The organism is Methylomonas sp. Kb3 (assembly GCF_002834115.1).
Classification (GTDB): domain Bacteria; phylum Pseudomonadota; class Gammaproteobacteria; order Methylococcales; family Methylomonadaceae; genus Methylomonas; species Methylomonas defluvii.
This window is the reverse complement of record NZ_PIZT01000069.1, coordinates 459,885-517,555: the sequence shown is the minus strand read 5'-3', so window position 1 is coordinate 517,555 and position 57,671 is coordinate 459,885. Positions and strand designations below refer to the sequence as shown.

The 57,671-nt window shown below is 51.7% G+C and carries 53 protein-coding genes (2 of these 53 cut by a window edge); 16 read left to right on the top strand and 37 right to left on the bottom strand.

Annotated features, from left to right (window positions below; genetic code table 11):
• From CWO84_RS23475 to CWO84_RS23445, 7 genes are all read right to left on the bottom strand, one after another.
• On the bottom strand, window positions 1–635 hold the 5' portion of the coding sequence (locus CWO84_RS23475) for a hypothetical protein (protein ID WP_101055573.1). Its footprint begins 598 nt before the window's first position; the window shows 635 of its 1,233 coding nt (coding positions 1–635); it begins with the start codon at window positions 633–635; its stop codon lies off the left edge, out of view.
• A 118-nt stretch (window positions 636–753) separates the two neighbouring features.
• Window positions 754–1,422, bottom strand: coding sequence for a hypothetical protein (locus CWO84_RS23470; RefSeq protein WP_101055572.1), 669 nt, complete (start codon window positions 1,420–1,422; stop codon window positions 754–756).
• A 350-nt stretch (window positions 1,423–1,772) separates the two neighbouring features.
• Window positions 1,773–2,750 carry a cysteine synthase A gene (gene cysK, locus CWO84_RS23465; RefSeq protein ID WP_101055571.1) on the bottom strand — a complete coding sequence of 326 codons (978 nt, stop codon included), beginning with the start codon at window positions 2,748–2,750 and terminating at the stop codon, window positions 1,773–1,775.
• Window positions 2,751–3,760: 1,010 nt separating this feature from the next.
• Window positions 3,761–4,084, bottom strand: a complete 324-nt coding sequence (locus tag CWO84_RS23460) for a hypothetical protein (RefSeq protein WP_033158040.1) — start codon at window positions 4,082–4,084, stop codon at window positions 3,761–3,763.
• A 155-nt stretch (window positions 4,085–4,239) separates the two neighbouring features.
• Window positions 4,240–4,947, bottom strand: a complete 708-nt coding sequence (locus tag CWO84_RS23455) for a rhomboid family intramembrane serine protease (protein WP_033158041.1) — start codon at window positions 4,945–4,947, stop codon at window positions 4,240–4,242.
• 42 nt (window positions 4,948–4,989) lie between these two features.
• Window positions 4,990–8,883 carry an ATP-dependent RNA helicase HrpA gene (gene hrpA, locus CWO84_RS23450; protein ID WP_033158042.1) on the bottom strand — a complete coding sequence of 1,298 codons (3,894 nt, stop codon included), beginning with the start codon at window positions 8,881–8,883 and terminating at the stop codon, window positions 4,990–4,992.
• A gap of 246 nt (window positions 8,884–9,129) precedes the next feature.
• Entirely contained in the window at window positions 9,130–9,474 is a 345-nt protein-coding gene (locus CWO84_RS23445) for a nucleotidyltransferase domain-containing protein (RefSeq protein WP_101055570.1), read from the bottom strand.
• A 738-nt stretch (window positions 9,475–10,212) separates the two neighbouring features.
• Here CWO84_RS23445 and CWO84_RS25275 point away from each other — a divergent pair.
• On the top strand, window positions 10,213–10,551 hold the full coding sequence (locus CWO84_RS25275) for a transposase (RefSeq protein ID WP_346426977.1): 339 nt from the start codon (window positions 10,213–10,215) through the stop codon (window positions 10,549–10,551).
• A 71-nt stretch (window positions 10,552–10,622) separates the two neighbouring features.
• On the opposite strand, the gene CWO84_RS23435 is transcribed toward CWO84_RS25275, so the two are convergent.
• Together CWO84_RS23435 and CWO84_RS24235 are read right to left on the bottom strand one after the other, a co-directional pair.
• Complete coding sequence (locus tag CWO84_RS23435; protein ID WP_101055568.1) at window positions 10,623–10,988, bottom strand: hypothetical protein; 366 nt, start codon at window positions 10,986–10,988, stop codon at window positions 10,623–10,625.
• Complete coding sequence (locus CWO84_RS24235) at window positions 10,978–11,163, bottom strand: hypothetical protein (RefSeq protein ID WP_133120726.1); 186 nt, start codon at window positions 11,161–11,163, stop codon at window positions 10,978–10,980. The genes CWO84_RS23435 and CWO84_RS24235 overlap by 11 nt, the downstream gene beginning before the upstream one ends.
• Window positions 11,164–11,335: 172 nt before the next feature.
• On the opposite strand from CWO84_RS24235, the gene CWO84_RS23430 reads away from it, so the two are divergent.
• The gene (locus tag CWO84_RS23430) at window positions 11,336–11,812 is read left to right on the top strand and encodes a hypothetical protein (RefSeq protein WP_101055566.1); all 477 of its coding nucleotides are present in this window, start codon (window positions 11,336–11,338) and stop codon (window positions 11,810–11,812) included.
• 54 nt (window positions 11,813–11,866) lie between these two features.
• Here the strand turns inward: CWO84_RS23430 and CWO84_RS23425 are convergent, their stop codons facing one another.
• From CWO84_RS23425 to CWO84_RS23380, 10 genes are all read right to left on the bottom strand, one after another.
• Window positions 11,867–12,154, bottom strand: a complete 288-nt coding sequence (locus CWO84_RS23425; protein ID WP_133120725.1) for a hypothetical protein — start codon at window positions 12,152–12,154, stop codon at window positions 11,867–11,869.
• Between the two features lie 111 nt (window positions 12,155–12,265).
• A complete protein-coding gene (locus CWO84_RS23420) occupies window positions 12,266–14,773 on the bottom strand; it encodes a PEP/pyruvate-binding domain-containing protein (protein ID WP_101055562.1) in 2,508 nt (835 codons plus the stop codon).
• Window positions 14,757–15,626 (bottom strand): phosphatase PAP2 family protein, encoded by an 870-nt coding sequence (locus tag CWO84_RS23415; protein WP_101055559.1) that lies wholly within the window; start codon window positions 15,624–15,626, stop codon window positions 14,757–14,759. Before CWO84_RS23415 ends, CWO84_RS23420 begins: the two co-directional genes overlap by 17 nt.
• Window positions 15,619–16,815 (bottom strand): 1-acyl-sn-glycerol-3-phosphate acyltransferase, encoded by a 1,197-nt coding sequence (locus CWO84_RS23410; protein ID WP_101055556.1) that lies wholly within the window; start codon window positions 16,813–16,815, stop codon window positions 15,619–15,621. The genes CWO84_RS23415 and CWO84_RS23410 overlap by 8 nt, the downstream gene beginning before the upstream one ends.
• Before the next feature lie 125 nt (window positions 16,816–16,940).
• Window positions 16,941–17,723: a formylglycine-generating enzyme family protein gene (locus CWO84_RS23405; protein WP_205800458.1), complete on the bottom strand. Its 783-nt coding sequence runs from the start codon at window positions 17,721–17,723 to the stop codon at window positions 16,941–16,943.
• A 134-nt stretch (window positions 17,724–17,857) separates the two neighbouring features.
• Window positions 17,858–20,884 (bottom strand): formylglycine-generating enzyme family protein, encoded by a 3,027-nt coding sequence (locus tag CWO84_RS24760; protein ID WP_205800456.1) that lies wholly within the window; start codon window positions 20,882–20,884, stop codon window positions 17,858–17,860.
• Complete coding sequence (locus CWO84_RS23395; RefSeq protein ID WP_101055553.1) at window positions 20,884–21,870, bottom strand: AAA family ATPase; 987 nt, start codon at window positions 21,868–21,870, stop codon at window positions 20,884–20,886. Before CWO84_RS23395 ends, CWO84_RS24760 begins: the two co-directional genes overlap by 1 nt.
• On the bottom strand, window positions 21,867–23,360 hold the full coding sequence (locus tag CWO84_RS23390) for a hypothetical protein (RefSeq protein ID WP_101055552.1): 1,494 nt from the start codon (window positions 23,358–23,360) through the stop codon (window positions 21,867–21,869). Before CWO84_RS23390 ends, CWO84_RS23395 begins: the two co-directional genes overlap by 4 nt.
• The gene (locus CWO84_RS23385; protein WP_101055551.1) at window positions 23,360–23,707 is read right to left on the bottom strand and encodes a trypco2 family protein; all 348 of its coding nucleotides are present in this window, start codon (window positions 23,705–23,707) and stop codon (window positions 23,360–23,362) included. The genes CWO84_RS23390 and CWO84_RS23385 overlap by 1 nt, the downstream gene beginning before the upstream one ends.
• Before the next feature lie 183 nt (window positions 23,708–23,890).
• Complete coding sequence (locus CWO84_RS23380; protein WP_101055550.1) at window positions 23,891–24,649, bottom strand: class I SAM-dependent methyltransferase; 759 nt, start codon at window positions 24,647–24,649, stop codon at window positions 23,891–23,893.
• Between the two features lie 566 nt (window positions 24,650–25,215).
• Here CWO84_RS23380 and CWO84_RS23375 point away from each other — a divergent pair.
• The 6 genes from CWO84_RS23375 (at window position 25,216) to CWO84_RS23350 (ending at window position 30,280) form a co-directional block, all read left to right on the top strand.
• Window positions 25,216–26,034: a hypothetical protein gene (locus CWO84_RS23375; RefSeq protein WP_101055548.1), complete on the top strand. Its 819-nt coding sequence runs from the start codon at window positions 25,216–25,218 to the stop codon at window positions 26,032–26,034.
• A gap of 325 nt (window positions 26,035–26,359) precedes the next feature.
• Window positions 26,360–26,881, top strand: coding sequence for a DUF1097 domain-containing protein (locus tag CWO84_RS23370; protein WP_101055547.1), 522 nt, complete (start codon window positions 26,360–26,362; stop codon window positions 26,879–26,881).
• 431 nt (window positions 26,882–27,312) lie between these two features.
• Window positions 27,313–28,860, top strand: a complete 1,548-nt coding sequence (locus CWO84_RS23365; RefSeq protein WP_101055546.1) for an alpha-isopropylmalate synthase regulatory domain-containing protein — start codon at window positions 27,313–27,315, stop codon at window positions 28,858–28,860.
• Window positions 28,861–29,076: 216 nt separating this feature from the next.
• On the top strand, window positions 29,077–29,235 hold the full coding sequence (locus CWO84_RS23360; protein WP_201798994.1) for a hypothetical protein: 159 nt from the start codon (window positions 29,077–29,079) through the stop codon (window positions 29,233–29,235).
• Between the two features lie 84 nt (window positions 29,236–29,319).
• Window positions 29,320–29,616, top strand: a complete 297-nt coding sequence (locus tag CWO84_RS23355) for a VapC toxin family PIN domain ribonuclease (protein ID WP_201798995.1) — start codon at window positions 29,320–29,322, stop codon at window positions 29,614–29,616.
• Between the two features lie 133 nt (window positions 29,617–29,749).
• Window positions 29,750–30,280: a transposase gene (locus CWO84_RS23350; RefSeq protein WP_033158053.1), complete on the top strand. Its 531-nt coding sequence runs from the start codon at window positions 29,750–29,752 to the stop codon at window positions 30,278–30,280.
• A gap of 160 nt (window positions 30,281–30,440) precedes the next feature.
• Here the strand turns inward: CWO84_RS23350 and CWO84_RS23345 are convergent, their stop codons facing one another.
• A complete protein-coding gene (locus CWO84_RS23345; RefSeq protein WP_101055545.1) occupies window positions 30,441–31,946 on the bottom strand; it encodes an LA2681 family HEPN domain-containing protein in 1,506 nt (501 codons plus the stop codon).
• Between the two features lie 711 nt (window positions 31,947–32,657).
• Here CWO84_RS23345 and leuB point away from each other — a divergent pair.
• On the top strand, window positions 32,658–33,764 hold the full coding sequence (leuB, locus tag CWO84_RS23340; protein WP_033158055.1) for a 3-isopropylmalate dehydrogenase: 1,107 nt from the start codon (window positions 32,658–32,660) through the stop codon (window positions 33,762–33,764).
• Between the two features lie 141 nt (window positions 33,765–33,905).
• On the opposite strand, the gene CWO84_RS23335 is transcribed toward leuB, so the two are convergent.
• Entirely contained in the window at window positions 33,906–35,981 is a 2,076-nt protein-coding gene (locus CWO84_RS23335; RefSeq protein WP_051670258.1) for a carbon starvation CstA family protein, read from the bottom strand.
• A gap of 240 nt (window positions 35,982–36,221) precedes the next feature.
• On the opposite strand from CWO84_RS23335, the gene CWO84_RS23330 reads away from it, so the two are divergent.
• Window positions 36,222–36,713: a cytochrome P460 family protein gene (locus CWO84_RS23330; protein ID WP_051670240.1), complete on the top strand. Its 492-nt coding sequence runs from the start codon at window positions 36,222–36,224 to the stop codon at window positions 36,711–36,713.
• A gap of 27 nt (window positions 36,714–36,740) precedes the next feature.
• On the opposite strand, the gene CWO84_RS23325 is transcribed toward CWO84_RS23330, so the two are convergent.
• The 5 genes from CWO84_RS23325 to CWO84_RS23305 form a co-directional block, all read right to left on the bottom strand.
• The gene (locus tag CWO84_RS23325) at window positions 36,741–37,688 is read right to left on the bottom strand and encodes a histone deacetylase family protein (RefSeq protein ID WP_033158056.1); all 948 of its coding nucleotides are present in this window, start codon (window positions 37,686–37,688) and stop codon (window positions 36,741–36,743) included.
• Between the two features lie 275 nt (window positions 37,689–37,963).
• Window positions 37,964–39,538 (bottom strand): peptide chain release factor 3, encoded by a 1,575-nt coding sequence (locus CWO84_RS23320; protein WP_101055750.1) that lies wholly within the window; start codon window positions 39,536–39,538, stop codon window positions 37,964–37,966.
• A 351-nt stretch (window positions 39,539–39,889) separates the two neighbouring features.
• Window positions 39,890–40,699, bottom strand: coding sequence for an ABC transporter permease (locus tag CWO84_RS23315; protein ID WP_101055544.1), 810 nt, complete (start codon window positions 40,697–40,699; stop codon window positions 39,890–39,892).
• The gene (locus CWO84_RS23310) at window positions 40,696–41,433 is read right to left on the bottom strand and encodes an ABC transporter ATP-binding protein (RefSeq protein WP_101055543.1); all 738 of its coding nucleotides are present in this window, start codon (window positions 41,431–41,433) and stop codon (window positions 40,696–40,698) included. The genes CWO84_RS23315 and CWO84_RS23310 overlap by 4 nt, the downstream gene beginning before the upstream one ends.
• Entirely contained in the window at window positions 41,430–42,392 is a 963-nt protein-coding gene (locus CWO84_RS23305; RefSeq protein ID WP_101055542.1) for a PQQ-dependent catabolism-associated beta-propeller protein, read from the bottom strand. The genes CWO84_RS23310 and CWO84_RS23305 overlap by 4 nt, the downstream gene beginning before the upstream one ends.
• Before the next feature lie 309 nt (window positions 42,393–42,701).
• Between CWO84_RS23305 and CWO84_RS24575 the strand changes: the two genes are divergently transcribed.
• Window positions 42,702–42,878: a hypothetical protein gene (locus CWO84_RS24575; protein WP_165786419.1), complete on the top strand. Its 177-nt coding sequence runs from the start codon at window positions 42,702–42,704 to the stop codon at window positions 42,876–42,878.
• Window positions 42,879–42,900: 22 nt separating this feature from the next.
• Entirely contained in the window at window positions 42,901–43,029 is a 129-nt protein-coding gene (locus CWO84_RS25200; protein ID WP_276308167.1) for a hypothetical protein, read from the top strand.
• A 246-nt stretch (window positions 43,030–43,275) separates the two neighbouring features.
• Here the strand turns inward: CWO84_RS25200 and CWO84_RS23295 are convergent, their stop codons facing one another.
• On the bottom strand, window positions 43,276–44,937 hold the full coding sequence (locus tag CWO84_RS23295; RefSeq protein ID WP_033158061.1) for a DUF87 domain-containing protein: 1,662 nt from the start codon (window positions 44,935–44,937) through the stop codon (window positions 43,276–43,278).
• Window positions 44,938–45,200: 263 nt separating this feature from the next.
• Here CWO84_RS23295 and ald point away from each other — a divergent pair, with 263 nt between their 5' ends.
• Window positions 45,201–46,316: an alanine dehydrogenase gene (ald, locus tag CWO84_RS23290; RefSeq protein WP_033158062.1), complete on the top strand. Its 1,116-nt coding sequence runs from the start codon at window positions 45,201–45,203 to the stop codon at window positions 46,314–46,316.
• 299 nt (window positions 46,317–46,615) lie between these two features.
• Here ald and hemN read toward each other — a convergent pair whose 3' ends face one another.
• The 10 genes from hemN to ccmA are packed head-to-tail and all read right to left on the bottom strand — an operon-like array spanning window position 46,616 to window position 54,778.
• The gene (gene hemN, locus CWO84_RS23285; protein WP_101055541.1) at window positions 46,616–47,995 is read right to left on the bottom strand and encodes an oxygen-independent coproporphyrinogen III oxidase; all 1,380 of its coding nucleotides are present in this window, start codon (window positions 47,993–47,995) and stop codon (window positions 46,616–46,618) included.
• On the bottom strand, window positions 47,995–49,203 hold the full coding sequence (gene ccmI, locus CWO84_RS23280) for a c-type cytochrome biogenesis protein CcmI (protein ID WP_101055540.1): 1,209 nt from the start codon (window positions 49,201–49,203) through the stop codon (window positions 47,995–47,997). The genes hemN and ccmI overlap by 1 nt, the downstream gene beginning before the upstream one ends.
• Window positions 49,200–49,658: a cytochrome c-type biogenesis protein gene (locus tag CWO84_RS23275; RefSeq protein WP_101055538.1), complete on the bottom strand. Its 459-nt coding sequence runs from the start codon at window positions 49,656–49,658 to the stop codon at window positions 49,200–49,202. The genes ccmI and CWO84_RS23275 overlap by 4 nt, the downstream gene beginning before the upstream one ends.
• The gene (locus CWO84_RS23270; RefSeq protein WP_101055533.1) at window positions 49,655–50,185 is read right to left on the bottom strand and encodes a DsbE family thiol:disulfide interchange protein; all 531 of its coding nucleotides are present in this window, start codon (window positions 50,183–50,185) and stop codon (window positions 49,655–49,657) included. Before CWO84_RS23270 ends, CWO84_RS23275 begins: the two co-directional genes overlap by 4 nt.
• Before the next feature lie 5 nt (window positions 50,186–50,190).
• Window positions 50,191–52,128 carry a heme lyase CcmF/NrfE family subunit gene (locus CWO84_RS23265; RefSeq protein WP_101055532.1) on the bottom strand — a complete coding sequence of 646 codons (1,938 nt, stop codon included), beginning with the start codon at window positions 52,126–52,128 and terminating at the stop codon, window positions 50,191–50,193.
• On the bottom strand, window positions 52,125–52,559 hold the full coding sequence (ccmE, locus tag CWO84_RS23260; RefSeq protein WP_101055531.1) for a cytochrome c maturation protein CcmE: 435 nt from the start codon (window positions 52,557–52,559) through the stop codon (window positions 52,125–52,127). The genes CWO84_RS23265 and ccmE overlap by 4 nt, the downstream gene beginning before the upstream one ends.
• Window positions 52,556–52,723, bottom strand: a complete 168-nt coding sequence (ccmD, locus tag CWO84_RS23255) for a heme exporter protein CcmD (protein ID WP_033158069.1) — start codon at window positions 52,721–52,723, stop codon at window positions 52,556–52,558. Before ccmD ends, ccmE begins: the two co-directional genes overlap by 4 nt.
• Window positions 52,720–53,481 carry a heme ABC transporter permease gene (locus CWO84_RS23250; RefSeq protein ID WP_101055527.1) on the bottom strand — a complete coding sequence of 254 codons (762 nt, stop codon included), beginning with the start codon at window positions 53,479–53,481 and terminating at the stop codon, window positions 52,720–52,722. The genes ccmD and CWO84_RS23250 overlap by 4 nt, the downstream gene beginning before the upstream one ends.
• Window positions 53,481–54,155 carry a heme exporter protein CcmB gene (ccmB, locus tag CWO84_RS23245; protein WP_101055526.1) on the bottom strand — a complete coding sequence of 225 codons (675 nt, stop codon included), beginning with the start codon at window positions 54,153–54,155 and terminating at the stop codon, window positions 53,481–53,483. Before ccmB ends, CWO84_RS23250 begins: the two co-directional genes overlap by 1 nt.
• A complete protein-coding gene (gene ccmA, locus CWO84_RS23240) occupies window positions 54,146–54,778 on the bottom strand; it encodes a cytochrome c biogenesis heme-transporting ATPase CcmA (RefSeq protein ID WP_101055525.1) in 633 nt (210 codons plus the stop codon). Before ccmA ends, ccmB begins: the two co-directional genes overlap by 10 nt.
• A gap of 146 nt (window positions 54,779–54,924) precedes the next feature.
• Between ccmA and purE the strand changes: the two genes are divergently transcribed.
• The 3 genes from purE to ftsH form a co-directional block, all read left to right on the top strand.
• Window positions 54,925–55,422, top strand: coding sequence for a 5-(carboxyamino)imidazole ribonucleotide mutase (gene purE / locus CWO84_RS23235; RefSeq protein ID WP_033158073.1), 498 nt, complete (start codon window positions 54,925–54,927; stop codon window positions 55,420–55,422).
• Window positions 55,419–56,513: a 5-(carboxyamino)imidazole ribonucleotide synthase gene (locus CWO84_RS23230; protein WP_101055521.1), complete on the top strand. Its 1,095-nt coding sequence runs from the start codon at window positions 55,419–55,421 to the stop codon at window positions 56,511–56,513. Before purE ends, CWO84_RS23230 begins: the two co-directional genes overlap by 4 nt.
• Before the next feature lie 72 nt (window positions 56,514–56,585).
• Window positions 56,586–57,671, top strand: partial view of an ATP-dependent zinc metalloprotease FtsH gene (ftsH, locus tag CWO84_RS23225; RefSeq protein ID WP_101055749.1) — the 5' portion only. 756 nt of this gene lie beyond the right edge of the window; only the first 1,086 of its 1,842 coding nucleotides appear in the window; the start codon lies at window positions 56,586–56,588; the stop codon falls past the right edge of the window.

The window sequence follows — 57,671 nt, the reverse complement described above, 5'->3', positions numbered from 1 at the left end:
ATCCAAATAGAGCGAGTCTCTGAACCTTGATACATACAAGGTGGAATCCTTGTTTCGTTTATCCGGTTAATTTCATCATCGGTAGCACCAGGTGCATCAAACAATAATTCAGCTACGGCTATCCAGCATATACCTAGTAATTCAAGAAGCTCATAATCTGGATAATTTGAGTCAATCCATTTTCGTTGTAGCTTCACATAAGAGTTTTCTAAAACTTCTTTTGGCATTCCGGAATCTATTGTTTTTTGAAAAATTTCCTTACTTGATATGTTCACCTCATAATCTTGCTCAAAAATTTTTACTTCACCCGCTAAATATGAGCCAATAACTTCAATGCGAAGCATACTTTTTAGTTCTAAATCACCTTGCTTAACAATGTAATTCCTTGCTGAGACCAACCACCTTAGTGACTTGTTGGATCGCATTCGATCTTGCCAAGGCTCATACCATTCATCAAAACCTTCTATTCCTCGTTTATTACTTTGAAGCACAAACGTGACATTACGTAATTCTTGAATGCACGAATTTATCAGCATGCGAAATGCATTTGGATCAAAATACTGTTTGTTTGCATTGTGCCAATGGGCTTGAGCATCAAACAATCTTTTGATTGCGGGTTTTATTGCTTCATTCATAGAACTAAATAAATCTCCGTTATTGATGCACCAAAAAAGCTAACCCTGCAAAAAAAAACAGATGTAAAAAGCACGTTGCGGTTTTTACGGTCCGAGTAAATTTACCTTGGTATGCACATCATTCTGCGTATTTAAACAGAAAATATTCGATTTGATCCAACTCGCAACCAATAAGAGTAGATTGTGCTTTTGCGAATTTTAAGAAATCGATATAAGCCTTTACTTTAGATTCTGCTTGGATTGTTACAAATTTCAAGCAGCCAACATTTGATAGATTAATTTTAACTAAACCTACAGATACGCGATTATCAAGTATTAGCGGGTAAGTATCTGTGTTTTCCGACTTACCGAGGAAATACAAATGTTTTGTGAGAAAGCTTGGGCCACACCAGTTAATATTCTTCTTGATTTTCGAGTAACTTTTTGAAATATCATTATAAGTTTCACTTCTTACGTCGCGTAACGTGCTTGAAAAAGTATCACTTGCAAACATTTCTCTAACTTTAAACGGACCTCTTGTGTCCCTTCTACTATTTTCTGGAGCTTCATGCCCCCAAATCATTGCAGCTAAAAACTTTGTTTCCAAATCAACGTCGGTTTTATAAAACTCTATTATTTCTTGGCGGCCAAATTTGATGCCTAATTTTTCTTTTACAAGATTTAACCTGCCATTTACTTGTTCGTTATCTTTGAATTCATCATCCCAGTATGAGTAGTCACAACTTACAAGAAATTCATTAACATTTAGATTTTTTATCTCTCCGTAGAATTTTTTATCAATATCCATTTCTTACACTCTCCTGGCTAATAATCGGGAATCTTTCCGTTTATCATCGATGATAAATAACAACGACCGGAATTGATCAAATTGCAACCATTGAATCAAGCTAAACGACAGGCTGCAACGGGTCGATAGCGGTAAGTCAACAATCTCAATCCTCCCGCTTTGCCCTGAACACCAGACTTCCCTGTTGGTTATTCAGCCGCAACTTGCGCAAGACAGAAATATTTTCAGCTACCGGCCAAGATGATGTTTGGACCTGATAATGTATATAGCGGAAATACAAAGGGGACAGCAGCCAGTTTGCCAAGCTTTTACAAAAACCTTAGCCACTGCCCCTTAACTTCAGCGGCGACTCAAACCGCCACGCCTTGCGCATCGAACAAGCCTTCGAATAAAGCAGAGCTCAAATAGCGCTCGCCGGAGTCCGGCAGTACCACCACTATGGTCTTGCCGACATTTTCCGGCCGTTTTGCCACCCGCACTGCCGCCGCGACCGCCGCGCCGCAGGAAATTCCGGATAACAAGCCTTCTTCCCGCGCCAAACGCCGCGCATATTCAATCGCTTCATCATTACTGACTTGTTCGACGGCATCGATCATGGATAAATCCAATACATCGGGCACAAATCCGGCCCCTATGCCCTGAATTTTATGCGGACCCGGTTGCAAATCTTGACCGCTACGGTGTTGACTCAATATCGGGCTGGCTTCCGGCTCCACGGCAATAGAAACGATGGGTTTGCTTTGCGTGAGCTTGATATAGCGCGATACGCCGGTAATGGTGCCGCCGGTGCCGACGCCGGCCACTAAAATATCGACCGCACCGTCGCTATCGTGCCAAATTTCCGGCCCGGTGGTTTGTTCGTGAATTTGCGGGTTGGCGGGGTTCTTGAACTGCTGCAACAGTACGTAGCGTTCCGGATCGGAAGCGACAATCTCTTCGGCCTTGGCGATGGCGCCTTTCATGCCTTTGGCGCCCTCGGTCAGCACTAGCTTGGCACCGTAAGCCACCAGCAATTTGCGGCGCTCGATACTCATGGTATCCGGCATCGTTAAAGTCAACGGAATGCCGCGGGCGGCGGCGACAAAGGCCAGTGCGATGCCGGTATTGCCGCTGGTTGGCTCGATTAACTCTTTGCCGGGTCCCAGCAGGCCGCGCTGTTGCGCATCGTTGATCATTGCCGCGCCGATGCGGCATTTCACCGAATATCCTGGGTTACGCCCTTCCACTTTAGCCAATAGTGTGACTTGAGCGCCGTCGGTAATGCGGTTAAGCCTGACCAGCGGTGTTTTGCCGATAGACTGCGAATTGTCGGGATACCAATATGCCATAACATTTTCCTTCAAAATGGATAGTCCAAAAAAAGCCAGTGCGCATTGACCTGCACTGGCTGTTTGTGGGGTTGAATTAAGCTCATACCGCTAAATCAGAAAAACGTGCTGCACACGCCCTGAATAGCCGTAGTACCACAGCTCCAAGATTGCGCCTGTTTGAAGATTTTTGCAACCTGCAGCCAGGCGCATCGTGCATCCCTGGGATAGCCGGCCATCAATCAAAGACAGTAAATTCAAGCCGCAAGAAAGCTCCGCCAGCCAAAGCCTAGCGTTACCGGAAAGTAATTGAAGGTTGGAAGAATGATCCTAAATGCGCACACCGGTGAAGGCATGCGCGAAATCGGCAGAATTTACTTTTTGGATGTTCTGATAATTGAAGTCAGATGACGACCGCATTGTGCACAAACGAAGTTTCCGGTGGGTACGCCGGAGACATATTCTTTGGCTAAGGACGGGTGGTCGCAGTGCTCGTCATTTCTGCTTTTAGTTGATGTATCTAATTTCTTTGCGTCCATAATCTTCCCCTTGCTTTACGCATACTTACAGGATTATTTAACAAATTTTTTACGTTAAAAGTTAAGCAAAAAACATACACACAGAACACAAGCTTATGTACTTAAAAGACTTTTAATAGCCGCAGACCAAACCCAGCAAAAGTCGAACCGTCAGGTGTAAATTTTCTCGACTTAGCCATTGACGCTAACCATCCGCTTTACCGATACAACAGCCGCTTAATACGCCAATTTGCAGAATTTGAGCAGCTAATAGAGTGAAATCGAAAAAATCAACTGAACCAGTTTGTTTGCTTGCAAAAAAGCTGCTGTAAAAAATTCCGACAGCTGATAAACGCCGGGGATCTGGCCGGCTACCAGGGAATTTACCGGGCCAAATACCATTATTCAAGCCGCCGGACCGCGCAACCATTTCGGAAAATAATCAATGTTCGGCAAACCGACAGGCACAAAAAAGGGGCTCGTAAGCCCCTTTTTACGATTGCGTGGAGCAGTTTATTTAACCGCTTCAGCAATTTTGTTGAACGCTTCAACCCGTTGCTTGCCGGTATTGGCTAAATCGATGCCATTCTCGACGATCATTTGAATCAAGCCCGGTGTGCTGTAAACGATTTTGCCCATGTAAGCCACTACCGGCACGGCAACAATCGCACCGAACAAGGTACCGATACCTACCATATGTAGCATTTTGGTAATCAACACCACTATATCCAGCGGCAACAAAATCAAAGTACCGAAGTACAACAATACGATGAATGTGAACAGCGCGAACACCACAAACTGCAGCAGTCTTACCAATGCGACATTAAGGTTTTTCATGTTAATTTGTCTCGAATGAATGAAGAATCTTTTGCAAACACAGGCAACGAACTTGTTTTTCGTTGCCATTTCAGCCGGTTAGCCAACTGGCGGCATTATAAAATAAAAGCCCTACTGTTTCTTGCTTTTTTGCCGACTAACCGTGGCTTGGACGCCTATTCATCTGACTGGAATTGATATGCCGCGGGTTTCTTTTCGATAAAAAACGGATGCAGCAAAGCGCCGGCAACGAAACCACCCAGATGCGCCCACCAGGCCGAATCTACTGCGACATTATCTAAAACCGCTGCGGTGAATACATCGCCGATTTGGATAATCACCCAGAATCCAAGAAAGGCTATCGCCGGCACATGGAAAAACAGCGGATAAAACAGGATGGGAACCAGTATCACTACGGTAGCTTGCGGGAAGCGAAAAAAATACGCCCCCAACACGCCGGCGATGGCGCCGGATGCACCCACCACCGGCACCGCCATCTTGGGATAAAAATACCACTGCGCATAGGTTGCCAACAGTCCGCACAACACATAAAACGCCGCAAAGCGTTTATGTCCCATCAAGTCTTCGATGTTGTCGGCGAATATCCATAAAAACACCATGTTCATCAACAGGTGCAGGAAACCGCCGTGCAGGAACATATTGGTAAAAAACGACAGATAATGATCCGGCGGCAAACCAAAACTATAAGCCCAATCCGGATTGGAATAGCGAATCGGCACCATCCCGTACATGTAAACAAAGTGCTGCCCCATTTCGTCCGGCATAAACAGCATCGCTACGTACACTGCTATGCAAATAGCCATGATGCCCCAGGTCACATAAGGCTTGATGTTACAAGGTATCGAATCTCGAATGGGTATCATCTTGGGCTTCCTTCTGTAGTGGGCACAAAAATCAGAGGCTGATTAAAACTTTTCGTTCCAAGTCTTTTCCAGACGCTGCACCGAAACCGGATAAGCCGTTTTCAGTTGCTGCGCAAACAAGGACACACGCAATTCCTCCAAACTCCAGCGGAAGGCTTCGCGTTCCGGCATCGGCACCAAAGTCTTCATTTGCTTTTCGACATGCTGCCAAAAGCGTTGCGATAGCCTGTGCAGACCTTGGATGTCCGCCGAATCGGGCTTTTGCTTATCCAGACGACACTCAATGGCTTTTAAATAACGCGGCATCGCTTGTATCTGCGCCAACGGCGTATATCGTAAGAAACCACTAAACAGCAGCAAACTCAGTTGTTTTTCCAAGTCTTCCCGCAAATTTGGGCTGATGCCAGGCTGCTTCAATCGCTGTCTTACCGTTTGATAGTTTGCCATGATTTCCGTGACATGCTTGCCCACCTGATTCCCAACCGTGACCAGCGTAGCCTTTTTGGCCGCCAACGCTGCTTCGAACTGCTGTTGACTGCGGATCGCACTATCAGCAACAAACACACTGTTAAAGATCAAGAATAGTAGATCCTCCTTAAAATCGCCGCCCGGCCGTTCTGTCAACAACGGATGCTTGGGCAGTTGGTTATAGGCCAATTGCAAAGTAGCCTGGACCCCACTGTTTTTTAACAAATACTGCGCGTCCTTGCGGCATTGCAATTGAAACAATTTGGTTAAACCGTCGAAATGCGCCAGATCGGCCTTGTGCTGGGTATCTAGGATCTTCACCCCCACCGTTTCGCCTTCATCGACAATAGCCGGAAAGCCGATAAAAGTCTGGCCTTTTTGCATGAACTGCCAGGTCTCCGGCAAGTCGTCGAAGGCCCAGGCAATGCAGCCGGTATGGTTCATCTCCTCTTGCGCCAGCTTGTCGAAACTGTCGCCAGCCTTGGTGGCATAGTCGGCTTGCAGCTTGGCCAGGTTACGGCCATAACCCAAGGCCCGGCCATGATCGTCAACGATGCGGAAATTCATCTTCAAATGATCCGGCAAGACATCCGGCTGCCATTCATTCAAGGGTATCGACTCGCCGGTCAACTTGCGCAAGCGCCCGCTCAACCACTCGAACAACGAGCCTTTAAAATCCGGCTCGATCTCCAGGCAAGCCTTGGCGGTATTCGGTACAGGTACGAAATGTTTACGCAGATGCTTAGGTAGCGATTTGATCAACGCCGTGACTTTTTCTTCCAGCATCCCAGGCACCAACCAATCGAAGGGTGCTTGGCGGATTTGATTGAGCTGATGCACCGGCACGATGGCTGTAACCCCATCTTCGTCATGGCCGGGTTCAAAGCGGTAATGCAATTCGATAGTTAAATCACCAACCTTCTTGCTATCCGGAAAGTCCCAATCGTTGATCTTGCCGTCGTCGTGGCGGGTCAAATCCTCCTTGGTCAGAAACAAAATCTTCGGATTATCGCGCTCAACTTTCTTGCGCCATTGATCGAGGGTAATGCCGCTGACCACCTCGGCCGGCAGCTTTTTATCGTAAAACTGATACAGCCATTCCTCGTCTTCCACCAAATCGACGCGACGGCCCTTGTGCTGGATGTAACCCACCTCTTCCAGCAAGGCCTCGTTGGCCTTAAAGAACGGCGCATTGCTGTGATAATCATGATTCACCAGCGCGTGGCGAATAAACATCTCCCGCGCGGCTTTAGGATCGACATTTTCGTAGGGCACTTTGCGCTTGGCCTGCAAGGTCAAACCGTACAATAGAGTGCGCTCGTAAACCCCGCTGCGGCCGGCGTTTTTTTCCCAATGCGGGTCGTAGTAATTCCGTTTAACCAAGTGCTGCGCGGCAGCTTCTATCCATTCCGGCTCGATCTTGGCCACAGTGCGGGCATAGACCTTACTGGTCTCCACTTGCTCGGCGGCCATGATCCACTTCGGCCGCGCTTTGTGCTGGCCGGAACCAGGGAAAATGAAAAACTTCAGGCCACGCGCACCCAAGTATTCGTATTGTTCGTGGCGGAAACCGATGTTGGACAGCAAACCCGGCAGCAGCGCCATGTGGATTTGCTCGTAATTAGCCGGATTGCCGCTAGTTTTCAAACCCAAATCGCCGCGCGCCACCTGCATAATTTGAGTATGAATATCGTGCCATTCGCGCATACGAATGTAGGACAAAAAATTGTCCTGGCAGTATTTGCGGAGCTTGCTGTTGGTCAAATGCTTTTTCTGTTCTTCAAAGGCATTCCACAGATTCAGCAAACTCAAAAAGTCCGAATCTTCGGCCTTGAACTGGGCATGTTTGGCTTCTGCCTGCGGTAGCTTATCGGCCGGCTTGTCGCGTGGGTCTTGAATGCTCAAAGCCGATACGATGATCGCGACCTCGTGCAGCGAACCCAATTGCGCGGCCGCCAGCAGCATGCGCGCCAGTTTGGGGTCGGTCGGAATCTTCGCCAACTGCCGGCCGGTTTCCGTGAGATTGCCCTGCTTATCCAGCGCATCGACTTCGAACAACGAAGTCTTGCCGTCGCGCACCATTTTTTCATCAGGCGGCTCGACGAACGGAAACTCCTCGATGTCGCCCAACTTCAAGGCCGCCATCTGCAAAATCACCGACGACAGATTGGTGCGCAAGATTTCCGGTTCGGTAAATTCCGGCCGCGCCAGATAATCCTCTTTCGAATACAGCCGGATGCAAATACCCTCAGCCACCCGCCCGCAGCGCCCTGCCCTTTGGTTGGCGCTGGCTTGGGAGATACGCTCGATAGGCAAGCGTTGGATTTTACTTTTGTGACTGTAACGACTGATACGGGCATGACCCGAATCGATCACGCAGCGGATACCCGGCACGGTCAAGGACGTTTCCGCCACGTTGGTGGCCAGTACGATGCGCGGCTTGTTGCCGCTGGGTTTGAACACCCGCTCCTGCTCGGAAACGCTGAGTTTGGAATACAGCGGCAACACCTCGTAGCGGGTATTATTGTGCGACTTGCGCAAGGACTCGGTGGTCTCGCGAATTTCGTGCTCGCCACTTAAAAAGATCAGAATATCGCCGCGCATATCCCGATACAACTCGTCCACCGCATCCAGAATGGCTTGCTGCAAATCGGCGGAAGTTTCGTCGTCTTCCTCGATCAGTTCGATGGGCCGGTAACGCACATCCACCGGATAGGTACGACCGGAAACGTTGACAATAGGCGCATCGTTAAAATGCTTGGCAAACCGCTCCGGGTCGATGGTCGCAGAGGTAATCACCACTTTTAAATCGGGACGTTTTGGCAACAACCAGCGAAGATAACCCAGTAAAAAATCGATATTCAGGCTGCGCTCGTGCGCCTCGTCGATGATGATGGTGTCGTATTGATTTAAGTAAGGATCGTTCTGCGACTCGGCCAGCAGGATGCCGTCGGTCATCAGTTTAACCAGAGAATTGGGATGCGTTTGGTCATGGAAGCGCACCTTGTAACCCACCGCCTGACCGATGGGCTGGCCCAGTTCCTCGGCAATGCGGTCGGCGACGGTGCGCGCAGCAATTCGGCGCGGCTGGGTGTGGCCGATCAAACCGGTTAAGCCACGGCCGATTTCCAGACATATCTTCGGCAACTGCGTGGTCTTGCCGGAACCGGTCTCGCCGCAGACGATGGTGACCTGGTGGCTTTTAATCAGCTCGGCAATCTCGTCCTTCTTGCCGCTGACCGGCAAATCCGGGTAATTAATCACCGGCACCGAAGCCCGGCGCTGATTGCACCGCCCGACCGAACGCTCGATCTTATCCGCCACTTGCTGCACTTGTCCGGTCACATCCTTTCCTTTACTCGCCTCGCTGCGTAAGCGGTCGAGCTGGCGCTTCAAGCCGTGGCGGTCAGTGCCCATGCAGTTTTGGAGATTTTTGGCGAGTTGTTTCAGGGTGTCAGCAACAGACATGAGGACGGAGAATCTGATAAAAGCCCTGCATTATAAGGGCAGACGGGGCGGGTTTACATTTGACTTGGGAGAATTAACTTGGCTCCGGGCTGTAAAGTTTTGCCACATATTCCACTGGTTACCAAGCTCCAGCTTGGTAACCGAGGCTCGAAAGCTCCAGCTTTCTTATTAGCCAGGAAGCAATAGCTTCCAATATTTAGGTTCCATACGAGAGCTTGGAAACCAGAATCAACAATTCGCAGGCATTCATAACGGCACACCGTCGCGTTTAACATTTTCCAATAAGCGCGGATGCGCGGAGCTTTCCGGGCAATCCCATTTGGATTGCCAGATAGGCAGGGGCTGGATCAACACCCCGGTTTCCAGCAATACATCGTAGGCAATGTCCGCCAAAGCTAGCTTGGTTTCCAGGAATGGACCGGGCGCACCGGATAACAACACCGCCACGTCGGTGTCGCTTTGCGGCTGATAATCACCACGCGCCCGACTGCCGAACAGCAACGCTCCGACTAAACGGAACTGGCCAGCCGTACGATCAGAGAAAAGCCGCGCAGCCGCTAGGGTGTTAGGGTCGATTGGACGTGGAGGCATAGGTAACGGTAGATCTATAAAACCAAGCCGTATCTTACTATTAGCCGACTCATTGCGAATCGGAATTTTCGCTTAATCTCAGCTACTCCCCTAACATATACTCGCGGCCACGAATCCGAAAAATCAACTAGCTGGATCACGGGCCTAGCGCAGCTCCGCTACGCGCCTATTCTTTGGCCAACATCCGGTATTCAAAGTTTGATTGGATTTTTATCGGAGTGAACGTGGTCTTGATCGGAAGTCGCACTGTGAGGGCTTAGAAAAATCCAATCTTCGCCTTAACCTACCGAGATTAAACCCAATAAATCGCGTATTTCCTTCTACCAGCCACCGATTCCGATAAGATTACGCCATAAGCGAATCACGGCTTTTGGAAGTAGCAAATTGTCGCAATCGACCCGTTGCGGACAGCCCCCGATTTCTGGTGAGCGACTAATTTAGCCTTTACATTAGCCCATGGATCCCGACAGTTTGTTCACAATTTCAAGGTGGCTGTAGGGCGGATAAGCGTAGCGTCATCCGCCAAATGGGTTAAACTCTTTTCATGCCAAACTATCGACGCAATCGCATTCCTGGTGGCACCTATTTTTTCACCGTCAACCTGCTCGAACGGAAATCGATGCTGTTGATCGACCATGTTGTAGCGTTACGGGAAGCGGTACGAGTGGTACGGGAAAAGCAGCCATTTTACTTGTGCCCTATGGGTATATCGATGCTTGGGTGGTTTTGCCTGATCACATGCATGCAATCTGGACATTACCGGCCGGTGATGATCAATATTCCAACCGATGGCGGGCGATAAAAAAAGCCTTTTCGAAAGCGATACCAAAAACCGAATATCGCTCTGCAATCAGAATAAAACGCCACGAGCGTGGCATATGGCAACGTCGTTTTTGGGAGCATACCATTATCGATGATGCCGACTATGCGGCACATATGGATTATATTCATCATAATCCGGTCAAGCATGGTTGGGCGACAGCGGTTAAAGATTGGCCGTATTCAAGTTTTCACCGATTGGTCAAGATGGATATTTATCCATTAAATTGGGCGCGGTTAGATTTGGCATCATTCTAAGTGGGCGAACCGGATAATTGACGCATTATCGGCGGATGACGCTTTGCTTATCCGCCCTACGGCCCTAAATACTAAAAGCCAGCGCAAATTATTGGGTTTAGTTTTTCGATCACTTCAAATCGCTTTCCATCAGGATCAATACCGAACAAATTCCAGTTGAATCGATATAGTTTGCCACGAAAACATAGCGGTTCTTTTGTTATGGCAATGCTATCGATTAACTGCGCGATATTTACCGTACTCGACACAGGAATAATCGTCTCGCCATCTAGCTCGCCTCCTTTGCTTTTCTCGACGGTCAAATGATAGCAGCCTTCACAAGCAAGCATCTCGTATCGCGCACTGACAATTGACTCTTCAAGCTGAAGTTTAGATGCCACGAGTAACCCACTAATGGCCATGGCGGTTAAACCCAATATAATAATATTAACCTTCATTACTTGATAAGCCTTTGTATTTCATCATGTTCAATAATCCCTTTTTAGTTGTTTTTAAAAGTAATCCGCCATTGTGATAGATAGAACGTTTCCCACTGGTTACCAAGCTCCAGCTTGGTAACTGAGGCTCGAAAGCTCTAGCTTTCTTTATTTGCCGGGAAGCAATAGCTTCCAAGATTGAGTTTCCAAGCCAGAGCTTGGAAACCAGAATCCAACAGAGAATCAACCAAAACCAGCCCAGATTCTAGCAAACAAAATCACGCGCGCCCCCAAGAATGGCCTACGCTTTTCTTCTGCGGACCACACCCCATCCTCCGCAGTATCACAAACGCCAAAAGGAGATAAACATGAGTCAACATCTGATTTCTTTAAGCCTATCCGATAATGATCTGACCGACATAGACGCTGCGTTAAAGATATTGGAAGAACGCTTCGCCGGCTTCCTGGTCTTAACACCGGAAGAGCGCCGCACCATCCTGAAGATGGGTGATAAAACCGAAGCCTTCTGCCGCCAGACGCTGACGGTGGCCACCCAAAACACCCAAGCCATCCCGCCCGGCCTCGATATGGTCGAAGCGCAAGCCGATCTGGTGACGCTCGATAAACTCCGCCCTCGCCTGCACCGCCTGCGCGATTTATTGAGCAGAGGCGAAGATACCGACATGGCCCTGGGCAGTGATATTTATAGTTTTAGCCTGGATGCTTATGCCTCCTTGAAAATCGCCGGCAAAGGCGCAGGCTTGGAAACGCTGCGGCAGGCGATGTCTGTTCGGTTTAATCGCGGCGCCAAGGCCAAAACCCAGGCCACCCAACCTACCGGCTAAGCAAGATAAGCATAATGACTGCCCGGCAAGGCTTTCCGGCTTACCGCCTAAGCTTTATCCCTTGGCGGAATAGCTGAAAGCATAGCGCGCAAGCCTTTCCGCTAAAGCCGCAAGCTTATTAGAGCCACTCGCGACTTTCAAAGCCTTGCCCGCAAGGTAAATTGCTTCGCGGGCAAGGCGATTTGCAATAAACGCAAGCCGAAATGGCTTAAGCGCAAGGCCTTGAGGCCAAATCGCCACCTTATTTGGTTCGTGCGCTAGCTTCAATGGTTTGCGCGCAAGAAAAAAAGCCTTGCCCGCAAGGTAATCAATCTTGCGCGAATCCGGAAAAGCCTTGCTCACCACTCTAATTGGCTTGCGCGCAAAGCTCTGAATCTTGTGGGTATGGCAAAAACCGGGGGTATCCCGAATTTTTGCAAAGTGGACCGACCGACCTGCTTACGAAGACTTGCTTCAATCCAGTCTTACTCGGCCCGCAGTACCATCGACTGTCACTTTGTCGCCGTTCGTCAACGCATCCAGCACACCTCGGACGCTCATTACTGCGGGTAACCCCACCTCTCGCGCAGTCACTGCACCATGCGACAAGGGTCCGCCGCTTTCAGTGATCACAGCCGCCGCCTTATAAAATAAAGGCGTCCAGGCGGGATTGGTGGTACGAGCAACCAGTACCGCGTTGGCCGGAAAATCGGCGAAATCGTCCTGCGACAACACCTTAAATACCGCGCCGCTGGCAACGCCGGGACTACCGGGCAAACCAACAAAATCCCCGTCTTCAGCGGAACAGGCTTGTGACTTACCCAATTCCCATTCCGGTGAATGCTGCCTATGGTTTTGATAAGCCTGTTTTTCCCGGACTATGCTATCCGCCAAACAATGCCACGACTCGGCGTCGTTAACGCGGATTGTTTCCGAGAGCTGTTCGGCTCTGGCAAAGAACACATCCATCGCTTCCGTAATAATGCCCCTCGCCTGCAAGGCCACACCCAAGGCCCTTAAACCCTTACGGAACGGCAATGTCAGCCGTGTAGTCTGGTAATGTTCTATGTCGTCCAATGCGGTATAAACCCGCGCCAAGCGCAATAGCTCCTGAACAGGAAACCGCAAATCCTCCGGCAACCCGCCGATCAATTGCCGCTCGGTTTCCAACATCCGGATTTTCAGAATACGTTCTTTTTCGGCAGGATCTTCCAGGGTCGAGTCCAACATCATTTTCAGATTTTCAATCACCAGCCACGGCGCTTCCAACCAGGTCGGATGATAGGGATCGAACTCTACTTCCCGATGCCCATGATCCTGTAAAAAACGCTGGAAAGCGGCTGCAATATCTGCTTCCTGCATGAATCCGCCGGAAGCCAGAAATTGCTGGCCAGTTTGGGCGCGCAACGCTTGCACGAGTTTGGGGCATTCGGCTATCCGCCGTGCCAACCGGAAAAGCTCCCTATTGACGAAACCCGTTTTGGTTTCGCAGTACGCCAGCAAGCTATCAAAGGTCGTCGGCGCATCCGCTTCGCCAACCGCCGCCCCAACGATGCTGTAGACCAATTTGTAAAGGGTGCGCTGAGTAATGGAAATGGCAATATTAGGCAGAAAATACTCCGCACCCAGCTGCTTCACACGCAGTACAAAATCCCACAACTCGGGAATCGAGCGTCCTGTCAGCGGCTCGGCCATTAATTCGCCGAGGCCGAGTAAATAGCGATCCAAATCGCGCGACCACGCCATCGGTAATTCCTGCACCCAGGCATAGCGTTTGCGCAGTGTCGGTAAAGCAGACAGCAGTTCGGCAACCGAACGCACGTTCAATGAATTTGCGGTGCCTTCGGCATAAACTTCGACGGCATTCTGATTGCCGTATACATAATTATCGAACAAGGCGAACCACTTGCCGTGAAACGGCGGCAAGCCCATCAATTCGAAAGAATGCGACAGCGATTGGTGAAAACCCTCCGCCACCAAGTCCCAAGCCAGCGGCGTAATCACCGAGGGAAACCGCTCGGCGGATTCGTCACGGGTCCAGCGCGGCGGGATACGGGTAATCGGCCGTGCTTGCAACAGCCATAACTGTTCACCCTCAAAACCCCACTCTATATCCTGCGGATAACCGTAAAACTTTTCGACGCGGCGCATCAAATCGGATAACTCAGCCAATTCAGGTTCACTGAGACAAGGTAAATTAGCTTGATCATCTGACAAGTTCTCGCTGCGCGTACCGGTGCGGTCGGCGACGATGCATGAGGATTTATGGGCTAAAACCGCATCCAATACTCGCCCGGACGACTTATCCAGCAACCAATGATCAACTTGATGCTCACCGCCCACCACCGATTCACCCAAGCCAAAATTGGCATCCACCGATTGCTGCGCAGGATCGCCGGTAACCGGATTGATGCAAAACCCCACGCCGGCGACCCGATTGAAGGCCATTTTTTGCACCACCACCGCCATCGCGGTGTTAGACAAGCCGATGCCGGCCTGCAAGCGGTAAGCTATGGCGCGGGCACTCCACAGCGACACCCAGCAATCCCTGATGCGCGATACAATGTCGTCGATGCCGATGCAATTCAGATACGTTTCGTGCTGCCCGGCGAATGCGGCGCCGCCCAAGTCCTCGGCAGTGGCGGAGCTACGCACGGAGAATGCCGTGTCGCCCGGAAACTCAGCCAACATCTCCGCAATTGCCTGCTTCAAGCTTTCTGGCACCGGTAGCTGGATCAGCTGCTCGCATATACGTGTGCACGCCTGTTCCAAGGCCAGGGGTTCGTCTATAGGCAAATTCCGAAGCAAATCCGGCAATGCATCGTATTGCTCAATGAACGAGTAATAACCCTCCGGCGGCAACACAAAGCCTGGTGGTACCGCAAACCCTCCCTGAGTCAAGCGGGCAAGGTTGGCACCTTTACCGCCGGATATGGCAGAGTCGAGAGCAGACGGATGATGAAACTCAAACAGGGTTGGCATAGGTATCCTTCTTGCTGGGGTTAATGGCAGGGTGAGCGGCATGACGGCGAGCTTCGTACAAACCAAAACCGGCCAACGCCAAGCCGCTGAGGACATCGACAAAATAGTGATAACGCAAATAAAAAGTAGCGATCCATAAACCCAATATCGGCAACAACAAAATCCAGAACTCAAGGCGATGATGCCGTGCCGCAAATCCCAGTATATAAAGCGTCACAGCCACGTGTAGACTCGGCCAGACATCGACTTTATTACTGCCTTGTTCAACCATGGCTTGATTAAATGCCGTGACCGCGCCGCCGCTCAATTTGACGTTGAACAACTCCGGATAGGCCAGCCAAGGCCCGGCAGCCGGCACCAGCAGATAACCGAGAAAACCCAAGCCGTAAACCGCGAATAGGCCGGTGTAAAATTCCCCGAGCAATTCCCGGCGCCGGAAAAAATAACGCAGCAGGCTGACCAGCAATAATGGCATCAATAACAAGTAGCAAGCGCTCATTAGTTCGGTGAGCGGTGGGCTAATCCATCGTTCCAACCATACCGACGGCGTTTCCCCTATCAATAGCCGATCCAATGCCAATAGCTGGGCATCGAAGCGTACGCTCCGGACAGCGGGGATAGCCCCGGCCATGGCTTGATATGACACATTCATACCCACGGCCAAGCTGACGCAAATGGCCGCCAATAGCCCCCAACTGCGTTGTCTGGAATATCTGCGTGCCAATCCGGCCATGCCGGCCAACATCGGACAAAACAATAGACTCCAAACCGTCAGATGCGCGATTTCCATGGCTGAAACAGCGCCCAGATAGATACTGAAATAGCGTAAGGGCGGGTCGAGAAGTTTATTCATGCGCTTTGCGCTCCGCCAAATTCCGATAGGCTGTTACCAATACCGCCCTCACCTCAGGATGAAAAACCGCGTTACCGAGTGCTACCGTCAATTTACGGAATCGGTACCAAGCCAATACTCCAACAATGCTGATCGCGCCGTAAAGAACACACCAACTTGGTCCGGCACATAAAAACAAACCCACGCAGACGGTCACGAACCAAAATAATCCTACCGGCACACCGACGACCATGCGCCAAAAGGCAATAACATTCGGCTCGTCCGGCAGAAGCTGACTAGCGATATGCCCGGCAGCCAGCACCGGGAAATTCAATACGCTGAAACAAGCGATGACAGGCGCCAGCAGTAACCACTTGACTAAATCCCGCTGCCACAAGCGGAGCGGCATTAAAGGTAGGCCTTGATGAAGAAAAAGACCTTTATCCTTGGCCACTGCCTCCAACGCCCGTAGCGACTCGGATAAAGCAGGCGCTATCTGGCCCTCGAGTTTTTTTAAGTGTTCAGCGTAAGAAAGATCGGTACCTAAAATGCGGGCATAAGCCAATTTTTCTGCCGTTTGCTGAGCTTCGGTATCGACAAAATTAACCCCAACAGCCTCCAGGCCATCAACAATCGACTGGTGTATCGCTATCTCGTCGGCATTTTGCGGAATTATGGGTTCACCTATCAAAACCTCAACACGGCTTTGCCAGCGAGTAGGGTCTTCGTAGTGAACAGCCAAGGGTTGGATAATGGGCCTGACTCCAGCAGCCATGGCTTGGGCTACGATACGCGCGGCACCACGATTAAACGGTAAATGTCGGCAACCGAGCGAACTGGTGCCCTCCGGCATGATGAACAGTTGTCCACCCTCCTTCAGTAACTCTATACATTCTGCCAAGGCCTTGCCGTTATCGGCCTTAATGCCGCGAGCCTTATCCTTGGCACGGGCTACCGCGATACCACGGAACAAAAATCTGCCCAACGGTAAACGCTGCAGCTGCGCCGATACCATCGGCATGGCCAAAGGAACGGCAAGCGAATACGGTGCGGCATCGAGTGCGCCATTGCGGTGAGTGGCTACAAACACGACAGGGCCGCCTAACATTAGCCGCTCTTTGCCGATGACTCTTATTCGACTGAATGCCAGATAGCCAATACAGCGCCATATGCCGTAGTGGAGCAAACCCGCAATATTTAGATTCGTCATACTAACGCCCTTCCTTGTCAGGCAATATTCGTAGCACGAAATATAGCTGGAGAATCCAGTTAAGGCATGTTGCTTAGCTGACGCATTGCGGTAAGCGGTATTTGTCAGAACTTTTAAAATTGAAGCTAGCCATCAACCAGCAAACGAAATCCAAAGAACTCGCTGCGTTGGGATTTATCGAAGTGGTATCGGTAGGCGGAACGGGCGAAGGTCGCATCGGCATCCCAGGAGCCGCCGCGGGCGATTCTTTCATTTGGAGAGTCCCAAGACAATGGCATATCAACTGAGCTTCCAGCACTGAAACCCTCTCGCCAAGCATCCTGACACCACTCCCAAACATTGCCATGCATCTCGTAAAGCCCCCAGGCATTCGCCGGCAAACTCTTTACCGGCACGGGTTTACCGCGAAATTCACACTTCGGCGCGTTTGCGTAGGGGTAGTCGCCGTTGAAATTCGCTTGCTGCGAATCAATCGTTTCACCAAAATTGAACGGCGTATCACTACCGCTACGACAGGCGTATTCCCATTCCGCTTCGCTAGGTAGCCGGCCTTGAAAACCGGGGATAGCCTGGTTTAACTGCGCAATAAAAGCTTGGGCATCGTCCCAACTCACCCGATGTACGGGAAAGTCGGGGTGTTCCTGATGGCGGCTGGGATTATCATCCGGATGAACTTGCAGCCACAGCGCTTGAGTCACAGCGGTGTCGGCCAGCCAAAAACCGGATTCGAAGTCCACCCGCCGCCGAGATTCGTAGTCGTAGCGTCCTGTTTCAGTCTCCGGGGAACCCATCAAAAATGTCCCGGGCTCGATCCAGCGAAACACTTGCCTGACATTGTTGAATATTAAAGTCTGCCATAAGCCATAACCATCCTCGCCCCATTCGCTGGCCCAAGCCAGGGGAAACATCGGGGGCGACAAGTGATTGCGGTGGGGTAAGCTCATAATTTACAGGCAGATAAACATCAGCGTCACAAAACGCACAGTTAACACGGTAATAAGCACATTGCCACAGTATCGTGGAAACGAGGATCGGATGGCATTCATTTTCTGGTTTTCTTTCTGAGTTGATGCCATCTGTCGCGTATTGCCGCTGCCAACCCGGCCTGCGGCTGCTCCGCGACGCCGCTGTCTGGACGGGGCGCGTCCCTGGCCGTTGCTGGTTTTACGGCTCCTCCGCCTGATCCTGGCTTGAGCTCAGCATGACCTAGGGCAAGCCGGAAACCGAGGTCGCTGGAGCGAAGGCCCGGCGTATTGAGGGAACGAAAGGCGGAACGCACGTTCCTGCCGCGATCATTCCACGAGCCGCCGCGCAACACAAGGTCGCCGCCTGTACCTGCATCCGGCTGCGTCAGCGGATCGACTACGGTCGCCGTGCCCAGGTTGTCTTGCCAGACATCCTGACAACGTTCCCAGACGTTGCCGTGCATTTCGTACAACCCCCACGGGTTGGCCGGCAAGGATTTGACCGGCACGGTTTTTTTACGATTCAAGCCCCGTTCGCCGCCAGCATAAGGCCAATCGCCATTGTAGTTAACCTGATCAGGTGTGATGTTGTTGCCAAACGAAAACGGCGTTGAAGTACCTGCCCGGCAAGCGTATTCCCATTGCGCCTCGGTCGGCAATTGTGCTTGCAAACCGGGCACCAGCGCATTCAGGCGCTCGATAAAACGCCGGGCATGCTCCCAACTGACCTGCTCAACTGGATTTTGCAGGGTGTCATTAAAATGACTCGGATTGTGGCCGCCCAACACCTCCAGCCAGAAGGCCTGGGTGACCGTGGTGTCGGCCAACCAGAAACCCTGAGTCAAGGTCACGGCATGCAGGGTTTCATCATCGTAACGTTCCGGCTCGTCCGGCGACGATCCCATCATAAAGCTGCCCGGCTCGATCCAGCGGAAGCGTTGCGTGACGTCGTTGACGGTGAGGTCGGCGTAGAGGCCGTATTGGTCTACCCCAACAGGCCAGGATGTAGGATTTTCCGGCTCCCATCTCGCTTGGGTAAGCAGCGTCCTTCTATCTTCCTGATTTAACAGGATCGTATTGATAAACCGCTCGCCCCATTTTTCCGGCAATGGTCCGGCCTCAGTAAACCGTCTTAACTCGATGTAATGGTTGAAGCCATCCCCTGCTTGTAAGCAAAAGCGATAATCGTTGCCCGCAAAGCGTAAATTAGCCGACAGCCCTTCTGTATTACGGACGATACTGTCAGCCCAGCTGGGCTTTGTAAATGCTGAAAACGTCATTCTGGCCAATCCAGTATCAAAATCCAGGATCTGCCCATCCAACTGAGCGACGATGCACGACTCGCCATGGACAGGCAAGCGAAGCAATTGCTTATCCACTCGGATCCGGCCATTTTCTACCCAACTTCTGAACAGCATTATACTGTCGTGGATTGCTTCGAATTCGGCCAGTTTCGCGCCACCTATCGCTACGGGCCTGGTGTCGGCATAAGCGATACTCAAGGCTTCACCAACTTGCCAAATGCCATAGCGATTTAATTCGGTGCGTTCACGAGTCAGCTCGTGGACGATGGCGGCATCGTATTCCGCAGGCAACGGAGCGCCGGCCCGCAGTTGCTCGCGGTATGCCAGTCCATACAGCGCGCTGGTATAGCGGTCGTTATAGTGACAAATCGCTTCACCGCTTAACCGGTTTAAATGCCGCCGGGCAAATTGCGTCATGCCGCTGTCGGCCTGGGCACCCTGCAGGGTTTTGGCGAAGCGTTGCATAAAAGCCTCCGCCTGTTGGACATCGGCCAATTGTTCGAGCGGGAAAGCCACCAAAGGCAAGGCGTTAATGACTTCCTCCGCCCAAATCGCCGGAAACTGGCCGATATGCTGGCGTTTGAGCAAACTCAAGACTTGATATTGCAAGCCAGCATCAAGCTGTTTAAATTCGGCCTGATACTCGGCTCGTTTTTCCGGGCGCATGCTGATGGCGGTATAACCCCATTGCATATCGGCATGCTGATACACCGCCGCTTCGATGCCGCTATCGGCTTGTTCAGCGGGTAAACAGCTTAGCACGGCGCGCAGCAACTCAGGTTCGACGTGTACGGCGACGGATAACAATGCCAAGACCTTGCGGACATTCTCAGCGTGGGCCTTGATATCCGGATCGATCTTTTCCGGTTTGAGCTTGCCGTGTTTGTTCCACAACACTTGGCGGATGGTTTTTAGGCGCTCGGGCTGTTGCTGGGCCGCCGATACGGGTGCCAGCACGATCGGCGTAGTGTTTTTGCGGCTTAGTTGCCGGAAAAAACTGTCCCACCGCGTGCGTATGGGGCTGTGTTGTTCAGCCAATTGCCCCAGGTCGCTGACGATGAACACCACACTTTGCGCGGTGAGCGCTTGCCACTGCTTAAGCCGTTGCTGTTGATCAAACCAATCCCAATATTCGCCTAGCGGGTCATCGTCAATCACGCGAATTTCCAGGCCGTTCAATCCGTACTGACGGACAATACTTTCACACAAGCGATGGGCGTCCAACCAGAACGGCAGCAAGCGTTTGTTTAGGTCGAGGACGACATAAACCCGCCCGGCCGGCACAACACGTGGCTTGCGCGGTAGATGATACAAGGTTTGCAGGCGGGCGATACGTTTGACCAACTGCGGTATATCCAGTCGCTGCCCCAAGCTATGGCTTATGGATTGCCGCAAAAAATCGCGCATGCGGGCTTCGGGGACGATGGCTTGATGCGGCAGCGGTTCTCCGCTGGCAAAGGGCTGCAGATCGGCGTCGGAGAGCGGCTCAACGCCTTGAAGCGCCCGCGGCAAGTTGTCGTCGAGCTGTTGCGGATCGGCATAATGCTCATAATGAGCAAGGGCGTAGAACAATGCTTGCGGGCGTTTCTGAGCGAATTTAGCCGGCGTAGGAACAGGGGCTGGGTCTATTTCGGGTGGCTCCCGAGGGGAAACTTTAAAATCAATTTCATGGCTTATCGTGACTGGCGCAGACCATTCGTAACCCAATATCGTCGCGCCCAGGCATTTTTCGTCCTGAGTTTGACAGCGCTGCAGCCAGCGCAGTAAGTCGCCGCGGCTGGTCTGAGTATGAATCGGCATTACAACGCTTTGCGCAACACAAAGTGCTGGATCTCAGCCAGCAAGCATTGCTGATAAGTATCCCGCTCTTGGCCTTGCACTGAGGAATCAGTCATTTCATCCAGCGCCGCCAATAAATCCAGATACTCGGCCAAACCGGCCTTGATGGTGCCGTGGCGCTCAGCCTCCTGCCGGTCGGCGATTAGTTGTTGTAGCGCCAGGCGTTTGATGGCGTCGCTGCACTGGTTATCACTGAAATGCACCTTGGCCCGATCCAAAAACCAAGTTTCAAGGTTTATATCATCCACCGCCAAATGCAGCACCAGACAGCGCCGAATAAACGCCGCCGGCAATTCACGCTCGTCGTTGCTGGTGATGATCACTAGCGGCGGCGCAGCTTGTTTGTCTGCCGTTTGCTGTGTCTTGCCGATGGTTTCTTCCAACAGCGGTACGTCAAAACCGCCGTTACCCAGCACTTCTAATAGTGCGTTCGGCAACGAAGGTTCGGCTTTGTCGATTTCGTCGATTAACAAAACAATGCCGTTATCCAGTTCCCCGTCGTCGGAAATCTGCGGACGGTAGACTTTATGACGGCACACATCGTTGTATTGCTTGGCCGCACTATCCCAGCCGAAGGTCCACCACAGCACACCGGGATTGAGATAATGCTTGGGGTTGAGTTTGTCATCATCTTTGATACCGGCGTGAGCGTCGTTGAGGCGTGCGACCGGATCGTAACGCCAGAGCAAATCCTGGCCTTCGGTGTTGATGTTGACGACTTCGGCGATGAATTTACGTTTGAGTTTGGCCGCTGCCGCGCGCGCCAAGTAGCTCTTGCCCAACCCTGGATCACCTTTTACCAACAGAGGGCGGCGGGTCGCCAAGGCCATTTCCAGGGCATAAGCGCTGGCTTTATCCAGAAAATAACGGCCTTGCCGCCAGGAACCACAGTCCGCGTAATCGATAACGCTATCGGCTTGAAAATGTTTGAGAGTGGTTGCTGTCATGTGCTTGGTTGGCTGGTTTCGAGTATGTTGAAGAGCTCTTCAAACTTGGCACTGAGCTCTGCTTCTTTTTCCGCCTCGGCTTCGCCGTAATAGACGATAGGTAGATCTGGCAAACAATCCGCTGCACTCAAAGCCTGACAATTGACTTCTTCTTGCAATGGGTTGTTAAGCAATTTGGGGTCACCAAGATTTAGTTCCAGGCGATACAATTGATTTAACGCGGGGTCTTGACGTTGCTTGATCACTGCGTTTAACTTCCGACGCTCAAAATTACCTAGATGTTTTGTCGGTGGCAATTTGTGAATGGCGGTGTGAATCGATTCGACTGCATCTTTTTTGAATGCCTCCGTATCCCACCCTGTTTCGCGAGTAATCACGGTCGCATCAATGGCATGCTTTCCCCGTACCTCCCCTTCACGAAACACAAAATCGGGATTAGTCCCATAAATTGCTGAAAGGGACAATTCGGTGGCCATTGCAGAATAGACCGAAAGTTTGATCAAGACCTGTTTTGGAACAGCGCTCTCAGGCGTCATCAGTCTGGCAAAAAAATAAAATAGATCAATTAGTTTATGCCGCACAGTATCGCCGGCATCCTGTTTGAGCGCACCAGAACCCGCATATAGCAATATATCCAATACAGCCAATTCATCAATTTCGAATACTTCCAATAATCGATCATATAAATTTTTTTTGCTGGTGGTATTCGGCAATTTTAGTTTCAATTGATCAGCAAGTTCCTTGAATAGAATTTCCTCATTGGGCATCTTCGACAAGACGTTGAAAATTTGTTGCTTCTGCTCGGCAATGAATTTTTGATGTCTTTGAGCGTGACTTTCTATGCCGGTTACTTCACGAAACCTTTGACTATGATTGATTAAGTATGGAATGGAAACACCGATCAACTGCTTCTGCATCCATTGATTATGATCAGTGATGATGGCCTGAATTTTTCCACTGGCAAGATCAAAAACCGGCGCGCCCGACATACCACCCCAGCCGTTCTGCAAACCGTTGGCTTGGGCAACAGTAGGGTCTATCGTGTCATCCAGCGTGAGCTTAACTTCAGGCTTTTCCAAATCGGCGCCAAATTTGCCGGTAGTCGATTCCATGCAATTACCAGTTACATTTGGATAGCCTGCCGTTTGCCAGCCGGTTCTGGCAACGAAAAGTCGCGATGCCAAGATCGATTCAGCCGGTTTAGTCTTAATTTCAGACGGTAAATCGCAATAGAGGACAACCAAGTCGCATTTGGATTTTATATCTTCCGCCGGGCCTTCTCCGTCATAAGCGATACCGTTGACTGTGGCGGTCAGTGGTTTGTCATTACTGTCTTTAATGGCCGGCCATTCGACAGTGATAGATTCCCCACTTTGCCAGTCGACAGCTTCGATTACGTGTCTAGCTGTCAGCAGCAAGTTCGGAGCGATAGGATAAGCAGTACCAATATTCCCTCTATGTTTGATTCTGGCAGTCAATATAAGCTCCATTAGCTAACTCCTGACCCCCCACCTTTTAATTTGACCTTTCCGGGATTACCCGCTTGCGGATCAAGGTTTTTCGCGTCCTCCGGCTCTAAACTCAATTTAATTTTATGTGTGACAGCATTTTTGTAGCTTGCAGAGGCCTCTGCATCGATGCCGCCCAACACCCAGAAATTAAATTTACCGCCAGCTTTTCCACCCACCGATTTTTCGACCACCATTTGCAATTCCACTTCTACGCTATTGACTTTAAAGCGGATGGTTTCCGCCTCCCCGTGCATCGAAGCCGTCACCAAACTTTGTCTCAGCTCTTGAATCACTTCCGCCAAGTTCAGCTTGTCTTTCTCGTTCATAGCCACTCCCTTCGTCATTTATTTAAAGTGTTGGGTGTAACTGACTGTGTTTTACCAATTCGTTATCGGGCGCCTTTCTGAGCGCTCTGAATTGTCTTTGAACTCAATCTCCCCAACATTTATCTTTCCCGTGCTCCAGCGATGCGCAGCGCCGGAGCACGGAAACGATGACCGATAAAAAAATTAAGCCAATTTCGGCTTTATCGCGGTCATCAACATGTCCACGCCTTCACGATAAGGCGAATGCACATCGCTGAATCCGAGAGATTGCAGGGTGGATATGACGGCTGGCACATGCATGATGTGGTCCGGTGATTCGTCGCTCAGCAAATGTACCACCCAGTCTTCCAAAAGATCGTAGCGCTGCAGTTCCCCAAAGGTCTTGAACCAATGGCGAATGTCGGCTTGCGTGGAAGCCAAATGCCGCACGGGATCATCGATAGCGAAGCGGTCGCCGTTTGCGAACAATCCACCCGGTTTAAGCACGCGCCAGATTTCGGCAAAGACTTGATCCCGATAGTCATTCAGAAAATTGTGAATGGCATAATTCGAGGCTACAACCTCAACGCTGGCGTCCGGTTGCTGCTGTAAAAAAGCTAGCGCATCGCTCTCGATGAATTCGACACGACCGTTGTCGACATACTCCGCCAAATTCGCGCGCGCCTGGGTAAGCATTGCCGCTGAGGCATCGAAAGCGCGCAGATGCAGGTCCTTGCGCTGAGTAAGCAAGGACAGCGTGCTCAATCCTGTGCCGCAGCCGATCTCCAGCCCCTGTAGACTATTGCCGGGATGCCATGCGGCGACTGTCTCGCCGAGCTTTTGCGTCAGCACCACGACATTGGGACACATCATACCGAGAAAATCGTACTCTTCACCGATACGGCCGGTAAACGGATTCTGTGCGGTTAAAGAAGGCATCACGGCATTTTCATTCGAATTCATAAATAGCGTCCCGGTTTGTTTAATAAATACGCGCTGGTGCTTGATTGCAGCGGGCAGGAAGGAGTGTGTGGATTTCGTATTTTTGCTCTGAAATTATAATCAGATAAACGCGCTACGGATACCGAGCCACCCACTTCCCCACACGCTGGCATCCTTCGCGTTATCTTCTAGCCGTTAACCTCGATAAATCGCAGTCAACACGCTAAGTTTCAAAACGCGAATGGGGCCAATCTTTAAGCGATCTAATCCAGCTATGCGTGACCGGATTTCGATGAATGTGGCGGACATGCTGCCGCTAATTCGATACAGCGTTATTGTCATATAAACCCGGCAATATTTTGTTATGATCTGACCCATGTAGTCTGCTCTCTGCCTAGAATACTGGCTTGGCCTTAAATTCCCGGCATTCTTCGTTACCGCCTGCCGCGGTGCTAATCTACTTGAACCGCTGGACTGCATGCTGCATGAGAGCGACGATATTGACGGGTTGAATTGGTCATCAAACTAAAGGTTTAGACCTCTTGGGAAAATGATTTTCAAGCGCTTTTAAATTGGAGAAATACGTTATGTCTAAATTACGATTTGTTGTTTCCACGTTGGCGTTGGCTTGGCTACCCAATGCTCAGGCGGCCTACAGCGGTAGTCTGTCGTTTGTTCAACCTACGGGCACTGTCGTTGCAACCGATAACATTCCGATTTGGTTGAAACTAAGTTTGGACGCCACATCGGATCCCTTGGTTTTTTCCAGCACAGGTGGCGGTAACCCGCCGTTTGGCATCAATCCGGCCAACTACCCAAGCAGCTTTACTTATTACGATTCAAACACTAGCCAAAGCAGCTACATAGAAAATGGCGTACTTATCACCGTGAATAATATTTCTTTGAGTTCTTCTATTGGTTGTGCCGGTACATTTCTGGCCGATAGCTGCTCTCCCGGACCTTACGAATTCAATTTCAACTCCAGCCTAAGCAGCATAGATATCGCCGATATCACCTTGAACCCTGGCGATAGCGTTGAGTATTTGCTCGGCGAATTTACCCCGAAAAATGGCGCAGCCCCAACCGGCGAATACGAGTTTTATACAGCGGGATTGGGTATATTTTTTCGCGGTACGGTTAGGGCTCCGCAATTAGATGAAAACGGTGCGCCGGTTCTGGATGAGAACGGAGATCCGATTTTGCAAGATTTTGTTAACGCCGAGAGCCGCCTGGAAATCGCCAGCACCGCATGTGCAGCGCAACCCGATCCAACTTGCTCAGAGAAATTTGCGCGGACAGTCGTCGCTGCTCCCGTGCCTGTGCCCGCCGCTTTTTGGTTATTTGGTTCAACCCTGCTCAGTTTTGTCGGCTACCGCCGGCGCAATATCTTTACGCGGTCTGTCTGAGTCTTAATTAAAGCACGTCTGTCTTCGCAAATACTCCAAGCCGCCAGCCCTTAAATATGCTGGCGGTTTTGAGGTTTGCAGCCAAATAGTTCAGGTTGCACGCCGGCGTTACCTGACACTTCCGCCAGTCGAAATGATCAAGCCCCACGACAGTGCATGCGTTTAAACTAGCCGAGGATTGGTATCTGGAGGCTATTCTCTGCTACCATTCAAATCGGTCGAGGCGGGATTGCTTGGCCGTAAATGGATTTCGGTTTTGCAGGGCAGCCTCAATGCATCATCGAGTAAATCACTATCGACGAGGCGCAATATTAGAGGGACAAACATGGACAAACTTACAGCACTTTCTTTAAGCATCGGCGTATTGGCGGGCGTAGCCACATTTTTGGCGGTGGGACCGGCCAGCGGCGTGTTCTTTATCTGGGCCGCCACCATTGCCTGGGCAGCCTATTTTTTCTTGGGTGCGACCAAGGAAGCCTTGAAAAATACTATCGTCTGCGGGATTTTCGGCGTATTCATGGCCTGGGTAACGGCGATTATCTTGACCGGGATTTCGCCGGACACTGCCTTAGGTTTTCCAACTATGGCCGCCATTACGGTGACTTTTGCGGTCGTGGTGATGTGCCTTGCCGCCAATTTTCCGCAATTGGCAACCATTCCTGCCAGCGTCTTAGGCTATTCATCCACGTTTGCCTATTTATTGCAAACCCCGGACAAGTTGACACAAGAAGTCTTGTTCGGCGCATCGCTGAGCAATCCTTTGCTGGTGATTTCAATCTCAATTGTAGTGGGTACTTATTTTGGTCAGCTTTCCGCGCAATTAGCGGCTAAGTGGACTAAAGAGTAACCACATTTTTAGGCTGAACCGTCGGGCTTACCGGCAAACACCCACGCCGATTGTTCGGCAAAAATAGGCGGAATGTAAAAACTCCGCCTAACTATCAAAAAAATTTCGGTCGTTTAATCATCGTTCCGTTCAGAACTCTCCGGCTCCCAGCGAGGAACGCGAGTGCCGATTTCCCTCCCCTGAGTTTCGCTGCTCGCAGCCTCGGAATTAGCCGCAAATTGCCAATTCATTCTGTTTTAGGCGAAAATGGCACGTTACGCATAGCTCAGTCTCTTTCGGAATAAGCAATCAGATTGCTCATAAACCGCGCGACCAGCTTATGCACAATGGCCATTTAATGAAGATGCACGGGGTGTCGCTATCGCTCTACCCTGTCTACGCATTAACTTGGTCAGATACCGCTACAGGACGCATCGAGAACAACAAAAATCATGTCTACCCATTCAAGACACATCCAGTTAATGGATACCACGCTGCGCGACGGCGAACAAACCCAGGGCGTTGCTTTTACGCCGATGGAAAAAGTCAGCATCGCCAAAGCTTTGTTGCAGTTTTTGCGCGTTGACCGCATAGAGGTCGCTTCGGCGCGGGTTTCGGAAGGCGAGAAGGAAGCCGTCAGCCTGATCAATCAATGGGCACGACACGAAGGTTTTGCCGAGCGCGTTGAAGTCTTGGGCTTTGTCGATCATACCCGCAGCGTCGATTGGATCAAATCGACCGGCGGTAGCGTGATCAACCTACTAGCCAAGGGCAGCGAAAAACATTGCCGCGAACAGCTCGGCAAAACCCTGGAACAGCACAGCGCTGATGTGCTGCAAACCATTACCTACGCCCACGAGCAAGGTTTGAAGATCAATGTTTATCTGGAAGATTGGTCCAACGGCTACAAAGACAGCCGGGGTTATGTTTACGGCTTGATGGAACGCTTGCAACAGGCCCCGATCAGCCATTTCATGCTGCCCGATACCTTGGGCGTGATGGCGCCTGACGAAGTTTTCGCCAGCTTCAGCGATATGTGCCAGCGCTACCCAACCCTGCAATTTGATTTCCATCCGCACAACGATTACGGCTTGGCGACCGCCAACGTCATGGCGGCGGTGCGGGCCGGTGTCAGCGCGGTGCATTGCACTGTCAACTGCTTGGGCGAACGGGCCGGCAACGCTTCCATCGCCGAAGTGGCGGTGGTACTGCGCGATAAAATGGCGATGGAATTGTCCGTGGACGAGAGCCATTTGGTGCGCATCAGCGAGATGGTGGAAAACTTCTCCGGCAAGCGCGTCGCCGCCAATGCGCCCATCGTCGGTGCCGACGTGTTCACCCAAACTGCCGGCATCCATGCCGATGGCGACCAGAAAGGCGGTTTGTATAAAACCAAGCTCGGCCCTGAACGCTTTTCCCGTATCCGCAGTTATGCATTGGGCAAAATGAGCGGCAAAGCCTCCTTGAAAAAAAATCTGGAGCAGTTGGAGCTGGATCTGTCGGAAGAAGACCAGAAGAAGGTGCTGGCGCGCATCGTCAGTATCGGCGATTCCAAACAAACCATTACCACCGACGACCTGCCGTTCATCATCGCCGACGTGCTGGAAAGCAAGAGCTATCAGCACATCAAATTACTGGCTTGCTCGATCAACAGTGGCCTGGATTTGCCGTCTACAGTCAGCATCCGCGTAGATGTCAAAGGCGAGAAACACCAGACCACCGGGGCCGGCAGCGGCGGTTTCGACGCCTTTATCGACGCCATCGGCAAGGTATTGCAACATTACGATTACACCTTACCGACGCTGGCCGATTTCGAAATCCGCATCCCCAAAGGCGGCCACACCAGCGCCTTGACCGAATGCGTGATTACCTGGGATTGCGGCACCGAACTGCGCAAAACCCGCGGCGTACACGTCAACCAGGTATTTGCCGGCATTTTGGCGACCATCAAGTTGATCAACATCCAGTTGCATGAAAAGGCCAATAGCCCGCAAGCTTAGATGAGCGGCCCGCAGGACAGCCTGCCAAGCCGAAAGCAAACGCCTTCAATCCCTAACCCAGTCATTGTCCGAGGAAAATCCGCTCGTCGAGTTGTACCGAATTTAAGGCATCCACATAGTAAATTTTGATACAGCAAGCCATCATAATTTATATCGAGAAAATACTATGCGGACCACCGTAACCATTGACGACACCTTATACCAAAAGCCCTGAAAATGGCCGACCCGGACATGGATAAAGCCGAAATCTTCCGGGAAGCGATGAAAACCTTTGTATGGGTTCAGGCCGCCAAACGCTTAGCTGCCTTGGGCGGGAGCCTACCGGAGATGACTGATATTCCCCGAGAACGCGGCCAAACCAACTCGTCCGCATGATATTGGTCGATACTTCGGTTTGGGTTAACCCATTTCAAAAATCGTAACGAGGATTTGGTTCGGTTACTGCTTTCCGATTCGGCCTTGATTCACCCTCTGATCATTGCAGAATTGGCCTTTGGCGCGCCACCCGCGCCGAGAACTCAAACTCTGAACAACCTCCGCCAATTAAGGTATTGCAATCAAGCTGGTTTGCAGGAAGTGGAAGACTTTATCGAACGTGAAGCGCTATATGGCTTGGGTTGCGGACTAATCGATTTGCAGTTGCTAGCCTCGGTTTTGATTACGCCCGGCGCCAAGCTGTGGACGTTGGACAAGCGGTTGGCGAAACTGGCTGAGCGGTTTGGTGTGGCTTATCGAATATCGCCGACTACGAATTGATTTACATGTTCCGTGCGGTTCGTTACCTCACCGCACGCTACGAGCTAAGGCTGCGTGATTTATCATCGTTCCCACGCTCCGCGTGGGAATGCAGCCCCGGACGCTCGGGCGTCATTATGAATCAAGGTAAAGCATGGGAAGAAGCCGTTATCTCATCATCGAAGCCGACAAACCCCATTTCATGACCTGCACCGTCGTGGAATGGCTGGCCGTGTTTACCCGCCCGGAAACCGTGCAAATCGTCCTCGATAGTTGGCAATACCAACGCCAACACGCAGGTTTAAAACTCTACGGCTACGTGGTTTTGGAAAACCATCTGCACTTTATCGCCCAAGCCCCGGAACTCGACAAATGCGCTGCCAGCTTCAAAGCGTATACCGCCCGCCGGATCATTGACCACCTCCAGCAGCAAAAAGCCGAGCGCCTGTTGCAACGCCTGCATTTTGCCAAAGCCGCACATAAACGGGATCGCGAATACCAGTTCTGGCAAGAGGGCGTACATGCCGAAATGATTTTGAACGAAGCGATGATGCGGCAGAAGCTGGACTACATCCACGCCAACCCGGTCAAGCGCGGTTATGTCAACTTACCGCAGCATTGGCGTTATTCCAGTGCCGCCAACTATGAAGGCTTGGCGGGGTTGATGGAGATCGATGTTTGGTGATGGACGCTGGAGCGTCCGAGGCTGCGTTCCCACGCGGAGCGTGGGAACGATGAAATGAATCCGGCGCAAAGCTGTGGGCGCTGGACAAACGCTTGGCGATTCTGGTCGAGTGCTTTAGCGGACTATCAAACATTGCAGAGCACGAATTGACTTTAGGCTGTTAGTTTCGATAAATATCCTCGACTTGGATTATTGGCATATGAGCAATCATTCCTGAGGAGATTGACGCTGTTCGCTTTGATTCTTCGTGAGCCACCGCTGCTGTAAGATAAATTAAAGTACTGCGGACCAATTTTAGTAATTTAATCGTTTGCGCTGTAAGTTCAATCTCTGTTATTGGAAAGCTAATTTCTAGCCCATTCAAGGATCTATCGTCCTCAGCATTATATAAATCATCTACATGAACACGCAAATATTTATGAGCAATATGATTTCTAATATCATGTAGAAGCTTAGCTTCTGGATCGAGAGGGCGATCTGCATTTTTTTGATAATAAAAGTCCCGACTTAATGAAAATAAACCTCTCAGTGGCCAATTATCGCATTCTGTAAATTTTTCAATCAATTTACGTTGATTTCCTTTTCCGAAAAACCAGACTGAATTGAAATCAACTTTATGAATCGGGTGGCCTATTTCCCAATATTCATTAATAATATAGGCAACTTTGTCGAGTATCGTATGTGCTGAGAGAAAAGCCATCTTTAGTTTCTCAATCCATAGCCTATAAAAACGGTAGTCGAGTGTGTCGTACAAAATGATGCCATAATCGGAAAAATGCAACGGCAAGTCTTGCTCTCGCGTTGCTTCAAACAGGAGAAATCTAGCAGAAACAAACTCTTGTTTAAGTTGATTGAATATAGCGTATGGAACTGGCAACCATTCGGGCTTTTCACGGATGTTGGTTACTATTGATGGCAAAGTAAGTGTGTCCTGTAGGCCATCTATTGATGAAGATAAGTCGTTTGCTTGGTTTAAGACAAGTCGATGCTGAACACACCATTTTCTGTAAGCCTTTTCAAGCTCATCTTCTCCACCAAAGATCGAAAAGCCGGGATTTAATTCATCCCAATTTGCTAATTTATTTAAGTGTTCGAGTAACTCTAACATTGGAGCTTTGGCATGATTTTCTACTCCCAATGACAAAGCATTGCAAAAAGCGACTCTACTACTCTTAAGAAATAGTGCTTGAGTTTCTGGATCTTCGATAAATCTCGAATACCAAAAAAGTGCCATACCTCGATTCCCAATTGCCATTGAGAATTCAGGTATATCAGAAATTGCTTGATCCCAATATTCTATAGCTTCAGTAAAACGACCAACATGATTAAGTACATTGGCAAGATTGGTTGTAATACGTAGCTTAAGATCGGTGCCAATTTCCCTTGTCGATGAGTTTCTAAGATAATTGAGTGCTGACCTAAGGAAGTAAATTTCGTTATCAACGTTCGGATTAGCCCAAGCAAAATCTTTTCTATCGTTACTCGCCTGTCTTAAACAGGAAAAAACGTTCGCTGTATAGAAGTCTAAGGTAGCATTTTCTAAATCAGTCAGCGTTTTCCTATCGAAACTTTCAATATTTGCCAGTGCTGAATTTAAACTTTGGATGTCTTCAGTCTCAATTGATGTGTCGATCCAACTAGCTAATTTCTCCAATTTTAATTTCATTAGATTTTAGAAACGTAGAGGTAATTAATGAAGTGCAATAACCGAATCATACGAAATATACCACCAATCACGCTACAGCCGTGCCGCGCCAGCGGTATAATGCCTGGGAAGCCAGAGCGTCTGTCGCTGAGTCCTCATGTAGGAGCCTGGGGACAATAAAGACGAATACGTGCGCTGCGGCAAATAAGCCGGCTGCTGGTTATCTTTTTGCCATCGCTTTACTCGGCCGTTGAACATATTTTCTCCATCGGCCAAGCTTTTTTCTCGGTCATTGGACAAAATAACTCTAACGTTTCAGCTCAGAACTCGAGCGATGTAGTTCTTAGGGAGAATGATCAAGAAAAAAGCTCGGACGTTTTGGTTTAGAACTGCAGCGTTTTAGAAAATTTCTTGATCGTTCGAGTCCGGAGCTCGGCCGTTCCGGAAAATTTCTAAAACCTTGCGGCTCTGAGCTCGAACGTTTGAGAAAATCACTCGAATTACCGCCATATCCAACAGCTCGACGGGCTATTCAACCCTGCAGCAACGGTTTTGCTTCCCGGTAATTCAGTAAAAACGTTTACAAAACCCATTCCATTTAGGTTTTGCCTAGGTTTGCCGGGTGGCTGTTTTTCGGGGGAAGCATCGCAACCAATCTGCTAAAATCCGCTGTTTATTTTTCGATAGAAATTTCCTGATTTAACGCTTTAACCACTCAGCACTCACCATCTCATGAAAAACTACAAAATCGCAGTCCTGGCCGGCGACGGCATCGGCCCTGAAATCACCGCGGAAGCCATTAAGGTTTTGAAAGTCATCGAAGAACGTAACGACGTTAGCTTCGAACTGATGCCGGCTTTGTTCGGCGCCTGCGCTTACTTCGCAACCGGCGATGCTTTCCCGCAAGCCACCATCGACATTTGCGATCAAGCCGACGCCATCCTGAAAGGCACCATAGGCTTGAATCACGAAGAATCAAAGAAAATCCCGGTCGACAAACAACCGGAGCGTGGTGCTCTGTTGCCGCTACGTCGCCGCTATAACACCTACGCCAACTTTCGCCCGGTTTTCCTGCCCAGGTCTTTGGCGCATTTCTCGCCGCTGAAGCCGGAAGTGATCGGCGATGGCATCGATTTGATCATGGTGCGCGAGCTGGTGGGCGGCCTGTATTTCGGCCAAAAAGAAGCGGGAGTCAACGAGCAAGGGCTGCGTTACGTGCGCGAAACCTTGGAATACGACGAGGAACAAATTCGTCGCATCATGCACCAGGCCTTCAAACTGGCGCAAAAACGCCGCAAATTGCTGCACAACATCCATAAAAGCAACGTTCTGAAATCCAGCGTGCTGTGGAACGAAGTGATGGAAGAAGTCGCCAAGGAATACCCGGACGTGCAAATCGTCAATTATCTCGTCGATTCGGCCGCGACCGCACTATGTCTGAAACCGACCCAATTTGACGTGATGGTGATGGAAAACATGTTCGGCGACATTCTCAGCGACCAAGGCGGCGGCATTTTGGGCTCGCTGGGCCTGATGCCGTCAGCGTGTATCGGTCCTGAAAAAGCTTACTACGAACCTTCGCACGGTTCGGCACCTGACATCGCCGGCAAAAACATCGCTAATCCATACTCGATGATCGGTTCGGTGGCGATGATGCTGGAAAACAGCTTTGGTATGGAAGCGGAAGCGAAAAACGTCTGGGCAGCAATGCAGGGCGTGTTTGCCGACGGCTACTCTACCGCCGACCTATCCAAACCCGGCAGTGGCGTCACCATGATCAGCACGGTTGAATTTGGCGACAAAGTGGTGGCAAAGCTACGGGAAATGCCTAAGGTCTAATAAGGGCTTGCCATACGATAACGCGGCGTAGGCTGCGTTATCTTTGCTTTTACAAGCCTCGTATCCCAGTTGCTGGTATTAACGTCAAGGACGGGTGATTAAAACAGTATCCGCCGCGACGCCTACTTTTTCGAAAATGCTTTAGTCCCTTACCCACTCTTCAACCAAACGGCTGGGTATATGCGGCGATTCGCTGGATTGCGGGTGGTTTTTGCCGGCGATGACGCAAAAGATCACCCGCAGGGTGTCTGCCAATAATAACCAGGTGATCAGCATAAATAAGCTGGTTAAACCGGCGTTCAAGTAGTCGTTGAAAATCAAATGCGGTGCATTTTTGACTTGCTCGGCTGGGAGAGCGCCGTTGGCAAGTCTGGCGGATAAATCTGCGGCATGCGATAAAAATCCCACCCGCAAATCGGCGGCAAACAATTTTTCCCAAGCGGCGGTGCTGGTGACGATAATCAACCAGGCCAAGGGTGTTGCCGTGACCCACACATATTTCAGTTTGTCCGACTTCACCAATATCGTGGTGCCCACGCATAAGGCTATTGCTGCCAGCATCTGGTTGGCGATGCCGAACAACGGCCAGAGGCTGTTGATGCCGCCTAAGGGATCGATAGTGCCCATATACAGGAAATAACCCCAAGCCCCGACCACCAGAGCGCTGGTCAACAGTATGCTGGGATAGCTGTTGGTTTTAGGCAAACCAACATTGCTCAGAATATCTTGCAGCATGAAGCGGGCGACGCGGGTGCCGGCGTCGAGCGTGGTCAGAATAAACAAGGCCTCGAACATGATGGCAAAGTGATACCAGGCCGCCAGTAGATGCTCGCCAAATACTTGCGCAAACAAACTAGCCATCCCGACCGCCAACGAGGGCGCGCCGCCGGTGCGAGCAAACAAGGTGGATTCGCCCATGGTTTTGGCCAGGGTTTGCATTTGGTCGACGCTCACCGGAAAGCCCCAGCCGCTGATTTTGGCCACCGCGTCCACCGCTTCCTTGCCGACGATGCCGGCCGGGCTGTTGATCGCGAAATACACGCCTGGCTCTAAAACTGAGGCGGCGATCATCGCCATAATCGCAACGAAGGATTCCATCATCATCGCCCCATAGCCGATGAAACGGGCGTCTTGCTCGTTCGCCAGCAGTTTGGGCGTGGTGCCGGAGGAAATTAGCGCATGAAAGCCGGAAATGGCGCCGCAGGCAATAGTAATAAACACGAACGGAAACAGTTTGCCGCCGAAGATAGGCCCGCTACCGTCGATGAACTGAGTCAAGGCCGGCATTTTCAGTTCCGGACGTAACACCACGATGGCAATCGCCAGCGCGCTGATGGTGCCCAGCTTCATGAACGTGGATAAATAGTCTCTTGGTGCCAGCAAAAGCCAGACTGGCAACACGGCAGCGGCAAAGCCGTACAAAATCACCATCAATGCCAGTTGTGGGGCGTCGTAATCGAACCAACCACGGATGGTCGGATTGTCGTCGATCCAGCCGCCGCAGACTACGGCGAAAATCAACAGGGACACACCGATCAGCGTGGCTTCCGCCACCCGGCCCGGCCGCAACTGATTTAAATACAGACCCATCAACATCGCGATCGGAATGGTCGCGGCGACGGTGGAAGTGGCCCAGGGGCTGTGTTTCATCGCATTGACGACTACCAAACCCAATACCGCGATCAGAATCACCATGATCACCATCACGCCCAGCATCGCTGCCGTGCCGCCGATATTGCCCAGTTCATCCTTGGCCATTTGCCCCAGCGAGCGGCCGTCGCGGCGCACCGAGAAGAACAGCGTGACAAAATCCTGGACACAACCGCCCAACACCGCGCCGATCAAAATCCACAAAGTACCCGGCAGATAACCGAACTGTGCGGCCAGAGTTGGGCCGATCAACGGGCCTGGTCCGGCAATCGCGGCGAAATGGTGGCCGAACACCACCCATTTGTGAGTCGGCATGAAATCGCGACCATCGTCGAAACGCTCTGCGGGAGTGGCGCGACTGGGATCCAATACCAATACTTTAGTCGCGACAAATGCGCTATAGAAACGATAGCCCAGCGCGTAGATGCAAAGCGCCGCGACGATTAGCCACATACTATTAATGCTTTCACCGCGTTGCAGAGCAATCCCGCCGACGGCGAAGGCGCCGGTCAGGGCGACGCAAGCCCAGAAAAAAATGGACGGTACTTGTTTGTTAGGGCCAGACATGGCGGGTTCCTTTGGATTGTAATCGGTGTACTGCGTGATAGAGTTGGCAAAATGGTAGCATGCCAGCGTCAATTGCTGTTGGCGGATTCGCTTTCAAACAGGCTGTTTTTCCAGGTTTTACCGCTAATTCGCGATTGTCATCGACTGGTTTGATTCAGCTGGATTGAACAGGCGTTAGCCGCTAAGCTGCCGGCGTATAATAATGGCTTGTATCCATTACTGATAAAGGAGGACGAGAATATGAACAGAACTATTTTCAGCGGCTTATGTTTGGCAGCGGTGGCGTTAATGCCGTTTAGCCTGGCTTTCGCGGAAGCCCAACCGGCTGCTAAACCCGAACATGGCGAATACCGAGACTGGCGTTTGTTGGGCGTGTCTTTACGTCACGATAAAAACAGCATACGCGCCATCGTTGGTAACCATGTGGCTATCGCTGCCGCGCGTGCAGGTAAAGTCAAACCTTGGCCGGACGGCAGCATCATCGCCAAAATTAAGTGGGGCGAAAGAAAGCATCCGAACTGGGAACAAGCGACTGTGCCAGGCGAATTCACTGCGGCGGAAGCGATGGTGAAAGACAGCAAGAAATACGCTGAAACCGGCGGTTGGGGCTTCGGTATTTGGGAAGGTAAAACTTTAAAAATGTTGGATCAGGAAAAATCCGCACCTTGTTTTGCTTGCCATATGCCTATGAAAGACAGCGATTACGTTTATACCCTGCCTAATCTGCAATAAACGCGGTATTTTATGACGAGAGGCGGTTCATTCGCCTCTGGTTGGGCTGCCCATCAAGCTGCGGACATGAGCGGCAACACTGTCAGCTAATGCGCTTAGATTGTATCCACCTTCCAATGCCGAAATGATTCGCCCCTGGCAGCAGGCATTGGCGATGCACAGCAATTCATCGGTAATCCAGCGATAGTCGTCTTCCACTAGGTCCAGCGATGCCAAAGGATCGTCTCTATGGGCGTCGAAACCCGCGGAAACCAAAATCAATTCGGGCTTGAAGGTTTTCACTGCCGGCAAAATGGACTGGCGATATTTATCCCGAAACACCTCGCCGCCGCTGCCGGTGGGCAGGGGAATGTTGATAACGTTCCCGACACCGCTTTCCGAGGGATGGCCGCTGCCGGGGTAATGCGGCCATTGATGACTGGAAGCATACAGCACTTGCGGCTGCTCGCAAAAAGCCGCCTGGGTACCGTTGCCGTGGTGCACGTCAAAATCCACGATGGCGATTCGGGTCAGGCCGTAGCGGCTGCGGGCATATTCGGCGGCAATGGCGATATTGTTGAACAGGCAAAATCCCATCGCATAATCCGGCATGGCATGGTGGCCGGGAGGGCGGGTGGCGCAAAAAGCCCTGGCGTTTTGGCCGGTGCAAATTCTATCGACGGCATCGCAGACTGCAGCCACGGCCCGCAGAGCTGCAGGTTTGGAGCCGGGCGATACCACGGTATCCGCGTCAAAATTGGCGTAACCTTGTTCAGGAATGGTTGATAACACTTTCGCTATCATGGCCTTGCTGTGTACCAGGCCAATCTTATCGAGAATGTCGGCGGGAATGTCGACTGTGATTCTTTGCAATGGCGCAAATTCGGGTGCCGACAAGGCTTGTTCGATCACATGCAGCCGGTCAATGCTCTCTGGATGGGCTACGCCGGTGTCGTGGCCCAAAAAATCCGGGTGACTATAGTAAAGTGTGCGCATAAGCTTACTCCTGCGGATGTTGCTTAAAGTCGTATCTTTATCGGATTGGCTTCGGCAGTGTATATCCCTTGTGCAAATATATCTATAAATATTAAGTGTTTAGCCTATTTTTTATTGATCTGAGTTTTTGCGCTGGGAGATAGCGGCGCGGGGGGTTCGTGGGTAAATAAGGGCTACAAATGATGGTATCGGCCGTGAAAAAACTGTGCAGGAATCGCTTGGCCGTAAGCGATTCCGCATGATTTGGATTTAAAAAATTGGCTTTGAATTAGCTTTCAAAGTTCTCTGGTCTGACTAAAATGAATGTCCGGCCAGCGTTCTTCGGTCAATTGCAAATTCACCCGACTGCTGGCTAGATAAACCAAATAGCCACCACCATCTTCAGCAAGGTTTTCGAAGGCCTTGTTCTTAAACTCTTCCAGTTTGGCCGGATTTTTCGCGCTGACCCAACGTACGGTATTGATCGGCGAAACGTCGTAAGCACATTCGACGTTGTACTCGTTTTTTAGACGATGGGCGGTGACATCAAACTGCAAAATACCCACCGCACCTAAGATCAAATCGTTGTTTTTCAGAGGGCGAAACAGCTGGGTAGCGCCTTCTTCGGTTAATTGAATCAAACCTTTTTGCAGTGCTTTGGCACGCAGCGGATCTTTTAATACCACGCGGCGAAACAATTCCGGCGCAAAGTAAGGGATGCCGCCGAATTTCAAGACTTCGCCTTGGGTAAAGGTATCGCCGACCTGAATAGTGCCGTGGTTATGCAAGCCTATGATGTCGCCGGCATAGGCTTCCTCGACGTTTTTACGACTGTCCGCCTGAAAAGTAATGGCATTGGCAACCTGGATGTTTTTACCGATGCGCACATGATTGACCTTCATGCCTTTATCGAATTTGCCGGAACAGATTCTTAAAAACGCCACGCGGTCGCGGTGCGCCGGGTCCATATTGGCTTGGATTTTAAACACAAAGCCGGTGAATTTTTCTTCATCGGGCATCACTTCGCGTTGCTCGGCCTGGCGTGATCTAGGACCAGGCGCGTATTCGGCAAAAGCGTCCAGCAATTCGATGATGCCGAAGTTATTGATCGCCGAACCGAAAAACACCGGGGTTTGTTGACCCGCCAAATATTTCGCGTGATCGAATTCGTGACTGGCACCTTTTACCAGTTCAATCTCATCGCGCAATTCTTCCGCTTGATAACCAAGTAGCTCGTCGAGCTTGGGATTGTTCAAGCCTTTGATGACTTCGGCTTTGGCGATACGACCGCCATGGTGCGGACTGAACAGCAAAATTTCGTCTTTATACAGCTGATAAACCCCTTTAAAGCGCTTGCCCATGCCTATCGGCCAGGTCATCGGCGTACATTGAATTTTTAGCACGCTTTCGACTTCGTCGAGCAGTTCGATAGGCTCACGGCCTTCGCGGTCCAACTTATTGATAAAGGTCAGGATCGGTGTATCCCGTAACCGGCAGACTTCCATCAATTTGATGGTCCTATCCTCTACGCCTTTCGCCACGTCGATCACCATCAACGCAGAGTCTACCGCTGTTAATGTTCGGTAAGTATCTTCGGAAAAGTCTTCGTGGCCTGGGGTGTCCAGCAAATTGATGATGCAATCGTTGTGCTCAAACTGCATCACCGAGGTGGTCACGGAAATCCCCCGCTCTTTTTCCATCTCCATCCAGTCGGAGGTGGCATGGCGCGCCGCTTTGCGCCCTTTGACCGAACCGGCTAACTGAATAGCACCGCCGAACAGCAGCAATTTTTCAGTGATGGTGGTTTTACCGGCGTCAGGGTGGGAGATAATGGCAAAAGTGCGGCGTCGCTTGTATTCAGGAAATTCCATTGATTGCTTTATTTGAATTTGCATAGTTGTGTACGCGGTGACGTACACAAAATTAAAAGTACACTTCCGGCAATGCGCTACGTGTTGCCGGAAAATCTTGGAATTATATCGTAGATTCTTCCCAGGCGATGACGTCGTCCGAATCCTCGAATTGCCGCAAATTAAAATTAACCCAAGGGGTCATTAAAAACGGGTCGTCACTTTAGATTATCGGTTGGTTTTTGCCATGCGCAGCTTGGTTTATCGCAGGACGAATGGGTAAACAGCCGATGGCTATCGGTGTTCTGCACACAAGGCTTAGCTTCAGGAGATTGGCCGGCCATCTAGGGGGGATATTCGGCCAATTCGCTATTAATCGCCACCACCGCCTTTTTTAACCATCATGCCCTTACTGGGGTTATAGCCCATGATCGCCGCGCCCATAAACAGCAAAAACGCCGCGCCGGTAAAGAGTAAGGCCTGTTGATTAAACTGCTCGTACAAGGCAAAACGGATCAACTCCACCGCTTGCGAGAACGGGTTGTATTGCGCCAGGGTTGACAACAATTCGCTGGACTCCTTGATCTTCCACAACGGATACAAAGCGGTGGACATGAAGAACAGCGGGAAAATCACGAAATTCATCACGCCGGCAAAGTTCTCCAATTGTTTGATGAACGAAGACAGCAGCAAACCCAATGCCCCCAGCATCATGCCGGACAACACCAAGGCGGGCAAAATCCAGACATAGCCCATCAGCGGCGCTTGAATGTCATACAGCCAGGCGATGCCCAAGAAAGCGTAGGATTGCAACACGCCCACCGCCGTACCGGCGATCAGCTTGCTGCACAATAAAAACCAACGCGGTAACGGACACACCATCAACATACGCATGCTGCCCATTTCCCGGTCGTAAACCATCGAAAGCGAGCTTTGCATGCCGTTAAACAACAGGATCATGCCCAACAATCCGGGGGTGATATAAACCTCGTAAAGAATGTAAGTCTCGTAGGGCGGCGCAATGGCTATGCCCAACGCGGCGCGAAAGCCGGCGGCGAAGACGAACAGCCAAACCAGCGGCCGCACCAATGCCGACACAAAGCGTTCGCGCTGATGTAAAAAACGCAGCAGTTCGCGGCCGACGATGCCAAGCGTTGCCCGCCAGTAATGTAAAACCCTCATGCTTGCGGCCCCTGAGTCAGTTTTTGGAATACCTGGCCGGGATCGGCCCAACCGGTGGTCTGCAATATCTCGGAGAGCTTGCCGCTGGCTTTGACCTGGCCTTTGTGGAGCACAATCAAACTGTCATCGGCGGCGATTTCGTCGATCAAATGCGTGGCCCACAGCACGGCCAGATTTTGCTGTTTCACCAAGTCATGTACATGGCTAACAATAGCCTGACGGCTGGGCATATCCAGGCCAACGGTGGGCTCGTCCAGCAGAAGCAAACTGGGTTTGTGCAGCAAGGCCCGGGCGATCTCCACCCGGCGTTTGTGGCCGCCGTTTAATTGCCTGACCTTTTCGCCGCGGCGTTCGAACATAGCCAAACGCTCAAGCTCTTCTTGGATGCGTTTGTCGGCGGCTTTGCGGCCTATACCATGTAAGGCGGCGTGGTAACGCAGGTTTTGTGTGACCGACAAGTCCGGGTCCAGCGTGGTCTGCTGAAATACCACACCCAAGCGCGCCAAGGCTTGCAGGCTTTGCTTTTTAAGATCAAAACCGCAAAGCTCGATGCGCCCTTCCCTGGCATCGTAAAGCCGAGTGATCAAGGAAAACAGCGTACTTTTGCCTGCACCGTTAGGGCCGAGCAAGATGGTGCATTCGCCGGACTGCACGTTAAAACTCACGGCATCCAGCGCCTTTTTCGCGCCGTAAGCAAAACTCAAGTTTTCAACCGCTAAGGCAATCTCGGTCATGGTTTAACCGCCACGCCCCAGGGATAACGGCCCACAGCCACCGATTTGGTCACTTTATGGTTTTCCAGATCGATGATCGAAACATCGTTGCTGACACCATTGGTGGTGTACAAACGCTTTTGATCCGGCGAAAACGCTAGATTCCAAACCCGTTGCCCAACCAATAAAAACTTCTCCACTTTATAGGTTTGGGCATTGATTACCGCCACGCGGTTAGCCGGCCCCATCGCCACATAGCCGTAACGGCGTTCCTTATCAATCGCGATCCCCACCGGCTGAATCTGATCGCTACTGACGCCTTGGACGTCCAGTTTGATGTTCTGCACGATCTGTTTAGACGCCGCATCGATAATGGTCAGCGTGCCGGCCATTTCTGACGTCGCCCATAATTGCTGGCTATCGTCGGCAAACGTTACCGCGCGCGGCCGCGGATCGACCAGCGTGTTATCCGCAATCTGGCGGCTATTGGTATCGATCCAGTGCAGCATATTGGTGGTTTCCGAGGCGCTGATGGTCCATTTGTTGTCCGGGCTGACCGTAATGCCTTCCGGCTCCACGCCTACCTTGATTTTACCAACGGCTTTTTTTGCGGCGATGTCGATGACTGTTACTTCCGCGTCATCTTCGTTGGATACGTACATAAATTTGCCGTCCGGGCTTAACGCGAAAGTTTCCGGATCTTCGCCGGACGGTAGTTTGCCAATTTCCTTGAGCGTTTCCGAATCGATCATGCGGATGGTGTTATCGTCGCTGGTAGCAACGAACAGCGTCTTGCCATCCTTGCTAATCGCGATCCCGCGTGGCCGCTGACCGACAGGTACGGTTTTGACTAGTTTGCCTTCGACGGGATCGAGTACCGCAATCGCGTTATCTTTTTCCAGCGTGACGAATACGGTTTCGGCTTGCGCGGCCGTCGCAAATAAGATGGCGGCCATTCCGGCCATTTTTATCGGGTGCATAAACTTTTCCTTGGTATGCCTGATGTCATTTTACTGGTCTATTTAGTGTAACGAGAGATAACGCTTCACCAACAAATCGATGTAGTCAGCGGAGATGGATAGATATAAAACCGCTAACACGGCCTATCACAAGCAATGCCCTCCCCTGCGGGTGGGAAGTTTAACCCGAAGCTCGACGGGTTTACATCCCTTCGCGCGTAGGGAAATTATCCTAATTTATCCGACCGTTAAATATCGCCACCGCGGGTAAAAAACGCTGCACCCTGTACCCTAGAACAATACCGGATCAGCTACTGTCAAGGCGAAGATATGCACAACACTCGCCATTTGTTATTTGCATCGCAAAAACCGGCAGAGCAAGTTGCCAAAAAACTTAATTTGGAAACACAAGATCAATTGCTGTTAAATTCAGGCTGCCAAGGACATAGAAATGAAAATTTACCTAATAACGGAAGACCAACTGGAAAACATTGGAAAAAAGCATGATTCTCTGCTTAAAACCGGAAGCATGTGCGATCTGATGCTGGACATCGCGGCGCAAGCCGATGATGTTCAAACCTTCGATGCCGCACTGGAGTTAGCCAACTGTGAGCTGGATAGATTGGAACTGTTTTTCGATACCTGTGACTTGGTTTGAGTTGATTACTGTCGGATTACCGACCAATCACTGTTGCGCAGAGATGCCCTTATCTGCAAAAGCAACGCCGGCCCGCTACAACACCCAAACTAAGCTCGCAGCATTCACACTTGCTGTGGCCCGATCCCAAAAACGAACAGCATAGACATGACTGACTTACCCCCGGCGAGCTTGGCGACGATCATCTCATAGGGCCTCTTCTTCCTGGCTGGAATATAAACCACGAGATACCCAGCCCCCTGATTTTTAATGCCGATTCTGCGTCCGCCAGTTCGCGACGATACCTTCCACATCCAGGTCATCCGGGCCTTCGCGCCAGCTAGTGTAGTAATCGACATCGTTACTTTTCGGCTCCGGATTGGGCCTATAGATTTGCACCCGGGTCGGCAACGGCGCAGCCTCGCCGAGCACTAACGCTTCCCCCCGGCCGAGCGAACTAAGAATGTCGGCCAAATCGCCCTCGGCCTCCGGCACTAGGCCGCGAATATACTGCTGGTCGTCCGGATTGGTGGTGCGCAGACAAATAAACGAGCTGCATTGCGCCAGCATGGTTTCCGACAGTTCGGTGGGCCGTTGGCTAACCACGCCGATAGAGACCCCGTATTTCCGGCCTTCCTTGGCGATCCGCTCCATCATCCGCTTGGTGCCGTCGAATTGGCCGCCTTTTTCGCGCGGGATATAGGCATGCGCTTCTTCGCAGATTAGCGTGATCGGAAATTCGCGGCGGCGCGGGTTCCAGTAGTTGAATTCATACGCCAGCCGCCCAACTTGCGCGGACACCGCCGGCCGCACGTCGGTCGGTACGGAGCTAAGATCGACCACGGTAATGTTGGCTTTTTTTTGCCCTAGACCGACGAATTGCCGGAGCAAATCCGCCATGCTGGCCGAGTTGTTGCGTTTTTTGGGTTTTAACAAAAAGTCGTAACGCACGTCGTTGAAACGGCTCTGCATCGTCACCAGAAACTCGTCGAACTGGCCGAATAAAGCACCCTTGGTTTTACCGAAATCCTTGCGCTCTTCGTTGGCGGCTTTGAATTGCATATACATTTCCGCCAGCGAAAAATAAATCGGCGTGTCTATCGATACCACGCCCAGACCAATGGCTTTGGCTTCCTTACGCTTCAATTGTTGCAGCACTTCGCGCATGAAAGACATCTGCATCGAGGCCCCTCTGTCATCGCGATCAATGAACAAGTCCACCAACTCAGCATAGGACATCATCCAGTACGGCATCTCCAAATCCATGGCATCCACGTAATTGACTTGCTCTTCGGGAAATGCCGATTCGATACTGCCGTCCGGGCGTTTCCAACAGTATTCGCCGTGCAGATCCAGCATGATCATATGGGTCTTAGGCATGGCTTTCATGGTGTGCTGGATCAAGCTGGTGACGGTCCAGGATTTACCGGAACCGGATTGACCGATAATCGCAAAATGCCGGCCAAACAACGCACGTGGGTCCAGGCTCAGGTGATAATCCTTGTGACTGGCCAGCTGCCCAATAAAAAATTCGTAATCGCGGAATTTGGAAAAAATCGCGTTGATCTCGCTGAGCCCAACCGCATAAACCGCCGCGCCCGGCGTCGGATAATGCCGCACGCCGCGAATGAAGATATTGTTTTCGTTCAACTCGCCGACCGGGATTAAGGCAATAAAACGGTCGGTTGCACGATTGCCGGCAGCGTCGAAACGATCGCGTTCCCACATTTTGAACACCAGCGCCAACACGCCTATATGCGACTGCCTGATCACCACGTACGAACCGATATGGCCGGCCAGGATTTCTTCATCGCCGAGTTTGATGATGGGCGCCGCTGTTGAATGTTCTTCAGTGATACGGGCATCCATACCGTCGCCTCTGACTTCGGTTAAATGGCCGATCAGGATGTTTTGCGTTTGTTGGGTCATGATGTTCTCTCTGGTAAAGCCGCTGGGCTAAGCTTAGACGATTTTTACGGCCCGTCCCGTCCAGAGCAGTCTAGGCAACCGCCTGGGACAGCACAGCGCTTTTGCGCCAAAATGGCGAACAAATCGCTACAAACGCGACAACATGGCGCTAGGCTCGTAAGAGTAAGTCGTTGAACATTTGACACTTTTGACTGACAAAGCCATACGGTCTGATTATTGCTGTCATCAAACCGGCATCATTTAATATTGCACAAGAGGTGAATATGAAAATCGGCATACCCAAGGAAATCAAACCTAACGAAAATCGGGTATCGGTGGTACCGTCCGGCGTTGCCGCGCTTGTGAGCGCCGGCCATAGCGTCACGATGGAGAGCGGCGCCGGCGTTGGCGCCGGCTTTGAAGACGCGCTATATCAAGCCGCCGGCGCACAGTTGGTGGACGGTCCGGAACCTGTATGGGACTCCGCTGAGATGATTATCAAGGTCAAGGAACCGATAGAACCCGAATGGTCGCGGATTCGTCCCGGACAAACCCTGTTCACCTATTTTCATTTTGCCGCCAATCGCCCGCTAACCGAAGCACATTTGGCATCCGGCGCTACCTGTATCGCCTACGAGACCGTGCAGTTGCCGACCGGCGAGTTACCCTTGCTGACGCCGATGTCCGAAGTAGCCGGCCGGCTGGCGGTGCAAGAAGGCGCGCATTATCTGGAAAAACTGTACGGCGGCCGCGGCATGTTGCTCGGCGGCGTACCGGGGGTATTACCGGCCAAAGTCTTGATTTTGGGCGGCGGAGTGGTCGGCACGCAGGCGGCAAAAATGGCGGCAGGTTTAGGCGCGCAAGTCACAGTCATGGATTTGTCGCTCGAACGTCTGCGCCAACTTAGCGACATTTTGCCGGCCAACGTGCAGCTGTTGTTTTCCAGCCGTCATGCCATCCTGGAACAAATTCGCACGGCGGACCTGGTCATCGGCGGCGTATTGGTCACCGGGGCCGCAGCACCCAAGCTGATCCGGGCCGACGATTTAAAATCGATGCAACCGGGGGCGGTCATCGTCGATGTCGCGGTGGACCAAGGCGGCTGCGTGGAAACCACCCACCCCACTACCCACGCCGATCCGATTTATGTCATCGACAATGTCGTGCATTATGCCGTTGCCAACATGCCCGGCGCTGTACCGCGCACTTCGACCCTGGCGTTAACCAACGCCACCCTGCCCTATGCTCTACAACTCGCCAATAAAGGCTGGCAACAAGCATTGCGGGACAATTCGGCGTTACTGAAAGGCTTGAATATCGTGGGCGGTAATGTTATTTGCCAAGGGATTGCCGACGCATTTGGTTTTAATTATCTGCCGCCGGAGCAGTTCTTGAGCTGAACCCATCGCCCCGACCGGCCAAAATAATTTGTAAATATCCCCCGGCAAAACCGGGGGATTCATATTCCCGCTTAATTCTACGTTGTCAGACGCTGAAAGGTGTGCATGATTTGGTCTGGGATTGCCAAAGTCGGGTCACCACAGATGGGGCCGAGCTTACCATCCACGGCACTGGATACTCGCTTCCGCACCGGGATCAAGACATTTGCTCAAATCCCATAAAGTAAAGTTAAGCTGTGTTGGGACGACTCAACGCGCTTTATCGGGTTATCAATTCGAAACCCACTCCGCGCCTTGGCTCAGATCACTTTAGAAAATTGCTGCTGTTTCCGCGCCAGGTATTTGTCAAACACCATGCAGATATTGCGGATCAGCAAGCGGCCGGCGGTGGATACTTGAATACCGTCGGCGTCTAAATCCAATAAACCGTCGGCTTTCATCTGCCTCAGTTGTTCCAGCTCGAGGGCAAAATACTCGGCAAAATGGATAGCAAACTCGGTTTCGATTTTGCTGAAAGTCAGTTCGAAATGGCAAATCAGTTGGGTAATGACCGCCCGGCGCAATTTGTCGTCTTCATCCAGATCCACGCCGCGAAACACCGGCAATTTGCCTTGGGAAATTGCCGCGTCGTATTCGTCCAGTTCTTTGTAATTTTGCATGTAAGCATCGCCGACCCGGCCGATGGAGGTCACGCCCAAACCCACCAAGTCGCAATCGGAATGGGTCGAATATCCCTGGAAGTTGCGGTACAACTTGCCTTCGCGTTGCGCCACCGCCAGTTCGTCGTCCGGTTTGGCGAAGTGGTCCATACCAATGTAAACATAGCCGGCATCGGTGAGTTTTTGCCCTACCATTTGCAGGATTTCCAGCTTCACGGCTGGCGTTGGTAAATCAGCATCGTTGATTTGCCGCTGGGTTTTGAAGCGGCTGGGCATGTGCGCGTAATTAAAGATCGAAAACCGGTCCGGCGCATAGGCCAGCACCTGGCCCAAGGTATCCGCAAAGCTTTTCACGGTTTGCAACGGCAAGCCGTAGATCAGATCGATGTTAGTTGAGCGAAAGCCTTCCTTGCGCGCAGCTTCCAGTACAGCAAAGGTTTGTTCCTTGCTTTGCAGGCGGTTGACTGCTTTTTGCACGTCCGGATCGAAATCCTGCAAACCCAAACTGATGCGATTAAAACCCAGCTCGCGTAATTGGGCGATGGTCCGGTCGTTGGTTTCGCGCGGATCGACTTCGATGGAATATTCACCGCTGTCGTCATCATACAAATTGAAATGCTCGCGGGTGGTATCCATCAAGCGTTTCATTTGCTCGTAGTTCAAAAAGGTCGGCGTGCCGCCTCCCCAATGCAGCTGATTGACCGGCCGGCTGTTGTCGAACAACGCACCTTGCATCGCCACTTCCCTGCACAAGTTATCCAGGTAGGGCACGGCATGGGAGCGATTTTTGGTGACGATCTTGTTACAGGCGCAATAAAAACACACCGTGTCGCAGAACGGGATGTGAAAGTACAGCGACAGCGGCCCGCCGCCGGCGTTGGATTTTTGAATATGCTGCAAATACTCGGCTTCGCCGAAGCCCTCGTGCAATTCCAGCGCGGTGGGGTACGAGGTGTAACGCGGCCCGGACTTGTCGTAGCGTTTGATCAAGTCCAGGTCGAATTGAATTGATTGGTCCATTACTGTACTTCTTGATTGATGGTGATGCTGACGCTGGGATTAGCCGATACAGCATCCAGCTGCGCCGTGCCGATCAAATCGCCGGCTTGCGGCATGGCATTACCGGTTTTGGAGATTCGGGCAACGATGCGCAACTGTTTGAAATCGGCCAGATGGGTTTGCGGTTGCATCGCCATGCTGTCGTTCAATACCACGCTGGCTGGTAAATCAGAAACCTGTTTACGGACGATGGCCAGCGGCATTTTTGGACCGTTGACGGCCTGCGCATAGATAAACACGGTGTATTGCGGTTCTGCTTTGGCTTTGAGTGCCGCATCCAATTCGACTTTCACAGTAATATCTATAGCCGCCGCCGATGATGCCGGCGCTTGCGGTTTTTGCTGTTCCGCTTCGGCCATTTGTATCATTTTTTGCAATTGCGCCTGGGATTCGTCGTCGGCAGGCAGCAGAGCGGATAATTTCTTCCAATGCGTGATTGCCTGGGCAAAATCCCCGGCTTCCGCTTTAGCCATGCCGGCCAACCATAAGGCGGTGTGGTCTTCCGGCACCAGCTTTAAGGCTCTTTCCACCAGCTCGCTTGGTTCGCCGTCCATTTGGCCGTTACGCGCCATCGACAAGGCATCGGCATAATGCAGCATGACGGCCGGATCGTTGGGTTTACGGCGATTCAGTTCGGCAAATACGTTGGCGGCGTCCTGATATTGTTGTGCGTAAACATAAGCACGTCCCAACATCATCCAGCCTTCCAAATCTTCCGGATGCTGTTTTAGACGCTCTATCAGTTTGTTGACCATGCTTTTGACATTGTCGGCCGCTTTTTGATTGTTCGCCGCCAATTCGGCTTTGACCAAGGCTTGCGGTTCGCCGAGCAAGCCATATAAAAACAGGCTTAGCAGCGGTAGCGTAATCGCGACGACAGACACCATCCAACGGCCGGTTTTGGCGCTGGGCACGGCCGGCACATCGTCTTCCAGGTCATCCAGCAGAGTCAGTTGCAATTCGCGATATTGAGCATCGTACTGCTCCTGCGACAACACGCCGTTTTGCAATTGCAGTTTAAGTTCGGCCAGTTGTTGACGAGCGATTGCGGTATTGCGTTGTTCGCCATCGGCGTAACGTAGCGGCGTTTTTTTAAATAATGGCGGCAGCAACACCAACAACGCCAGCACGATTAAACCGGCTATCACTAGCCAAAACTCAAGATTCACGAGTCGTCACCTTTTTCCAAAATGCTGTTTAGCTTGGCTTGTTGCTCTTTCGTTAGCGATTGGTCCTCGCTGGTACTGGTTTTGCTGCGCAACACCCAGACCGTGGCCAAGCCGATGACCAGGAACAGAACCGGCCCCAACCAGAGCAGCATGGTTTTTAGTTTCAAGGCAGGTTTGTACATCACAAAATCGCCGTAACGGTCGGTCATAAAATCGACGATGTCTTGCCGGGATTTGCCTTGCTGCAGCATTTCATAGACTTGCCGGCGCAAATCCTTGGCCAGGTCGGCGTTGGAATCGGCGATGGTTTGATTTTGACAGACCAGGCAGCGCAGTTCGGAAATTAGGGTTTGATAAGCCTGTTCCTGCTCGGGTTGTTTGAAGTCACGGTATTCGATCTCGGCTTGGGCGTGAAACACAAACAGCGACAAGATCAAGGCATGGAGAGTTTTCATGCGCTTTCCGCCTCCAGTTTTTCAATCAGCGGTAGAAAAATGCTTTCCAGCTCGCCGGGCTGCACAGGACCGGTATGTTTGTATCGCACCACGCCGCGTTTATCGATCACGAAGGTTTCCGGTACGCCGTACACGCCGTAATCGATACCCACGCGGCCATCGGTGTCCATCACGCTGACGTTATAAGGGTTACCGTGTTTGCTCAGCCAGACGTTGGCGGCCTGTGCTTCGTCCTTATAATTCAAACCCACCAGCAACACCTTGTTTTGCCTAGCCAGCTCGATCAATAGCGGATGCTCTTCTCGGCAGGATACGCACCAGGATGCCCAGACATTCAACAACCAGACTTTACCTTTAAAATCAGTTTGGCTCAGGCGCTGTTCCGGCGTTGCCAGAATCGGCAGATTAAAGGCCGGCGCGGGTTTGTCGATCAGCGGCGAGGGGATTTCGCGGGGATTGAGTTTTAAACCAATCGCCAAAAAAACCGACAGGGCGATGAACAACAGCAGCGGTAACAGATATTTCATTAATTTTACGCGAGAGGCTTGTTAAGCAAACGATAGCGGCGGTCGCTGGCGGCAATCAGGCCGCCCAGAGCCATGAACACCCCGCCCATCCAGATCCAGCGAATGAAGGCTTTGTAGTAAACCCGCAAGCTCCAGGCACCTTGTTTATCCAAAGGCTCACCCAAGGCCACGAACAAATCGCGGAACACGCCGGCATCGATAGCGGCTTCGGTCATCGGCATGGTTTGCACCCGGTACACCCGCTTTTGCGGCGATAACTCAGCAACAGTGGCACCGTTATGATTGACAGTCAGATAACCTTGCTCGGCGCGGTAATTGGGTCCTTCGGTGCTTTTCACGCCATGGAATTGAAACACGTAACCGAACAAATCCAGGGTTTCCTCCGGCGCCAAACGTACATCGCGCTCGATGCTGTACACCGAGGTAAAGGTAATCCCGATCACGAACACCGCGATCCCTATATGCGCCAAGGTCATGCCGTAAAAACCGGCTGGAATTTGTTTCAGGCGCTCGATTGACCAGCTTTGCAGACGTTGTTTGAACGCCAAGCCGGTGATCGCCAAAGTCCATAAAGCCAGGCCGGTACCCAAAGCCGCGCCCCAGGAATAAAACGGCATGGACAGTGGCGTCAGCAACGCCAAGCCGATAGAAGCAGCGATCAGCCAGCGTACCCGTGAGCCTAAGGCTTTCAAGTCGTCGCTTTTCCAGCGCATCAAAACACCCAAGCCAACTACCAAGGCCAAGGGCGCCATCAGCGGAATAAACACCGCATTGAAATACGGCGGACCCACCGACAATTTTCCTAGTCCCAGGGCATCGACCACCAAGGGATACAAAGTACCCAGCAAAATGCTGGCGGCGGTGACGACCAGCAACACGTTATTCACTAGAAGTACCGATTCTTTGGAAACCAATTCAAAACGCGCGTGACTTTTCACCTGCGGCGCGCGTATCGCGTACAGCAACAGCGAACCGCCGACCACCACGGCCAAAAAGATCAGGATAAACAAACCCCGCGCCGGATCGCTGGCGAAGGCATGTACCGAGGTCAACACCCCGGAACGGACCAGGAAGGTACCGAGCAAGCTCAAGGAGAACGCGAAAATCGCCAGCAACACTGTCCAAGTCTTGAACACGCCCCGTTTTTCGGTGGCAGCTAAGGAATGAATCAAGGCGGTACCAACCAGCCAGGGCATGAAGGAAGCATTTTCCACCGGGTCCCAAAACCACCAACCGCCCCAGCCAAGTTCGTAATAAGCCCACCAACTGCCCAAGGTGATACCCATGGTCAAAAACATCCAGGCGATATTGGTCCAGGGCCGCGACCAGCGCGCCCAGGCCGCGTCCAAGCGGCCTTCCAGCAACGCGGCTATCGAAAACGCGAATGCCACCGAGAAGCCGACATAGCCCATGTATAGCATCGGCGGATGGATCGCCAAACCGGGATCTTGCAGCAAGGGATTTAAATCGCGGCCTTCGGCCGGAAACGGGAACAAGCGCTCGAAAGGGTTGGAAGTCAGCAATAAAAACAGGATAAAGCCGATGCTGACCAAGCCCATTACCCCTAACACTCTGGCACGGGTGGCATCGGGGATATGCGCACTGAATGCCGCGACCAGCGCGGTCCAGATCGACAAGGTCAAGGCCCACAGCAACAAGGAACCTTCGTGCGCACCCCATACCCCGGAAATCAAGTAGATCAACGGCAACGCGGTATTGGAGTTTTGCGCGACATAAGCCACCGAAAAATCGTGGCTGATGAAGCTGGCGGTCAAACAGCCGTAAGCCACGCCCATGAACAGAAATTGCCCGAACGCGGCGGGCTTGGCGACATGCACCCAACCGGTAATAGACTTTCCGGCGCCGAAAATAGGCAAGATGCCTTGTACAATTGCCATGCACAAGGCCAGAATCAAAGCGAAGTGGCCGATTTCCGGGATCATGGCTGCGCCGCCGGTTTTTTCAAGCTGCCGGCCACTTCGGGCGGCATGTAATTCTCGTCATGTTTAGCCAGCACTTCTTCCGCCACGAACACGCCGCGGCTATCCAGCGCCCCCTTGGCAACGATACCCTGCCCTTCCCTGAACAAATCCGGCAAGATGCCTGAATATTCCACCGTCACTTCCTTTTCGAAGTCGCTGAGTTTAAAGCGCACCAATAAATCGGCGTTGGGCCGCTCCACGCTGCCTTTGACCACCATGCCGCCCAAGCGAAACTGCGAATTGGCTGGCGCCTTGCCGGACGCCACATCGCTGGTCGAGAAAAAATACATCAAATTTTCGTTAAAGGCTTTTAGCGCAAAGGTTGCGGCCAATCCCAGCACCGCCAACATTAAAACGATCAATATCAAACGCTGTTTTCGTATCGGTTTCATCGTGCTTGCGTGCGTTTTTGTTTAATGGTGAGTTGCCGCAGTAACTGCTTGCGTTGCAGCACCGGCCAAACGATGTTGACGATCAATACCAGCGCGGTCACGCCGTAAGCCGGCCAGACGTAAACGGCGTAACCGCCCATGTATAAAAAGCTTTCCCAGCTCATGCTTGTTTCTCCAGCAGCGCTTTCACCCATTGCGAGCTGGTTTCGCGCTTTAATAATTCCAGTTTTGCGGCCTGCAATACCGCGATCAAATAATAAAATTTGAAGGCCACTGCCATCAGCAACAGCGGCACCAGCATGCTGAGGTGAATGGAGGGCTTATCCATCTTGCTGACGGTCGGGCCTTGATGCAGTGTGTTCCACCATTCCACCGAATAATGAATGATGGGTACGTTGACGACACCCACCAGCGCCAATATTGACACCGCCCGCGCCGCCGAGCGCTTATCCTCGATGGCGCCGTACAAACTGATCACCCCCAGATACTGAAACAACAGGATCAACTCAAAGGTCAAGCGCGCATCCCAAACCCACCAAGTGCCCCACATCGGTTTGCCCCACAAGGAACCGGTCACCAAGGCCACAAAGGTAAAACCGGCACCGATCGGCGCGCTGGCGATCAACATCACTTCGGCCAGTTTCATGCGCCAGACCAGCGCAATCCCGCCCATCACCGCCATCAGCACGTAAATGAACAAGGACATCCAGGCCGCCGGCACATGGATATAAATGATCCGGTAACTGTCGCCCTGCTGATAATCGGTTGGAGCCCGATACAAGCCCAGATAAAGGCCGGAAACCAACAAAATCAAAAAAACAATGGTCAACCAGGGAATAAAACGATCCGCCAGCGCATAAAAATGGGGTGGCGAAGAAGTACGGTGAAAAAACCGGCTAACCGGCGCAGGTATCCAAGACATCAATTAACACTCATTTTTAACGCGGCCGCTGTCGGCAGCGGCACCAATACCAGTGCCGACAACAACATGGCCAATAAAATATATAGTTGGGCGCCCACCGGCAAGCCGCTGGCGGCCCTATCGACAGCGCCACTAGCAAAGATCAACACCGGTACATACAAAGGCAATACCAATAAGGACAACAACATGCCGCCCCGGCGCAAACCGACCGTCAACGCCATGCCGATAGCGCCGATCAGGCTCAGCAGCGGAGTAGCTAAGATCAATGTCAGCCATAAAGTTCCCATCGCTTGCTGCGGTAATCCCAAAAACACCGCCAGCAGAGGCGCCACCAATAACAAAGGCAAACCGGTCACCAGCCAGTGGGCGATGATCTTACCGAGCACCAATACCGATAAGGCATGCGGACTGAGCAGCATTTGCTCCAGCGAACCGTCCTCGAAATCGCTACGAAACAAACCATCCAGCGACAACAAGGCCGCCAACAAAGCGGACACCCAAATCACGCCCGGCGCCATCGCCCGCAGCAGATTGGGTTGCGCGCCAACCGCCAGCGGGAACAAGGTTACTACCAGCACGAAAAAAAACAGCGGATTGGCCATTTCGGCACGGCGCCGAAACGCCAGCAACAAATCGCGGCGAATGATCGCCCAAAAAGCCTGGATTATTGGCATGCTTGCAGATGGATGCGTTGCAGATTGAGATCGGCCATGCTCAGGTCGTGATGGGAGGTCAAAACCGCCATGCCACCGTGCTCGATGTGCTCGGCCATCAGCGATTCTATCAATTTGATGCCTTGCCTATCCAGCGAGGTAAAAGGTTCGTCGAGTATCCACAGCAAGTTATGCGTGATCAATAACCGAGCCAGCGATAGCCGGCGCTTTTGGCCGGCCGACAAGGTATGTACCGGATTATCGTCAAAACCGGCCAGTTGCACCTTGTCCAAAGCTTGCTCGATGTCATATTTGCCTGCACTACCTAGTGCCAGCGCAAACTTCAAATTTTCCAGCACCGTCAATTCCTTTTTTGTACCATCGGCATGACCCACATAAGCCATGTCTTCGTAATAGCTGCTGTCGGCGATTTTGGTGCCGCACCAATAAATCTCGCCGGCATCGGCTTCCCTAAATCCGCACAGAATGCGCAACAACGAGGTCTTGCCGCTGCCGTTGGCACCCTCCAGCAGCAAGGTCTCGCCGGCGTGCAAACTGAAATTCAAATTGGAAAACAACAAGCGCTCATCGCGGAAACACGATAATTCACTGGCTTGCAGCGAAGCGTGTTGCGAGCTTTCCATTCATCCGTCCTGGGGTTGATCTGTTATGAGGGGCGCTATCTTATCATCAAGGCAGCCAGAGTTAGTAATTTGCCGACAGAGAAAATCTCCCCATTTATGCGATAATCGGGCTTGTTTCGACTGATCGCAAATACCGGAGATTTTGCATGACCGCATTGATAGGCATCATCATGGGTTCCACATCCGATTGGGAAACCATGCAACATGCAGCGCAAACCTTAGAGCATCTTGATATTCCGCATGAAGTGGAAGTGGTTTCGGCCCATCGCACCCCCGACAAGTTGTTTCAGTATGCGGAAACCGCGGAAGGCAAAGGTTTGGAAGTCATCATCGCCGGTGCCGGCGGCGCTGCGCATTTGCCGGGCATGACAGCCGCGAAAACTGCTCTACCGGTACTGGGTGTGCCGGTGCAATCCAAAGCCTTGAACGGTATGGATTCTTTGTTATCCATCGTGCAAATGCCGGCCGGCATTCCGGTGGGCACCTTGGCCATCGGCAAAGCCGGCGCTATCAATGCCGCTTTGCTGGCCGCCGCGATTATCAGCAACAAACATCCGCAATATCGCCCCGCCCTGGATGCTTATCGGCAACAACAAACCGACAGCGTGATCGCCACCCCTGATCCAAGACAGGTGGCGGGATGAAGATAGGCATATTAGGTGGCGGCCAGCTCGCCAGAATGATTGCCTTGGCCGGTTATCCGCTGGGCTTACAGTTTATCGTCCTCGATCCCGATCCCAATGCCGGCGCCGCCGGTTTAAGCGAACATTTGCTGGGGGCTTATGATGATCCGGATTTGTTGGCTCAATTAGCGGAAAAAGCCGACATCGTGACTTACGAATTCGAAAACGTGCCGGCGCATGTCGCCGAATTCCTGTCCAGCCATACTACTGTATACCCACCCGCGGGTGCGTTGGCCGTTGCACAAGACCGCCTTCTGGAAAAGAATTTCTTCAAAGACTTGGGCATCCGCACCGCACCGTTCGCTCCTATCGATAGCCTGGCAGACTTGCAACAAGCCATGCCTGAAATCGGCTACCCGGCTATTTTGAAAAGCCGACGCATGGGTTATGACGGCAAAGGCCAGGTGGTTATAAAATCGGCCGACGAACTGGAGTCCGCCTGGCAAAGCATGCAAGGCGCCGCGTCCATCGTCGAAGGCTTTGTGCCGTTTCAGCGCGAAGTATCGATCCTCGCCGCCCGCAGTCCGTCCGGCGAAATCGCGTACTACCCTTTGTCGGAAAACCAGCATCGCGGCGGCATTCTCCGCGTGGCCGAATGCTGTGCTAACGACCCCGAACAAGCGATTGCCGAAAATTACGTCAGTCTGTTGCTGGGAAAACTGGATTACGTCGGCGTCATTGCCCTGGAGTTGTTCGATCTGAACGGCGAACTCCTAGCCAATGAATTTGCGCCGCGCGTGCATAACTCCGGACATTGGACCATAGAAGGCGCGGAAACCAGCCAATTCGAAAACCACTTGCGGGCCATTCTGGATTTGCCGCTGGGTTCAACCCAGCCACGCGGGTATGCGGGCATGGTGAACTTCATCGGTGGTCTGGCCGACGACGCGACACTGTTAAACATTCCCAACGCCCATCTACATCTTTACGATAAAACGCCGCGCAAGGGTCGAAAAGTCGCGCATGCAACGGTCAGAGCCGACGCGGAATCCGCCTATCGCGAGGCCTTACAGCATTTGGCTAATTTAGCGCTGGCTGTAGACGAATCATGATCTCTTAGCTTGAATCCGGGCGGTTTTGGCACCCAAGCCAAAATCGCTCCGCAGAACGTAGAGAACACAACCATGAAAAAAATTTTATTCTTATTGTTGATAATGGTCGGCATCGCCATCGCGGCATTTGTCATTTTTAATCCTGCCCCTGCCACCTACAAATCGCAAGGCGATATTCCTTATTCCAACTTCATCCAGGATGTGCGCGGCAAAATGGTAGCCGAAGTGGTGATCGACGGTAGAGCCATCAACGGTCTGAGGCATGACGGCACACGTTTTACCGCATATAGCCCTGGTGACATCACGGTGATAGACGATCTATTGCAGAACGGTGTGAAGATCATCGTGCAAAGACCTTTAACCCAATCGACATTCATGCAGGTGTTTTACTCCTGGGCGCCGACCTTTTTGCTGATTGGGGTATTGATTTATTTCATGCGTAAGCAACTGCTGGGCGCCGGCGCGCAAAACAATTTCGGTAAAAGCCGCGCCAAGTTGATGACGGAGAATCAGGTAAAGATCCGTTTCAGCGACGTTGCCGGCGTCGAAGAGGCCAAGCAGGACGTCGCAGAAATGGTCGATTTCCTAAAAGCACCGGGTAAATACGAGGCCCTGGGCGGCAAAATCCCCAGAGGCGTGCTGATGGTCGGCCCTCCCGGCACGGGTAAAACCTTGCTGGCCCGCGCGATTGCCGGGGAAGCCGGTGTGCCGTTCTTCTCGATTTCCGGCTCTGACTTCGTGGAAATGTTTGTCGGCGTTGGCGCATCCAGAGTACGCGATTTATTCGTGCAAGCCAAAAAGCAGGCCCCGTGCATCATTTTTATCGACGAAATCGACGCAGTCGGTCGGCAGCGCAGCCCCGGCAATATGGGCGGCACGGAAGAGCGCGAGCAAACGCTGAATCAATTGCTGGTGGAGATGGACGGCTTTAGCGGCAACGAAGGCATCATCGTCATCGCCGCCACCAACCGCATCGATGTATTGGATAAAGCCTTGCTGCGCCCCGGACGGTTCGACAGGCAAGTGCAAGTCAGCCTGCCGGACATTAAAGGCCGCGAACAAATTCTAAGGGTACATTCCAGCCGGGTACCCTTAGCCGATGACGTCAATTTGAATGATCTGGCGCGCGGCACACCGGGCTTTTCCGGCGCCGAATTG

Coding starts and splice junctions, on each gene's coding strand:
- CWO84_RS23470 (WP_101055572.1), bottom strand. CDS start 1,422: ATGGATATTGATAAAAAATTCTACGGAGAGATAAAAAATCTAAATGTT.
- cysK (WP_101055571.1), bottom strand. CDS start 2,750: ATGGCATATTGGTATCCCGACAATTCGCAGTCTATCGGCAAAACACCG.
- CWO84_RS23460 (WP_033158040.1), bottom strand. CDS start 4,084: ATGAAAAACCTTAATGTCGCATTGGTAAGACTGCTGCAGTTTGTGGTG.
- CWO84_RS23455 (WP_033158041.1), bottom strand. CDS start 4,947: ATGATACCCATTCGAGATTCGATACCTTGTAACATCAAGCCTTATGTG.
- hrpA (WP_033158042.1), bottom strand. CDS start 8,883: ATGTCTGTTGCTGACACCCTGAAACAACTCGCCAAAAATCTCCAAAAC.
- CWO84_RS23445 (WP_101055570.1), bottom strand. CDS start 9,474: ATGCCTCCACGTCCAATCGACCCTAACACCCTAGCGGCTGCGCGGCTT.
- CWO84_RS25275 (WP_346426977.1), top strand. CDS start 10,213: ATGCATGCAATCTGGACATTACCGGCCGGTGATGATCAATATTCCAAC.
- CWO84_RS23435 (WP_101055568.1), bottom strand. CDS start 10,988: ATGAAGGTTAATATTATTATATTGGGTTTAACCGCCATGGCCATTAGT.
- CWO84_RS23430 (WP_101055566.1), top strand. CDS start 11,336: ATGAGTCAACATCTGATTTCTTTAAGCCTATCCGATAATGATCTGACC.
- CWO84_RS23420 (WP_101055562.1), bottom strand. CDS start 14,773: ATGCCAACCCTGTTTGAGTTTCATCATCCGTCTGCTCTCGACTCTGCC.
- CWO84_RS23415 (WP_101055559.1), bottom strand. CDS start 15,626: ATGAATAAACTTCTCGACCCGCCCTTACGCTATTTCAGTATCTATCTG.
- CWO84_RS23410 (WP_101055556.1), bottom strand. CDS start 16,815: ATGACGAATCTAAATATTGCGGGTTTGCTCCACTACGGCATATGGCGC.
- CWO84_RS23405 (WP_205800458.1), bottom strand. CDS start 17,723: ATGTTTCCCCTGGCTTGGGCCAGCGAATGGGGCGAGGATGGTTATGGC.
- CWO84_RS24760 (WP_205800456.1), bottom strand. CDS start 20,884: ATGCCGATTCATACTCAGACCAGCCGCGGCGACTTACTGCGCTGGCTG.
- CWO84_RS23395 (WP_101055553.1), bottom strand. CDS start 21,870: ATGACAGCAACCACTCTCAAACATTTTCAAGCCGATAGCGTTATCGAT.
- CWO84_RS23390 (WP_101055552.1), bottom strand. CDS start 23,360: ATGGAGCTTATATTGACTGCCAGAATCAAACATAGAGGGAATATTGGT.
- CWO84_RS23385 (WP_101055551.1), bottom strand. CDS start 23,707: ATGAACGAGAAAGACAAGCTGAACTTGGCGGAAGTGATTCAAGAGCTG.
- CWO84_RS23380 (WP_101055550.1), bottom strand. CDS start 24,649: ATGAATTCGAATGAAAATGCCGTGATGCCTTCTTTAACCGCACAGAAT.
- CWO84_RS23375 (WP_101055548.1), top strand. CDS start 25,216: ATGTCTAAATTACGATTTGTTGTTTCCACGTTGGCGTTGGCTTGGCTA.
- CWO84_RS23370 (WP_101055547.1), top strand. CDS start 26,360: ATGGACAAACTTACAGCACTTTCTTTAAGCATCGGCGTATTGGCGGGC.
- CWO84_RS23365 (WP_101055546.1), top strand. CDS start 27,313: ATGTCTACCCATTCAAGACACATCCAGTTAATGGATACCACGCTGCGC.
- CWO84_RS23360 (WP_201798994.1), top strand. CDS start 29,077: ATGGCCGACCCGGACATGGATAAAGCCGAAATCTTCCGGGAAGCGATG.
- CWO84_RS23350 (WP_033158053.1), top strand. CDS start 29,750: ATGGGAAGAAGCCGTTATCTCATCATCGAAGCCGACAAACCCCATTTC.
- CWO84_RS23345 (WP_101055545.1), bottom strand. CDS start 31,946: ATGAAATTAAAATTGGAGAAATTAGCTAGTTGGATCGACACATCAATT.
- leuB (WP_033158055.1), top strand. CDS start 32,658: ATGAAAAACTACAAAATCGCAGTCCTGGCCGGCGACGGCATCGGCCCT.
- CWO84_RS23335 (WP_051670258.1), bottom strand. CDS start 35,981: ATGTCTGGCCCTAACAAACAAGTACCGTCCATTTTTTTCTGGGCTTGC.
- CWO84_RS23330 (WP_051670240.1), top strand. CDS start 36,222: ATGAACAGAACTATTTTCAGCGGCTTATGTTTGGCAGCGGTGGCGTTA.
- CWO84_RS23325 (WP_033158056.1), bottom strand. CDS start 37,688: ATGCGCACACTTTACTATAGTCACCCGGATTTTTTGGGCCACGACACC.
- CWO84_RS23320 (WP_101055750.1), bottom strand. CDS start 39,538: ATGGAATTTCCTGAATACAAGCGACGCCGCACTTTTGCCATTATCTCC.
- CWO84_RS23315 (WP_101055544.1), bottom strand. CDS start 40,699: ATGAGGGTTTTACATTACTGGCGGGCAACGCTTGGCATCGTCGGCCGC.
- CWO84_RS23310 (WP_101055543.1), bottom strand. CDS start 41,433: ATGACCGAGATTGCCTTAGCGGTTGAAAACTTGAGTTTTGCTTACGGC.
- CWO84_RS23305 (WP_101055542.1), bottom strand. CDS start 42,392: ATGCACCCGATAAAAATGGCCGGAATGGCCGCCATCTTATTTGCGACG.
- CWO84_RS24575 (WP_165786419.1), top strand. CDS start 42,702: ATGCACAACACTCGCCATTTGTTATTTGCATCGCAAAAACCGGCAGAG.
- CWO84_RS25200 (WP_276308167.1), top strand. CDS start 42,901: ATGTGCGATCTGATGCTGGACATCGCGGCGCAAGCCGATGATGTTCAA.
- CWO84_RS23295 (WP_033158061.1), bottom strand. CDS start 44,937: ATGACCCAACAAACGCAAAACATCCTGATCGGCCATTTAACCGAAGTC.
- ald (WP_033158062.1), top strand. CDS start 45,201: ATGAAAATCGGCATACCCAAGGAAATCAAACCTAACGAAAATCGGGTA.
- hemN (WP_101055541.1), bottom strand. CDS start 47,995: ATGGACCAATCAATTCAATTCGACCTGGACTTGATCAAACGCTACGAC.
- CWO84_RS23275 (WP_101055538.1), bottom strand. CDS start 49,658: ATGAAAACTCTCCATGCCTTGATCTTGTCGCTGTTTGTGTTTCACGCC.
- CWO84_RS23270 (WP_101055533.1), bottom strand. CDS start 50,185: ATGAAATATCTGTTACCGCTGCTGTTGTTCATCGCCCTGTCGGTTTTT.
- CWO84_RS23265 (WP_101055532.1), bottom strand. CDS start 52,128: ATGATCCCGGAAATCGGCCACTTCGCTTTGATTCTGGCCTTGTGCATG.
- ccmE (WP_101055531.1), bottom strand. CDS start 52,559: ATGAAACCGATACGAAAACAGCGTTTGATATTGATCGTTTTAATGTTG.
- ccmD (WP_033158069.1), bottom strand. CDS start 52,723: ATGAGCTGGGAAAGCTTTTTATACATGGGCGGTTACGCCGTTTACGTC.
- CWO84_RS23250 (WP_101055527.1), bottom strand. CDS start 53,481: ATGTCTTGGATACCTGCGCCGGTTAGCCGGTTTTTTCACCGTACTTCT.
- ccmB (WP_101055526.1), bottom strand. CDS start 54,155: ATGCCAATAATCCAGGCTTTTTGGGCGATCATTCGCCGCGATTTGTTG.
- ccmA (WP_101055525.1), bottom strand. CDS start 54,778: ATGGAAAGCTCGCAACACGCTTCGCTGCAAGCCAGTGAATTATCGTGT.
- purE (WP_033158073.1), top strand. CDS start 54,925: ATGACCGCATTGATAGGCATCATCATGGGTTCCACATCCGATTGGGAA.
- CWO84_RS23230 (WP_101055521.1), top strand. CDS start 55,419: ATGAAGATAGGCATATTAGGTGGCGGCCAGCTCGCCAGAATGATTGCC.